The sequence below is a fragment of the Streptomyces sp. NPDC003284 genome (assembly GCF_053589675.1).
Genome location: NZ_JBSFSI010000032.1, coordinates 1 through 55,218 on the forward strand (window position 1 = coordinate 1; position 55,218 = coordinate 55,218).

Below are 55,218 nucleotides of genomic sequence, written 5' to 3' on the forward strand. Positions count from 1 at the left end.
ATCTGGCGGTCACCGACCGCCGGGCCCACTCCCGCGTCCGGGCCGGCCCCCGCCCCTCCCCCGCGCGGCCCGCACCCATCCCCCGCGCGGCCCGCGCTCGCGCCCCGCTCGGCCCCTCCTCGCGCGCTTCACGCAGCGCACACAAACAGCTCACAGGGAGGGTTGCATTCCGCAGGTCAGGGGTATGACGGGGCTACGACCGTCAGCACCGGCCGCTCGTGTGGGAGGGACTGTGATGTTCTTGGAGGCCCTGGGATCCGCCGTGCTCGGCCTGCTGCTCGGCTGGGCGGTCTTCCACCGCCTGGCGCGCCGCCTGCCGTCGCGACCGCTGGTCCTGTCGACGGGGGTGGCGGGCGCCCTCCTCGGTGACTTCGTCACCCACAGCGCGCTCGGCTCGGCCCCCGTGCTCTCCAGCCTGCTCGGCGCGGCCGTCGTCTCGGCCGCCTCCGTCTCCCTGCTGCTGCGCCCGGCCGGCCGCCTGCGCCGACGATCCCTGACGGCGTAGCCGACCGTCCGGCCGCCGGGGGCCGTCCGCCGGACCGACCGGCCGTACGGCCCGCGCGCGTCCGGCCCGACCCGGCTGCCCCGGCCCGGCCCGCCCGACGACAGGGCGGCCGGGACTCCCCCATCCGCGCTACGCGGCCAGTCCCAGCGCGGCCATCCGCTTGGTGTGCGCCTCGGTGATGCGGGTGAACATCCGGCCGACCTCGGCGAGGTCGAAGCCGTCCGCGACCCCGCCCACGAGCATCGTGGACAGCGCGTCGCGGTCGGCGACGACCCGCTGCGACTGCGACAGGGCCTCGCCCATCAACCGCCGCGCCCACAGCGCGAGCCGCCCGCCCACGCGCGGGTCCGCGTCGATGGCCGCCCGCACCTTCTCCACCGCGAAACCGGCGTGCCCGGTGTCGTCGAGGACGGCCAGCACCAGTTCACGGGTGTCGGAGTCCAGCCGGGCCGCGACCTCCCGGTAGAAGTCACTGGCGATCGAGTCGCCGACGTACGCCTTGACGAGCCCTTCCAGCCAGTCCGAGGGCGCCGTCTGCCGGTGGAAGCCGTCGAGCGCGGCGACGAACGGGTCCATCGCCTCGGTCGGCTCGGCACCGATCTCCGTGAGCCGGTCGCGCAGCCGCTCGAAGTGGTGGAACTCGGCCGAGGCCATCTTCGCCAGCTCGGCCTTGTCCGCGAGGGTGGGCGCCAGCTTGGCGTCCTCCGCGAGCCGTTCGAACGCCGCGAGCTCCCCGTAGGCGAGCGCGCCGAGCAGGTCCACGACGGCGGCGCGGTACTGCGGGTCGGCGGCGGCCGTCGCCCAGTCCTGGGCGGCGATCCCGGTGCGTTCGACGGGGGCGTCGGGGGCCTGGTCGGGCGTGTCAGAGCTGGTCATGAAGCGCACAATAGCCCGCTCCCCGGGCCCTGGAGAGATCTTGCCGACCAGTGTGACGACGGCTACGTGACCAAATCGGCCATCGCGTGTGCACGATTCCGGGGTATGGTGGTAATGCGCCTGCTGGGTGGGCCGGGGTTCCCGGCCGTGCTTCGACAGGCCGCACGCATGAGGATGCCCGGTCGGTGGCCCGATCGGCTCCGACCCGACAGCCCTCCCTGACCGTACGGCACTGTGCGTACGACGATCGGAGGGACCCCCTCAGCGGTACGAGCGCTGGGCCCGCCCCGTGGGCAGGTCCGAGAGCGTCGGCAGAGGTCCCGCGCCACCCGGCCGGCCTGAGCGGCAAGACCGCACGGCCGCCGTCGTCCCCGGTGCGGTCCGACACGACCCCCGCACTCGCCTCGCGCCGCACACACAGAAGAGGCAGCACCCTGACTACGACGTTCCGATCCCTCGGGATCCTCCCCGAGACCGCCGAGGCCCTGGAGGCCGTCGGCATCACCACTCCCTTCCCCATCCAGGAGATGACGCTCCCCGTGGCCCTGTCGGGCACGGACGTCATCGGCCAGGCCAAGACCGGCACCGGCAAGACGCTCGGCTTCGGCCTCCCGCTCCTGGAGCGCGTCACCGTCCCCGCCGACGTGGAGGCCGGACGCGCCACCCCCGAGGCTCTCACCGACGCCCCGCAGGCGCTCGTCGTCGTCCCCACGCGCGAGCTGTGCGTCCAGGTGACCAACGACCTGCTGACCGCCGGCAAGGTGCGCAATGTGCGGGTGACCGCGATCTACGGCGGCCGGGCCTACGAGCCCCAGGTCGAGGCCCTGAAGAAGGGCGTCGACGTGATCGTCGGCACCCCGGGCCGCCTGCTGGACCTCGCGGGCCAGAAGAAGCTGAACCTCAAGCACGTCAAGGCCCTCGTCCTCGACGAGGCCGACGAGATGCTCGACCTGGGCTTCCTGCCCGACGTCGAGAAGATCATCGGCATGCTTCCGGCCCGGCGCCAGACCATGCTGTTCTCGGCCACCATGCCGGGCGCGGTCATCGGTCTCGCCCGCCGCTACATGTCGCAGCCCACCCACATCCGCGCCACCACGCCGGACGACGAGGGCGCGACGGTGGCCAACACCACCCAGTTCATCTACCGCGCGCACAACATGGACAAGCCCGAGATGGTCGCGCGCATCCTCCAGGCCGACGGCCGCGGGCTGGTGATGATCTTCTGCCGGACCAAGCGCACGGCGGCCGACCTCGCCGACCAGCTCAAGCAGCGCGGCTTCGCCTCCGGCGCGGTCCACGGCGACCTCGGCCAGGGCGCCCGCGAGCAGGCGCTGCGCGCCTTCCGCAACGGCAAGGTCGACGTGCTCGTCTGCACCGACGTCGCCGCCCGCGGTATCGACGTCGAGGGCGTGACCCACGTCATCAACTACCAGTCGCCCGAAGAGGAGAAGACGTACCTGCACCGCATCGGCCGCACCGGCCGCGCGGGCGCCAAGGGTACGGCGATCACCCTCGTCGACTGGGACGACATCCCGCGCTGGCAGCTGATCAACAAGGCGCTGGAGCTGGGCTTCAACGACCCGCCGGAGACGTACTCCACCTCCCCGCACCTCTTCACCGACCTGGGCATCCCGGCGGGCACGAAGGGCATCCTGCCGCGCTCGGAGCGCACCCGCGCCGGGCTGGACGCGGAAGAGCTGGAGGACCTCGGCGAGACCGGTGGCCGCGGTGCCCGCGGGCGCGGCGGCCGGGGCGGACGCCCCGAGGGCCGCACCGCCGACCGGGATCGCGACCGTGACCGGGATCGCGACCGCGACCGCGACCGATCGGAGCGCACTCCGCGGCGGCGCCGCCGCACACGCGGTGGTGCGCCGGTGGAAGCGGGCGCGCAGGGCACCGGTACGGCGGCCGAGGCCGCCCCGGCCGCTCCGGCGCCCGCCGACGAGGCCGCCGCTGTCCGCACCCCGCGCCGCCGTCGGCGGACGCGCTCCGGTGCGGGCGCCCAGCAGCAGCCGGTCCAGCAGTCCGCCGCTCCCGCCGTCCCCGCGGCGGCCGAGGCGGTCGTGACGGCGGCGGAGAGCCCCGCGCTCGACACCGCCGACACGACGGACAAGCCGCGCCGCCGCCGGACCCGCCGCTCGGCGGAGTCCCCGGCCGTGGCGAGCACGGCCGCTCCGGCCGCCGAGGCCGTGAGCCCCGCTCCCGAGGCGCCGCAGGCCGCCGTGGCGGCGACCGCCGTGGCGGAGGCCGACGCCGAGGCGAGCGCCCCGGCCCCGCGCCGCACCCGCAAGAAGGCGGCCCCGGCCGCCGAGGCCGAGGCCGTGACCGAGGTCGTGGCGGAGGTCGTGGCGGAGGCACCGAAGGCCGAGCCGCGCCGCCGGACCCGCAAGGCCGCGCAGCCCGCACCGGCCGCCGAGGCCGCCGCGACGGCACCCGCCGAGGCCGCGCCGAAGCGCACCCGCAAGAAGGCCGTCGCCGCCGAGGCACCGGAGGCCGTCGCGGAGACCGAGGCCAAGCCGAAGCGCACCCGCGCCCGCAAGGCCGCTGTCGCCGCCGAAGCCACCGACGCGGCACCGGCCGCCGAGGCGGTCGAGGCGACGGTCACCGCGGAGGTCACGGCCGCCAAGCCGCGCCGTACCCGCAAGGCCGCGGCCCCCGCCGTGGAGACCGCAGCCGCGCCCGCCGTGGCGGAGGCCGCTCCCGCCGAGGAGAAGCCGAAGCGCACCCGCAAGAAGGCGGTCGCCGCCGAGGCACCGGAGCCGGTCGCGGACGCCGAGGAGAAGCCGAAGCGCACCCGCAAGAAGGCCGTCGCCGCCGAAGCGCCGGAGCCGGTCGCGGAGACCGAGGCGAAGCCGAAGCGCACTCGCAAGGCCGCCGCCAAGGCACCCGTCGACGCCCCCGAGGGCGAGACCGCCGAGGCCAAGCCCAAGCGGACCCGCAAGAAGGCCGTCGCCGCCGAGGCGCCCGAGGCCGTCACCGAGGCCGAGGCCAAGCCGAAGCGCACCCGCAAGGCCGCCGCCAAGGCACCCGTGGCGGAGGCCCCCGGGGCGGAGATCCCGGCGCAGTCGACCGGTGAGCCGGCCGCCGCGCCGCGCCGCCGTACGCGCAAGGCGGCCGCGGCCGTCGAGTCCGCGGAGCTCTGAGCGGGCACCGGCCCGCACCGGCAGTACGGCCGACGGCCCGGTCCACCTCGCGTGGGCCGGGCCGTCGGCCGTTCCCGCGCCCGGCCGGGGCGCCCGGCCGCCCCCCTCCCCCCATCGCGCCCTCCGCGCCCTCCGCGCCCTCCGCCGCCTCCGCGCCGCAGGCTCCCCGATAGCCTCACCCCATGAGCAGGCCCATCTCCTTCGTCCCGCCCTCCGGTGCCCGGAGCTACCGGCTGCGCACCGCGCGCGGTGAGTTCGCCGTCGTCGACGTGCCCGCGGCGGCCGGTGCCGGGCCGAGGGGGACGGCGCTGCTGCTGCCCGGCTTCACCGGCAGCAAGGAGGACTTCAACGCGCTGCACGCACCGCTCGCGGCGCGCGGGTACCGGACCGTGGCCGTGGACGGGCGCGGGCAGTTCGAGTCGGACGGCCCCGAGCACGACGAGTCCGCGTACGCCCAGGAGCAGCTCGCGCGGGACGTGCTCGCGCAGGCCGCCGCGCTCGCCGTCCCGGTGCATCTGCTCGGGCACTCCCTCGGCGGGCAGATCGCCCGCGCGGCCGTCCTGCTCGACCGCTCCCCCTTCGTCTCGCTCACCCTGATGTCCTCGGGTCCGGCGCAGATCTCCGCCGCCCAGCAGCAGCGCGTGAAGCTGCTGCGGGACGCGCTCGCGGCACTGTCGATGGCCGAGGTGTGGGAGGCCGTCCAGGCCATGGAGGCGGCCGCGGCGACCGGGGGCACGGACGAGGACGGCGGTCTGTCCGTCACCCTGGACTCGGGCGCCGAGGACCGCGACGACCTGCGGCGCCGCTGGCTGGGCACCCGGCCCGCGCAGTTGCTGGCCACCGGGCGCCAGTTGTGCGCGGAACCGGACCGGGTCGCCGAACTGGCCGCCGTCGCGCTGCCGTTCCATGTGCTGTCGGGGGCCCGGGACGACGCCTGGCCGGTGCCGCTGCTGGACGCCATGGCCGTACGGCTCGGAGCCCGGCGCACGGTCGTCGAGGGCGCCGAGCACTCGCCCAACGTGGACCGGCCGCTCGCCACCGCCCGCGCGCTCGCCGACTTCTGGGACGGGGCAGGCAGCTAGCGCTCGGCCCGGAGGTCAGTACTGCGCCTGCAAGTGGTCCCAGAAGCCGTCCCTGAGGGAGCGGCGCAGATCGGCCTGGCCGCGCAGCGAGTACTGGAGCAGGCCCTCGGCCTCGACCAGGAGTTCCTGGTCGACGGAGCCGGGCAGATAGGGGTGGCCCGGCAGGAGTTCCATCACGCTGTCCCGGCCGCGCGCCGCCAGCCACTTGGCGGCGATCTGCGCGCCGACGAAGCGGACGTCCTCGCGGGTCGGCCGGGTGGTGGCCGTCGGGTCGTAGGTGACCGGGGTGCGCCGGGAGACGTAGGGCTTGAAGAAGTCGAGGTCGAGGGTGCGCTGGCTGTCGACCTCCCACAGCAGCGGCTCGGCCTGGTTGCGGCCCTCGGGGGCCTCGATGCCCCACAGGTGGACCCGGGCGCCGTAGCCCTGGGCGGCCTCCACGGCGGAGACCAGGTCCTCGTCGCCGCCGAGCAGGGCGGCGTCGCTGATGGCGCGGTGCCGGGCGAGCGACTCCAGGTCCGAGCGGATCAGGGAGTCGACGCCCTTCTGCTGGTTGTTGGCGTTGAGGTTGCCGAGGCGGACCTTCACGTCGGGCAGTTCGGCGATGGTCTGCTGCTCGGCGGTGTGGATACGGCGCCGGGCGCCGTCGTACCAGTAGACGCGCAGCAGCCTGCTGTCGGCGAAGACCGTGCGGGCCCGGTCGATGAGCGCGTCGATGAGGCCCTCGGCGTCCAGGTCGAAGGCGCGGCGGTCCTCGGTGCCGGCGACGAGGCGGCCCGCGGCGGCGTAGAGATAACCGGCGTCTACGAAGATCGCGTGGGTCGAGGGCGTCTTGGCCACCTCGGCGAGCATGCGCTCCAGCAGCTCGTTCGTGTGGTCGATGCGGGCGGCGAGCGCCGCGCGGTCTTCGTTCATGGCCTCGTTCATCACCTCCATTGTCCCGGTGGTCACGCAGCGAACACAACCGGTCCCGATCGGTCGACGGAGAGACCGTGACGCATCAGTAATTAGACGTTCGAAAAATTTCCTTAGCGTAGGGAATGTTCGTGGCAGGTGAACCGTTGACCAGATACGGAGCACGGGGCACCGACGCCGCGAGCACCATCCGTCTCCAGTAATTCTCCGCAGGAGGATGACCAGACGAAGGGAGAAGCCTGTGCGCTTCGAGATCATGCGACTCGACGAGGTCGACGGGACCACCGTGGACAGCACCGTCGTGGACGCCGCCTCCGTCAATCGGATCGTTCAGCAGGCCGCCGCCGTAGGGCAGCGCCTCTGGATCCGCCCGGCCGACACCCCGGCCTCGTAACAGCAGGGGCTGTTTACACACTTCGGAGCCCCCGCACGGCCCGCGTGAGCGTGGCCGGGCGGGGGCTCCGTGCGTCGTCCGGCAGGTCCCCGGGCTCCGGGGCTCAGGCGCCGCCCCGCACCACCTGGGTGATGCCGTTGATGATCTGCTGCACGGCGATGGCGGAGAGCATCATGCCCGCCAGCCGGGTCACCAGGACCACGCCGCCGTCCTTGATGACGCGGATGATCAGCAGCGAGTAGCGCATGACGAGCCAGAGCACCACGTGGATCGCGACGATCGCCGACCAGACGGAGACCTGGGTGGCCACGCTGTCGGCCTTCTGCACGGCCAGGATGACGGACACGATCGCGCCGGGTCCGGCCAGCAGCGGCATGCCCAGCGGGACCAGGGCGACATTGACGTCCTTGGTCGCCTTGGGCTCGTCGGTCTTGCCGGTGAGCAGGTCCAGGGCGATCAGCAGCAGGAGCAGCCCGCCCGCGATCATCAGCGCGGGGACCGAGACATGCAGGTAGTCGAGGATCTGGTGGCCGAGGACACCGAACACGGCGATCACGCCGCCCGCCACGCAGACGGCCTGGAAGGCCATCCGCTTCTGGATCTTGGCGGGCCGTCCGGCGGTCAGCGCCAGGAAGATCGGGGTGATCCCGGGGGGATCCATGATCACGAAGAGAGTGAGGAAGAGGGAGCCGAAAACGGCAGCGTCGAACATCGTCTGAACTGGCCTTGCGTACGGGTGAAGGGGAGGGGAAGGAAGGCGGGGGTGGGTGCGGGCGCGCGCGGGAAGGGGCAGGGGCCTCAGGCCGTGCCCGCGACCGCGCCGTCTCCGCCGGCGCCCGGCACCGGGAACGCTCCGGTCGCCCGCCGCGTGATCTCCCCGTACACGTCGGGGTGCGTGGTGAACTCGCCCAGTGCGACGGCCTTGCGGTCGCCGTGGTAGTCGCTGGAGCCGGTGACCAGCAGGCCCAGTTCCCCGGCCAGGCCGCGCAGCCGGGCCCGGGTCGGCGCGTCGTGGTCCATGTGGTCGACCTCGATGCCGTCGAGTCCGGCGGCGGCCAGCTCGGCGATCGTGGACTCCGGGACCGTACGCCCGCGCTTGGCGGCGGCCGGGTGGGCGAAGACGCAGACCCCGCCCGCGCCCTTGACCAGGCGGATCGCCTCGAACGGGTCGGTCTCGTGCTTGGCGACCCAGGCCCGGCCGCCGTCGGCCAGCCACTGGTCGGTGAAGGCGTCGCTCACGGTCGGTACGACGCCCAGTTCCACGAGGGCGGAGGCGACGTGCGGGCGGCCGACCGAGCCGTCGCCCGCGATCCGCGCGACCTGTTCCCAGGTGACGGGCACACCGAGCGCGTTGAGCCGGGCGACCATGCCCTGGGCCCGGGGCACCCGGTCGTCGCGGACCAGCTCCCGCTCGGCGAGCAGGGCGGGCTCCTCGGGGTCGAAGAGGTAGGCCAGCATGTGCATGCTGACGCCGTCGACCCGGCACGACAGCTCGGCGCCGGTGACGAGGGTCAGCCCCTCGGGCAGCGCGGCGGTCGCCTCGGCATGGCCGCGGGTGGTGTCGTGGTCGGTCAGCGCGACGACGTCCAGTCCGGCCGCGGCGGCGTTCCGCACCAGTTCGGCCGGGGTGTCCGTGCCGTCGGACGCGTCGGAGTGGGTGTGCAGGTCGATACGCACGACACGGACTCCAGACGGTGACGGGGCGGAAAGGGACACTCAAGGATAACGGGAGACAAGGGGTGCCTTGTCACCCCCGCACACCCGCCTCGCCCCCTACACGCGCCCGCAACACACCCGCGACACACCCGGACGGGCGGGCCTACGGCTGCAACAGCCGCGGGGACAGCGCCCCGCACGGCACCAGCTCGGCCTCGGCGCCCGCGTCCCGCAGGTCGGCGAGGACCAGTTCGTCGTACATCAGCAGGCCGGACTGCTCGGGCCAGACCACCGCCCACAGCCACAGCCCGAGGGCCTCGCCCGCGAAGACGGCGCGGTCGACCGGGGCGCCGCCGACGTGCCACAGGGGGGTCGGGCGGCCCGCGGCCAGCACCTTCGCGTCCGGCGGCTTCTCCACGTTCAGACAGGGGCCGGGGTCGGGGCCCTCGATTCCGGCGTAGCGGGCGCCGAGGCCGACGCCCAGTTCCTCGGCGACGAGGATCAGCTCGCCCATGCCGCCGAGCGGTCCGGGGCCCGAGCAGGCGACGGCGGTCGCCCGGCCGCCGCTGCGGTCGTCGCCCGCGGCGGCCACGCCGGTGAACAGCCACCCCACGGGCAGCGGCCACGGCATCCACACGGGCACCTGGGTGCGGCTGACGACGACGCCGAGTCCTTCGACGCTCGGCGGGGTCACGGGCTGCACCGGATGCACCGTCCCGTGCTCAGCGCACTGCCAGGTGTCGCTGAAGAGGCCGGGAGCCCTGACCCGGCCACCGCACTTCGGGCAACTGGGTTCGCCCCTCATAGAGCCCCACGGTCCTACCCGGACAGCGCCGCGTCAAGGACGATCACCCGTCCGGAGGGGGGCCGTCCGCTCCGGACCAAATAGATGTACCTTGCATTAGTTAGCTGATCTAACTTACTATGTGCATAAGCCAACCATCGTTCGAGCATCAACCGTCCGGATTGGAGCACGCATGGCCGCGGACCCCTTCGACGCGGGCGCCGGCAGCATCCTGCGGCAGCCGAAGGCCGTCTGGGCGACGGCGGGAGCGTCCGTCGTCGCCTTCATGGGCATCGGTCTGGTCGACCCGATCCTGCCCTCCATCGCCAAGGGCCTGGACGCCACCGCCAGCCAGGTCTCCCTGCTCTTCACCTCCTACTTCCTGATCACCGCCGTGGCCATGCTGGTCACCGGCTTCGTCTCCAGCCGCATCGGCGGCAAGAAGACGCTGCTGCTCGGCCTCGCCTTCGTGGTGGTCTTCGCCGGACTCGCCGGCACCTCGGGATCCGTCGCCCAACTGGTCGGCTTCCGGGCCGGCTGGGGCCTCGGCAACGCGCTCTTCGTCTCCACCGCGCTCGCGGTCATCGTCGGCGCGGCGGCGGGCGGCAGCGCGGCGGCCATCCTGCTCTACGAGTCCGCGCTCGGCCTCGGCATGGCCTGTGGCCCGCTGGTGGGCGCCCTGCTCGGCAACGCGAGCTGGCGCTACCCGTTCTTCGGCACCGCGTTCCTGATGGCCGTCGGGTTCCTGTGCATCACCGCGCTCCTGAAGGAACAGCCGCGGCCCGCCCGCAAGACCTCACTGCTCGACCCGCTCAAGGCGCTCGGCCACGGCGGTCTCGCCTCGGCGGCGGTCTCGGCCTTCTTCTACAACTACACGTTCTTCACCGTGCTGGCCTTCACGCCCTTCGTGCTGGACATGACCCCGTACAAGTCCGGCGCGGTGTTCTTCGTCTGGGGCCTGCTGCTCGCCGTGTTCTCCGTGCTGGTGGCGCCCCGCATGCAGGCGCGGTTCGGCTCGCTGAAGGTGCTCGGCGGCTCCCTGGTGCTGCTCGCCGCCGACGTGGTCGTCCTCGGCTACGGCGACCACACCACCGCGATCGTCTGCACCGTGCTGTCCGGCGCGTTCATCGGCGTGAACAACACCGTCTACACCGAGTTGGCGCTCGGGGTGTCGGACGCGCCGCGCCCGGTGGCGAGCGCCGGCTACAACTTCGTGCGCTGGTTCGCCGCCGCCGCGGCCCCCTATCTCGCCCCGAAGATCGAGGAGTGGAGCGACCTGCACATCCCGTTCGTGGTCGCGGGTGCCACCGCGCTGCTGGGCGCCCTGGTGGTCCTGGTGCGGCGCCGGTCCCTCACGCACGACGCCGAGGAGCTGGAACCGCGTCACGCGACCGAGGACAGCGTCACGGTTTTCGCCAACTGACGTACACGCCCCGCGGCTTGGGTGAGATCGCTCACTTCGGAGGTCACTCCAGCGGGACGGACCGGCGGGCCGGGTCCCGCAGGTCCGTCCCGAGCGTCAGCCAGCGCTCCTGGAGCGCCTGCGCGCCGTGCACACGTTTGAACGCGGCCTCGTTCGGCGTCATCGGCAGCACCGGCAGGAACCGCACGGGATCCAGCGGCGCGTCGAGTTCCAGGTCCTCCACCAGACCGCCCGGCTCGGCCACCAGGACCGAGGTGAAGGGCGCGCCCGGCCACAGCGCCTCCCCCACGTCGAGCGAGGCACCCGGCGCCACGACCACACCCTCGACCTGCGGGGACGCGCCGAGGACGGCGAGCGGACGGAGCACCTTGTCGGTGTCGGCGCGGCCGGTGCGCACCGACAGGACCAGTTCGGCGCGCGGCCCGGCGACCGGGTCGGCGACCATCGCCGTGGGGTCCGCCATGGGCCGGGCCGACATGCCGAGCGTGGCGTACCGGACGATGTCCCCCTCCTGGAAGCGCAGCACCTCGATCCGGTCCGTGCCGAGGAAGGTGACCGCCGCGCGCGCGTCCGGCTCGCCCAGCGCGGAGCGCAACCGGGCCTCGACCAGAGGAAGAACATCTGCCATGTCGCGAGCATAGAACTCGTCAGCACCCGGCAAAGCGGCACCTTGACACGTCGGCCGACTGATACTCTGACTCGGTGGTTCGGGGCAGCACGCAGAAGCGTCGCGATCAAGCCCCGACGCCGATGGGACTCCCTTACGAGGGACCGGCCGGAGGAGGTGGGGCTGTCATGGATCGAAGTCGACCGTGCAGTAGCACCCGCTCTTCCCGCCGCTGATGTAGCTGTTCCGGCTCCGGCTGACCGCCACCTCTCGCCTTCGTGCCCCTGTGCGCGTCGTACGGAAGAGCACTTCGTTTCGTTTGCCTGATCGTCCGATCTGACCGATCGAAATCAGTGACGAAGCCCGCTCACCGCGTCGGTGCGGTGCTCCCCGCTTTGTGGACGTGCGAAACATCCGCACGCCGGACGTCCTCATTCCGGGCAGTTCCGACCGCCGTAGGCGCTCTTCGTCGCTCGTCACGAAGGAGTCCCGCCATGTCGATGATCCGTGACCTGCGCGCCGTGGTCCGCCCGTCCCGCCCGGCGCAGCGCAAGGACAACGGCACCTACGACACCACCCGCGACCCGGCGACTCCCTCGGCCGTCGTCGACTGCGCCGTCTACCGCGACGGCGCCCGCGTCGAGACCCGCGTCCCGCTCACCCCGCAGGAGGCGATGCGCCTGGTGCGGCGCGACGGCGGCTTCGTGTGGATCGGGCTGCACGAGCCCACCGAGGCCGAATTCGCGGGCATCGCCTCGGAGTTCGGACTGCACCCGCTGGCCGTGGAGGACGCGGTCCAGGCCCACCAGCGGCCCAAGCTGGAGCGCTACGACGACTCGCTGTTCACCGTCTTCAAGACGATCCACTACGTCGACCACGACCAGCTCACCGCCAACAGCGAGGTCGTCGAGACCGGCGAGGTGATGTGCTTCACCGGACGGGACTTCTTCATCACCGTCCGGCACGGCGGCCAGGGTTCGCTGCGCGCGCTGCGCCACCGGCTCCAGGACGACCCCGAGCTGCTGGTCAAGGGCCCCTCGGCGGTGCTGCACGCCATCGCCGACCATGTGGTCGACGGCTACATCGCGGTCGCCTCCGCCCTCCAGGACGACGTGGACGAGGTCGAGACCGAGGTGTTCTCGCCGGGCCGCGGCCGTACCCCGCGCGGCACCGACGCCGGACGGATCTACCAGCTCAAGCGCGAGGTCATGGAGTTCAAGCGCGCGGTGTCGCCGCTGCTGCGGCCCATGCAGCTGCTGAGCGAGCGGCCGATGCGGCTGATCGACCCGGACATCCAGAAGTACTTCCGCGACGTGGCCGACCACCTGGCCCGCGCCCAGGAGCAGGTCATCGGCTTCGACGAACTGCTCAACTCCATCCTCCAGGCCAACCTCGCCCAGGCGTCCGTCGCGCAGAACGAGGACATGCGGAAGATCACCGCGTGGGCCGCGATCATCGCCGTACCGACGATGGTCTGCGGGGTCTACGGCATGAACTTCAAGTACATGCCCGAGACCCACTGGAAGTACGGCTACCCGGTGGTCATGGCGGTCACGGCCGCGATCTGCCTCGGCATCCACCGCACGCTCAAGCGCAACGGCTGGCTGTGAGCGCCGCCGGTGCCCGGCCGGGTCTCGTTACGCTGCTGTCATGACAAGCGCACTGCTCGACCGGGCCCTCGTCGAGGAGGCCACGAAGAAGTCCGGCCTCGTCTGGGTCGCGGGCCCCGGCGGACCGGCCCGCCCCCTGTGGCACGTCTGGCACGAGGGCGCGGCCTGCCTGGTCGGTGACGGCCCCGGCGAACAGCCGCTGCCCGGCCTGGCCGACGGGGTCACCGCCGAGGTGACGGTGCGCAGCAAGGACAAGGGCGGCCGTCTGGTCACCTGGGCGGCGCGCGTCGTGGAACTCGCGCCCGGCTCGCAGGCGTGGCAGGAGACGATGGCCGAGCTGAAGGGCAAGCGCCTGAACGCGCCGGACGCGGAGACCATGACCGAGCGGTGGGCCCGCGAGTGCCGAGTGCTGCGCCTGGAGCCGACCGGCGCGCTGGCGCCGCTGCCCGACACCTCGCTGGCCGAGGCGCCGCTGCCCACTCCGGCGACGACCCGTCAGCCGGTCCCGGCGGGGCTGCCCCGGCTGCTGCTGAGGAAGAAGCGGCGGCGGTAGCGGCGGCTGGGCGGCCCGTCAGGACGTCGGGAGCTGCTTGCCGTAGTCGACGGTGTCGTCCGCGTCCGGCTCGGCCAGCGGGAAGTCCTTGCCCCACTCGGTGAAGGTCAGGGTGCCCGCGTCGCCCGCGCGGGCCAGCCGCAGCGGATAGGGGGTGCCCTCCAGGGAGACGTCCAGGGTGCCGCCGGTGCCCTGGCCGCCCGTGATGCGGATGGTGCGGACGCCGGACTGCTCGTGGCGGCCGTCCGCCGCCAGCGCGCCGTGCAGTGTCAGCAGACTGTCGAGGAGCACGCCCTTGTCCGTGAACCCGCTGAACCGCTTGTACGCGGGGTCGCGCTGGGGCACCTTCACGTACTTGCCGTCGAGCTTGCCCGCCGCCCCGCCGTTCGTGCCGCCCTTCCCGTCCTTCCCGTCCTTGCCGTCGTCGTCCGCGTTGCTCCAGAACTGGGCGTCCGCCTTCAGATACAACTGCGCGCCGACCCGCAGCAGCCCGAACGTCACCCCCTGCGAGGTGACCGAGCCCGTGCCGCCGTCGGACTTCAGCCGCATGTCGAGCCGGTACGTACGGCCGTTGCTGACCACGTCGCCGGCCAGGTGCACGGCCCCGGCGGACGCGGCGGCGGCCTTGGTCCGCGCCTGGACCTGGTCGGCCGGCAGCTTGCCGACGCCGTTGGTGCCCGCGTCCGGATCGTCCCCGGAACAGCCCGTCAGGCCCGTGCCGGTGACGACGGCCAGCGCGCACAGCGCACTCGTCAGCGTGGCCCGGCGGGTACGGCGGCCCTGGGGAATCGCAGTCACAGGCGGCACTGCCTTTCAGCTCGCGAGCGGCGGGTGCGGTGCGGCCGCGGGCGCCGCGCGGCATGACGGCGTACAGGGGAGGCACGGCACGCGGACGGCACCACGGGCTGGGGAACCCGTAGCGGCGTACGGCAGCGTACCGGGGGCGGCGCGGCCCGGCGGAGCCAGTCCGTCCGCTCCGCTCACCAGGGCGTATCCGAACGGGACGGGCTAGCCTGAAGCCCACTTGAGCGGGCAGGCGAGAAGACACCGGACACACCGGGCACACCCGGCACGGCAGCAACAGCACGCCAGGAAAGACGACAGGCACGACAGGAAGACGACAGGAAGGAGGCACGGTCATGGCAGCGGGCGCCCCCCGGATCTTCGTGTCGCACCTCGCCGGTGTCGCCGCCTTCGACCCGTCGGGCGACCAGGTGGGACGCGTACGCGATCTGGTCGTCATGCTGCGGGTCGGCCGCAAGCCGCCCCGGGTGCTCGGCCTGGTCGTCGAACTCTCCACCCGGCGCCGCATCTTCCTGCCCATGACCCGGATCACCAGCATCGAGTCCGGCCAGGTCATCACCACCGGTGTGCTCAACGTCCGGCGCTTCGAGCAGCGGCCCACCGAACGGCTCGTCTTCGGCGAGCTGCTGGACCGCCGCGTCACGCTCGTGGAGAGCGGCGAGGAGGCCACCGTGCTGGACCTGTCGGTGCACCAGCTGCCCGCCCGGCGGGACTGGGAGATCGACCGGATCTTCGTGCGCAAGGGCCGCAAGGGCGGCGCCTTCCGGCGCAGCAGGGGCGAGACGCTGACCGTGGAGTGGTCGGCGGTCACCGGCTTCTCCCTGGAGGAGCACGGGCAGGGCGCCGAGAACCTGCTCGCCACCTTCGAGCAGCTGCGCCCCGCCGACCTCGCCAACGTGCTCCACCACCTGTCCCCCAAGCGGCGCGCGGAGGTCGCCGCCGCTCTGGACGACGACCGGCTCGCCGACGTCCTGGAGGAGCTGCCGGAGGACGACCAGATCGAGATTTTGGGCAAGCTGAAGGGCGAGCGCGCCGCCGACGTGCTGGAGGCGATGGACCCCGACGACGCGGCCGACCTGCTCGCCGAACTGCCCGAGGCGGAGCAGGAGCGGCTGCTCGGTCTGATGCAGCCGGCCGACGCCGCCGAGATGCGGCGCCTGATGTCGTACGAGGAGCACACCGCGGGCGGCCTGATGACGACCGAGCCGATCGTGCTGCGGCCGGACGCGACCGTCGCCGACGCGCTCGCCCGGGTCCGCAACCCGGACCTGTCCCCCGCGCTCGCCGCCCAGGTGTACGTCTGCCGGCCGCCCGACGAGACGCCGACCGGCAAGTACCTGGGCACGGTCCACTTCCAGCGGCTGCTGCGCGACCCGCCGTACACGCTCGTCAGCTCGATCCTGGACGACGACCTCCAGGCGCTCTCCCCGGACGCCGAGCTGCCGGTGGTGGCCGGGTTCTTCGCGACCTACGACATGGTCGCGGCGCCCGTGGTGGACGAGGCCGGGTCGCTGCTGGGCGCGGTCACCGTGGACGACGTGCTCGACCACATGCTGCCGGACGACTGGCGGGAGACGGAGTTCCACCTGGACGACGGGACCGGGGCGGCGGCCGGGACCGCCGGGGGCACGGACGAGGGCGTGGGGGCGGGCGGGCATGGCGGCTGAGCGAGAGAGCACCCGCGAGCGGCCCCCGGCCGGGGCCACCGCCGCCGGCCGGGCGCGGGCCCGGCTCGACCAGCCGCGCCCGCTGCGGCGGCGGCTGCTGCTGCCCGAGTGGGACCCGGACGCCTTCGGCCGCCTGTCCGAGCGCATCGCGCGCTTCCTGGGCACCGGGCGGTTCATCGTCTGGATGACGGTGGTGATCATCCTCTGGGTGGTCTGGAACGTGTCCGTGCCGCACCGGCTGCGCTTCGACGAGTATCCGTTCATCTTCCTGACGCTGGCGCTGTCCCTCCAGGCGTCCTACGCCGCCCCGCTGATCCTGCTGGCGCAGAACCGGCAGGACGACCGGGACCGGGTCAACCTCGAACAGGACCGCAAGCAGAACGAGCGGTCGATCGCCGACACCGAGTATCTGACCCGGGAGATCGCCGCGCTGCGGATGGGTCTGGGCGAGGTGGCGACCCGCGACTGGATCCGCTCCGAGCTCCAGGACCTCGGCAAGGAACTGGAGGAGAGACTGGTCAGGGAACTGGACCGCGGCGGCGCCGGGGACGGGCCGGAACGGCCCGGGGTATTCCCGGCGGATCACCCGCGCGGACGTGACATGGACGACCGCTGACGGGGGTCCCTGGGCCGCGGCCGGGCGCCGTACCATCGTCCTTATGGCTACGGAAGACGCGGTGCGCGCAGCGCTGGCGACGGTTGACGACCCCGAGATCCACCGACCCATCACCGAACTGGGCATGGTCAAATCGGTGGAGATCGGCGCGGACGGCGTGGTCGCGGTCACCGTGTACCTGACGGTCTCCGGCTGCCCGATGCGCGAGACGATCACCCAGCGCGTGACCGACGCGGTCGCGCGGGTCGAGGGGGTCACCCGGGTCGACGTGTCGCTGGACGTGATGAGCGACGAGCAGCGCAAGGAGCTGGCGAGCGCCCTGCGCGGCGGCCAGACCGAGCGCGAGGTCCCCTTCGCCAGGCCCGGCAATCTGACCCGGGTCTACGCGGTCGCCTCCGGCAAGGGCGGCGTCGGCAAGTCCTCGGTGACGGTGAACCTGGCGGCGGCGATGGCCGCCGACGGCCTGAAGGTGGGCGTGGTCGACGCCGACATCTACGGCCACAGCGTGCCGCGCATGCTGGGTGCGGACGGCCGTCCCACCCAGGTCGAGAACATGATCATGCCGCCGTCGGCGAACGGCGTGAAGGTCATCTCCATCGGCATGTTCACCCCGGGCAACGCGCCGGTCGTCTGGCGCGGCCCGATGCTGCACCGCGCGCTCCAGCAGTTCCTGGCGGACGTGTACTGGGGCGATCTGGACGTGCTGCTGCTCGACCTGCCGCCCGGCACCGGCGACATCGCGATCTCCGTCGCCCAGCTCGTGCCGAACGCCGAGATCCTGGTGGTGACGACGCCTCAGCAGGCCGCCGCCGAGGTGGCCGAGCGGGCGGGCTCGATCGCCGTGCAGACCCACCAGAAGATCGTCGGTGTCGTCGAGAACATGTCGGGGCTGCCCTGCCCGCACTGCGGCGAGATGGTCGACGTGTTCGGCACCGGCGGCGGCCAGCTCGTCGCCGACGGCCTGACCCGCACCACCGGCGCCACGGTGCCGGTGCTCGGCTCCATCCCGATCGACGTCCGGCTGCGCGAGGGCGGCGACGAGGGCAAGCCGGTCGTCCTGACCGACCCGGACTCCCCGGCGGGCTCGGCCCTGCGTGCCATCGCGGGCAAGCTCGGCGGCCGCCAGCGGGGCCTGTCGGGGCTCTCCCTGGGCATCACGCCGAAGAACAAGTTCTGAGGCACCGCCGCACTCCTGTGCGGCGATCTCGTACGACGATCTCGTACGACGATCTCGTACGACGATCTCGTACGACGACGAGGGGCGCCGTCCGCGCGGACGGCGCCCCTCGTCGTCGTACCCGGCGCACCCGGCCCGGCACGGATGCCCGGCGGGCGGGCGGGTCAGGCGTACGCGGTGATGTCCTGGACCACAGAGAAGCCCAGCCCGTAGGCGCTCATCCCCCGGCCGTACGCCCCCACGTGCACGCCCTGCGGGGCCGATCCGGCGAGCACCCAGCCGAACTCGGACTCGCGGTAGTGGAACGAGGTCGGCACGCCGTCCACGGGCAGCGACAGCGTCGACCAGTCCGGCCCGGACAGGTCGTCGGCGAGCTCCCACGCCGTCTCGGTCTGCTGGTCCAGCCAGTCGTCGCGCAGCGCGTGGTCCATCTGCATGGGCCAGGTGACCGACAGCAGACCGACCCCGGCGAGCCAGGCCGCCGAGGAGACGGAGGTGGCCTCCAGCTGGCCGGTGCCGTCGGCGAGCCGCCGCTCGGGGCTGGCGGCGACGGTGACGACGACCGCGAACTTCTCCCGGGGGTCGTCCGGGGAGCCGGACACGAACTCGTTGCGCACCGAGGGTTCGTCACCGTGCCCGATGGAACCGTGTTCCACCGAGCCGTCGGCCGAGGTGCCGACCTGAAGCAGCCAGCGCTGTCCCGTGAAGGCCTCGTCGAGGCCGTACCACGGGAAGGGCGCCAGCAGGTAGCCGTCGACCGTGCGCCGGGCGGAGGGCAGTGGTCTTCCGCCCTCCGCGGCCGGTGCCTGCGCGACCGCCCTACTTGTCGTCTCCATGTGCCCGGACGCCTCCTCGCTCTCGTCGGACCGGCGCGGCCCGCCCCCCTTCGGGCGTACTCGTCCGGTCCGCACAACAACTCGGCAGCATATCCACCCCGCACCGGGGCGCCGGGAACGCGCCCGGGGCGTGGCCCGCGCAGGCGGCGGGATCGGGCCGCCTGGCGCAGACGGGATCACTGAGAAGGAGTGACGGACGCGGCGGGACGGTACGCGGCAGGACGGTGGCGCTCAGGTGGCGTCGGCGTCGAAGGGCGGGCGGTCGTCCCGCTCGGCGCTCTCCGGCTTCTTGGTCATGTCGATCCGGCCGCCGGACGCCCCCGCGGAGGAGGGGGCGGACGAGGACGCCGCCGGTACGGAGACCGCCTCGTCGTCGGAGTCGCGGCCGTTCACCGCGTCCGTGACCTCGGCCATCTCCTTCTTCAGGTCGAAGCCGTTGCGGATCTCCTTGAGCCCCAGGTCGTCGTTGTCCAGCTGCTTGCGGATGAACGTCTTGGGGTTGAGGTCCTCGAACTCGAAGTCCTTGAACTCCGGGCCCAGCTCCTTGCGGATGTCCTGCTTGGCGCTCTCCGAGAACTCCCGGATCTTCCGGATCGTGCGCACCACGTCCTGGATCATCTTCGGGAGCTTGTCCGGACCGAACACGAGCATGGCCAGGACGATGAGCGTCGCCAGCTCGGGCAGTCCTATGTCGTTGAACACCTGAAGCTCCTTGCGATGTCCGTGGTCCTCGGCCCTCGGGTGGTCCGGTCTGAGCGGGTCCATCCGGGGTCCGGGCCGGATCCACGGTACCCGGCCGAGGTGTCCGACCGGTACTGCCCCGAGGTGTCGGGGCCCGTGTACACGGCCAGTTTTCCGGCTTGTCCGCCTTCTGGAACGTCCGCGTCGCCTCGGGGCGCGGCGGGCGGCGCGCTCCGGGGGCGCGGCGCGGGCCGTGCGAGCCGCCGGTGAGGGCCCGTCACCCGCTGTCCGAGGAGCCGAGCACCAGGGAGATCTTGCGCTGCCTGCCGTCCCGCTCGACGGTCAGCTCCAGCCGGTCGCCGGGGCGGTGGGCGCGGGTGCGGACGATCAGTTCCTCACCCGAGTGGACGCGCACGCCGTCCACCGCGGTGACGACGTCACCGGCCCGGATGCCCGCCGCGGCGCCGGGGCCGCCCGGGGTGACCGGGGAACCGCCGCCGCTCGCCCGCGCGCCGACCTTGGCGCCGTCGCCCTCGTAGGCCATGTCCAGCGTGACGCCGATCACCGGGTGGCTGGCCCGGCCTGTGTTGATCAGTTCCTCGGCCACCCGCTTGGCCTGGTTGACCGGTATGGCGAAGCCGAGCCCGATGGAGCCGGCCTGGCCCGTCTGCGCATCGGACCCGGAGTCGGCGGAGCGAATGGCCGAATTGATGCCCACCACCCGGCCCCGGGAGTCCAGCAGCGGGCCGCCGGAGTTGCCGGGGTTGATGGGCGCGTCGGTCTGGAGCGCGTCGACGTACGACACGTCGCTCCCGTCGCCCTTCTCGCCACCGGCCGTGATGGGCCGCTCCTTGGCGCTGATGATGCCGGAGGTGACCGTGTTGGCCAGGTCGAACGGGGCGCCGATCGCGACGACCGGGTCGCCCACCCGTACGTTGTCGGAGTTGCCCAGCGGCATCGGGGTCAGCCCGCGCACGCCGCGCACCCGCACCACGGCGAGATCGTAGCCGGTGTCGCGGCCGACGATCGTGCCGCGCGCGGTCTGGCCGCCGCTGAAGGTCACCGATATCTCACCGCCGGCGGCCGCGGGCCCGACGACGTGGTTGTTGGTGAGGATGTGGCCGCGGCCGTCGAGCACGAAGCCGGTGCCGGTGCCCTGCTCGTCCGAGCCGGACACGTGCAGTGTCACGACGCCGGGCAGGGCGCGGGCGGCGATCCCGGCGACGCTGTCCGGGGCGCGGTCGGCGGGCTCCTTCCCGGCCTGCGGCAGCGTCACGGTCCCGATGCCGCCGTTGCGTTCCAGGTACGCCCCCACGGCGCCGCCGATCCCGCCGGCCACGAGCGCCAGCGCCACGGCCCCGCCGACCAGCGCCCGCCGGACCCGCCTGCGCCGCTGCTCGGCGCCGACGACCCCGGCCCCGCTCTCCTGGAGCGGCCCGGCGAGGGGCCGCGCGGCCCAAGGGTCGTAACGCTGCCAGGGGTCCGGGGGAACGACCGGAGCAGCGGGGGCAGGGAGGTGCGCGGGGGCGTGCGGGGGCGGGAGCGGGGGCGGGGCTGCGTGCGGGAGCGGGGACGGCGGAGGGTCCCCGGCGCCGGGCGTGAGGGCGCCGCCGTGGGCTGCCAGGGGTGCCGAGGCGGGGGCGGGGACGGCCGGTGCGGCGCCGGGCTCGACGGGGTGCTCGCCGGACGCCATGGGCGCGGGCGGTGCGGGTGCCGCTGCCGGGGGGCCGAGCGGATCGGCGGGCGCGGGCGCCGCACCCGAGGCGGCCGGTGCCACGGCGGGGTGCTGGAACGGGGGCGCGGGCGCCCAGGGTCCGGGCTGGCCGTAGGGCGGGGTGCCGTAGGGGTCGGGGGCGTGCAGCGGCCTGCGCCGCTCGGCGTCGAGCGCCGCCGCCACGGGCCCGGCGGAGGCGGAGGCGGAGGCGGCCGCGGAACCGTCGACGGAGCCGGAGCCCGGAGCGGGCAGGGAGCCGTACTCGGGACCGGGACCGGGAGTAGGGGCGGGAGCGGCTTCCGGGGCAGGCCCAGGAACGGGCGCGGAGGCGCGCTCGGGACCACCGGCGGGGGCGTCCCGGGGAGCGGGCACCGGGGCGTACCCAGCAGCGGCTGCGGGCGCAGCCGCGTCCGTGTGGTCCCCGGGCCGGTCCTCATCGGCCCGGTCCGGGCCGGGGACGGCAGCGGGCACGGCTCCCGGGGCAGACCCGAGGCCGGGCACGGAGGCACCCCCAGCGCCGGACTCAGGTGCGGGTGCGGTGCCACCGGCGAGGGCGTCCCGGGGAACGGGCACCGGGGCGTACCCAGCAGCGGCTGCGGGCGCAGCCGCGTCCGTGTGGTCCCCGGGCTGGTCTTCGGGCTGGCCCCCAGGCTGGTCCTCGGGCCGGTCCCCCGGCTGCGGTGTGCTCCGGTTCTGCGGCTCCGGGGACCGGGCGGGGCGGGCGAGGTGGAAGTCGCCCTCGTCGTCCGTGGTGGTGTCCGGGACGGGCGCGGTGCCGACCGTGTCGTCCGTGGGCGCGGGCGGCCGGGGGCGGCTCCACCATCTCGGGCGGGTGGGTCTGGTGGGCTTGCCCTCGTTCATGTGCTCCCCGGCAGGTGCCCGCGGCCCGGCTCGTCGGCGGTGGCCGCGCTTCGTCGACTGCGCGCCCCGACGGATGTCAGGGGCGCGCCCTCCTGGATTCAACCAGGTTCACGGGCCACCGCGCAGTGCCCGGCCGACGCCGGTCAGGGCGCCAGATGGGAGGTGGCGGCCGACGGTGGTTCGGGCGTCGGGCCGGGGGAGGGCGCGGTGAGGAGACCGGCCGTCGTGAGCTGCGGGTCCGCCGACCATGTCAGGGAGATCAGCGGCCGGGTGCCGAGCGGGCGTATCAGCGGGGACATCAGCGCGGCCCCGGCGGCGACCACCGGTGTCGGCGGCAGCGGGCGCGCCGCCGCGTCCGCCGCCGGTGCGGCGGCCGGGGTGGGCACGCCGGGCAGCAGCGGCGCGGACAGCGAGGTCGGCACCGGCGGTGCCGTGCCGGTCGAGCGCTGCACGGGCAGGCCCCCGGCCGTGTTCCGGCGCCGGGACGCCTCGGACGCCGTGGCGATGCCCGTGCCCGCCGAGCGCGCGGGGGTGACATTGCTGCCCGCTCCCGCGCCGCCGCGGGTCTCCGCCGCCGTGTCGCCCGCCGCGCCGGTGGTGACACCGCCGAGGGCGACCGCGGCCAGCGACACCGCCCCGGCGGCGACGAACGCGAACCGGCGTCCGCGCGAGGCCGACCGCTCGTTGTCGGGGCGGTTGACGTGATGGATCCGGAAGCCTTCCGACCGCTCCGGCACGGGCTCGACCGGGTACGGTCCGGCCGGGCCGTACCCGAACGGGAACTGCTCGCCGCGCCGGGCGCCGAACATGCCGGAGTCCCCGGTGCCGCCGGTGCCCCCGGTGTCCGCGGGGAACGCCGGGAAACCGCCCGGGAACCCCGCACCGCCCAGCGGTGAGCCGGAGCCGGGGTCGCCGCCGGGCAGCCCCTGGAGGCGGGCCAGGAAGCTCTCGGAGGGCGGCGGCGGGGCCGACTCCGCGAAGACGTTCTTCAGACGGCGCTGTGCGTCGACCTCCGCCTTGCACTTCGGGCAGGTGGCCACGTGCGCCAGGACGCGCTCACGCGTCTCATGACCGAGCTCTCCGTCCACCAGGGCGGAGAGTCGGTCTCCCAGATGCTGTTCCGCGAGCCCCCTCGCGGCGGGGTTGGATCGGGAACCACTCACGCGGTCGCGCCCCCTCCTCCCAGCGCGGCGACGCGGGGCACGAAGCGGCGCCGCTCGGCCTGCCGGGCCTCGGGCGAACGGTGCGCCAGGGCCTTGCGGAGCTGTGAACGGCCGCGGTGGATACGGGAGCGCACCGTGCCGAGCTTGACGCCGAGGGTCGCGGCGATCTCCTCGTAGGACAGCCCCTCGATGTCGCACAGGACGACCGCGGCGCGGAACTCGGGCGCCAGCGTGTCCAGGGCCTGCTGGACGTCGGCGTCGAAGTGCGCGTCGTTGAAGAGCTGCTGCGGGGTGGGCTCCTTGCTGGCCAGGCGCTCGGCCGCGTCGTCGCCGAGCGCGTCGAAGCGGATGCGCTGCTTGCGGCGGACCATGTCCAGGAAGAGGTTGGTCGTGATGCGGTGCAGCCAGCCCTCGAAGGTGCCCGGCGTGTAGGTCGACAGGGAGCGGAAGACACGGACGAAGACCTCCTGGGTGAGGTCCTCGGCGTCGTGCTGGTTGCCGGTGAGGCGGTAGGCCAGGCGGTAGACACGACCGCTGTGGGTGCTGACGATCTCCTCCCAGGTGGGCGGAGTCCACGCCTGCCCGTCCGCGTCGCTGGAGAAGGTCGCGGTCGCGGCCGGGGCGGTGCCCTCGGCGTGGGTACGGTCAGCTGCGGTGTCGTTCACGGATTTCGGCCTGCCCGCCGATCCGAGAAAGCGCCGGAGCACTCCTCCCCGATCCACAGGCGAAGCCGCACCTCCCCTGTCGGCTCTGGTGGTGTCCAGTGGAGCCCCTACCATAACCACCTCGCCCGTTAGCTCCGGATAAGCGGTTTTACTTGAATTTGACACGCACTGCCACGGCTGATGCGGCTGCGTCAGCACTTGCTCGCCGTCCCGTTCCATCCCATACCCCCCGTCCGGACTCCGGTCACGTCCCCCGGTGCTTCCCCACCCCTTCAAACGACCGGTCCCATCTGCGGGTTCCCGGCCCCAACGGATACAGTCACGCCCAGGCATCCAGGGGACAGGAGAGGGTCATTACCGGCAACCGGCAGACGAGCTGGGCGTTCGCCGACGCCTATGTCGCCGAGGACGACGCTCTGCGCTGGGCCCGGGAGCGGGCAGGCGAGGCAGGAGTGCGCTCGGTGACCCCCGCCGCGGGCGCGGCGCTGCGGTTGCTCGCCGCCACCGTGGACGCGAAGGCGGTCGCGGAGATCGGGACCGGCACCGGCGTCTCCGGCATCCACCTCCTGCACGGCATGCGCCCGGACGGGGTGCTGACCACGGTCGACCCCGAGCCGGAGCTCCAGCAGTTCGCCCGGCAGGCGTTCCGCGCCGCCGGCTTCGCCAGCAACCGCGCCCGCTTCATCCCGGGCCGCGCCCTGGAGGTCCTGCCGCGGCTCGCGGACGCCGGGTACGACCTGGTCTTCTGCGACGGCGACCGGCAGGAGTTCCCCGACTATCTCGCCGAATCGTTGCGGCTGCTGCGGCCGGGCGGACTGGTCGTCTTCGAAGGCGTGTTCGCACACGGCCGGACGGTGGACTCGGGGCCGCAGCCCGCCGAGGTCGTACGGCTGCGCGAACTGCTGCGCACCGTGCGCGAGAGCGCCGACCTGGTGCCGTCACTGCTGCCGGTGGGCGACGGCCTGCTGTGCGCGGTCAAACGCTGAGGCGTCCGCCGGGCCACTGCGCCGGACGGGAGCACCGGGAGAACCGGGAGAACAGCGACCCCGGTACCGCGTGCGGTACCGGGGTCACCGAAAAGGCTGTGATCCGCTCGCGCGTCAGCCGACGACCTTCTTGAGGGCGTCGCCGAGCGCGTCGGCCTCGTCAGGGGTCAGCTCGACGACGAGCCGACCGCCGCCTTCGAGCGGAACTCGCATGACGATGCCCCGCCCCTCCTTGGTCACCTCGAGCGGGCCATCACCCGTCCGCGGCTTCATGGCCGCCATGCTCGTTCCCCTTCCTGAAACCCAGCTCATCGTCAAAGCCGACGGCGCACCGAAGGGCACGCGCGCGGTCCACTCCCGGAACGGTGCAGCACACACGGCACCGGCATCGAACACATTGCTTCCCAGCCATTATCCCGCATCTCAGGACCCGATGACCAACATCAGTCGGCATCGCTTGGGCAACGCGCGCGAGCAAAACCACTCAATTCGGGGATGTGGCTGCGATACTGCGCTCCCTCTCCCGGGTCTCCCGGCGGCCCGGCCGCCGGATTTCTTTGACGCAGGTCACACGTCCACCGCCCGCTCCGGCCGGTGATCTCCGTCATGCTGTCCCTCGGACACAGGACGTACCGAACGGTACGTCGGAGCCGACACCGGAGGGGAAGTCCCATGGCCGACACCGTGCTCTACACAGTGAGCGACGGACTCGCGACGATCACCCTGAACCGCCCCGAGGCGATGAACGCGCTCGACATCGCCACCAAGGTCGCCCTCCGGGAGGCCGCCGAGTCCGCCGCGGCCGACGACGCCGTACGGGCGGTGCTGCTGACCGCGGCCGGGGACCGGGCGTTCTGCGTGGGCCAGGACCTCAAGGAGCACGTCGGGCTGCTGAACGCCGACCGGGAGAGCGGGTCGGGGCAGACGATGAGCACCGTGGGGGAGCACTACAACCCGATCGTGCGGGCGCTGGCCGGTGCCGCCAAGCCCGTCGTCGCCGCGGTGAACGGCGTCGCCGCCGGGGCGGGCTTCGGCTTCGCGCTCGCCGCCGACCACCGGATCGTGGCCGACACGGCGTCCTTCAACACGTCCTTCGCGGGCGTCGCGCTCAGCGCGGACTCCGGCCTCTCCTGGACGCTGCCGCGCGCGGTGGGCGCGAGCCGCGCCACCGACCTGCTGCTCTTCCCGCGCACGCTCACCGCCCAGGAGGCCGCCGAGCTGGGCATCGCCCACCGGGTCGTCCCGGCGGCCGAGCTGCGCGCCGAAGCCGAGAAGACCGCGCGGAAGCTGGCCGCCGGGCCGACGCTGGCGTACGCGGCGATCAAGGAGTCGGTGGCCTTCGGCCTGACGCACTCCCTGGCGCAGACCCTGGAGAAGGAGGACGAGCTCCAGACGCGCGCGGGACAGTCCGAGGACCACGCCATCGCCGTACGGGCGTTCGTCGCCAAGGAGAAGCCGGTGTACCTGGGCCGCTGACCGGGCACGGCACGCCGCCGCCCCGCCGCCTCTCCCCCGGCCGACGGCCGACGGCCGCGAGCCGGGGGCGGCAGGGGTCAGGGGCGGCGGGCCACGCAGTCCGCGAGGTGGTCGTCGACCAGTCCGCAGGCCTGCATCAGGGCGTACGCCGTCGTCGGGCCCACGAAGCGCAGGCCGCGCTTCTTCAGCGCCTTGGACAGGGCCGTGGACTCGGGAGTGACGGCCGGGACGTCGGCGAGGGTCCCCGGGGCCGTACGGGCGGCCTGGGCGGGGGCGTGGGACCAGATGAGGGCGTCCAGCTCGCCCGGGGACCACGCGGCCAGCTCGCGCGCATTGGCGAGGGTCGCGTCGATCTTGGCGCGGTTGCGGATGATCCCGGCGTCGGCGAGCAGGCGCTCGCGGTCGGCGTCGGTGAACTCCGCCACCGCGGAGATCCTGAAGCCGGCGAAGGCCGCGCGGAAGCCGGGACGGCGGCGCAGAATGGTGATCCACGACAGGCCGGACTGGAAGGCCTCCAGGCTGAGGCGTTCGAAGAGGGCGTCGTCGCCGTGGACGGGCCGGCCCCACTCCTCGTCGTGGTACGCCACGTACTCGGGCGCCGACAGCGCCCACGGGCAGCGCCGGGCGCCGTCCGGACCCGCGACGGCGGCACCGGCCGTCGCCGCCTCGGCCACCGGGCTCTCCACCGCTTCCTCGGTCACTGCTCGTCCTCCGGTCGGGGCTTGGTCAGGTGCACCCGCGCCCCGGTGTCGCGGACCCCGGTGTCGCGGGCCCCGGCCAGCGCGGTCTCCAGGGCCGACTCCAGGTCGGCGATCCGGGCGTCGCGCTCGGCGATCTCGGCGCCGAGCCGGTCGAGCGCGTCGTCCACGTCGGCCATCCGGTAGCCGCGCACGGCGAGCGGCAGGCGCAGCTGCTCCACATCGGCCGGGCCCACCGGGCGGTCCTCCGGCAGCGGGTCGCGCAGCCGGTCGGGGACGGCCTCGGGCAGCGGGCCGGTGCCCCCGCCGCCCACCACCGCGAGGGTCACCGCGGCGACCACGACCGCCAGCGCGACGACGAGGAACAAGAACATAACCATCGCTGAGGTCCCCACGGAGTCCGGAGTCTGGGTCTGGGTCTGGAGCTGGATCTGGATCTGGATCTGGATGTGGATGTGGATCTGGTGCCATCTGGAGTCTGGCGTTCGTGCCAGGGTCCGATCGTGCCATGCGACGCCGACAGTTAGGGTCGCAGGCGGCCGAAGACCGCGACGTGGGAGAAGAGGTCACAGGGGATGCTCAGGCTGGGCAGGCGTGAATTCGACACGCACGAGCCGGTGATCATGGCGATCGTCAACCGTACCCCGGACTCCTTCTACGACCAGGGGGCGACGTTCCGCGACGAGCCCGCCCTCGCGCGCGTGGAGCAGGCCGTGGCCGAGGGCGCCGCGATCGTCGACATCGGCGGGGTGAAGGCGGGACCCGGCGAGGAGGTGACGGCCGAGGAGGAGGCGCGGCGCACCGTCGGCTTCGTCGCCGAGGTGCGGCGGCGCTTCCCGGACGTGGTCATCAGCGTGGACACCTGGCGGGCCGAGGTCGGCGAGGCGGTGTGCGAGGCGGGCGCGGACCTGCTGAACGACGCCTGGGGCGGGGCGGACCCGCGGCTCGCGGAGGTCGCCGCGCGCCACCGGGTGGGCCTGGTGTGCACGCACGCGGGCGGCGCCCGGCCGCGGACCCGGCCGCACCGGGTGGAGTACGACGACGTGATGGCCGACATCCTGGAGGTGACCGTGGGGCTGGCCGAGCGCGCGGTGGCGCTCGGGGTGCCGCGGGAGTCGGTGCTGATCGATCCCGGGCACGACTTCGGGAAGAACACGCGGCACAGCCTGGAGGCGACGCGTCGGCTGGGCGAGATGGTCGCCACCGGGTGGCCGGTGCTGGTGTCGCTGTCCAACAAGGACTTCGTCGGGGAGACGCTGGACCGGCCGGTCAAGGAGCGGGTGGTGGGCACGCTGGCCACCACGGCGGTCTCGGCGTGGCTCGGGGCGCAGGTCTACCGGGTGCACGAGGTCGCCGAGACGCGGCAGGTGGTGGACATGGTGGCGGCCGTCGCGGGGCACCGGGAGCCCGCCGTGGCCCGGCGGGGACTGGCGTAGGGCCGGTCCTGCCCGCGCCCGCGCCGCCCCGCCCGCCGCACGGGCCGCCGCCCGCCGCCCGGCCGCTTCGCCGCCTCGCTACTTGCCCGCTTCCTTCGACATCAGGGCCACGGCCTCCTCCACGTCGTCCGTGACGTGGAAGAGGGTCAGGTCCGCCTCGGCGGCCTTGCCCTCGGCGATGAGGGTGTGGGTCAGCCAGTCGACCAGGCCGCCCCAGTAGGCGGTGCCGAACAGGACGATGGGGAAGCGGGTGACCTTCTGGGTCTGGACGAGGGTGAGCGCCTCGAAGAGCTCGTCCAGGGTGCCGAGGCCGCCGGGCAGGACCACGAAGCCCTGCGCGTACTTCACGAACATCATCTTGCGGACGAAGAAGTAGCGGAAGTTGAGGCCGATGTCGACGTAGGGGTTGAGCCCCTGCTCGAAGGGCAGCTCGATGCCCAGGCCGACCGAGGTGCCCCCGGCCTCGCAGGCGCCCTTGTTCGCCGCCTCCATCGCGCCGGGACCGCCGCCGGTGATCACCGCGAAGCCCGCCTCGACCAGACCGCGCCCCAGCCGCACCCCGGCCTCGTACTCCGGCGAGTCCACCCGGGTGCGGGCCGAGCCGAAGACGCTGATCGCGGGCGGGAGTTCGGCCAGGGTGCCGAAGCCCTCGATGAACTCCGACTGGATGCGCAGCACCCGCCACGGGTCGGTGTGCACCCAGTCGGTGGGGGCGCGCTCGTCCAGCAGCCGCTGGTCCGTGGTGCCGGCCTGGACCTGCCCCCGGCGCCGGAGCACCGGTCCCAGGCGCTGCTCCTCCGGTGGCACCTTCTTGCCCTCGGGGTTGCCTGTAGGCATATGCGCTCCCTCCGCGTGCGGTCGTTCCACCCCAGCCTAGATCTCGCCCACCCTAGATCTCGGCGGGTTACGGGCGGGGGACCTCGGCGGGTCCGGACCGTGGCCGCGAGGTCAGCTCGTCAGCCAGGCGCGCAGCCGCTCCTCGCCGGTGAGGATCTTCGCGGTCTCCACCCGCTCGTCCCGCTTGTGCGCCAGGTGCGGGTTGCCGGGGCCGTAGTTGACGGCGGGGACGCCGAGCGCGGAGAAGCGGGAGACGTCCGTCCAGCCGTACTTGGGCAGCGGGATGCCGCCGACCGCTTCGATGAAGGCGGCGGCGGCCGGGTGGTCGAGACCGGGCAGCGCGCCGCCGCTGTGGTCGTCGATCACGAACTCCTCGACGCCGCAGTCCGCGAAGACCTCGCGGACATGGGCGACGGCCTCCTCCTCGCTGCGGTCGGGCGCGTAGCGGAAGTTGACGGTGACGACGCACTCGTCGGGGATCACGTTGCCCGCGACTCCGCCCGAGATGCCGACCGCGTTGAGGCCCTCGCGGTACTCCAGGCCGTCGATGACCGGGTAGCGGGGCCGGTACTCGGCGAGCTTGCGCAGGATGGGCGCGGCGGCGTGGACGGCGTTGGCGCCCATCCAGCCGCGCGCGGAGTGCGCCCGCTCGCCCTTGGTCTTCAGCAGGACGCGCAGGGTGCCCTGGCAGCCGCCCTCGACCTGGCCGTCGGACGGCTCCAGGAGGATCGCGAAGTCGCCCGCCAGCCAGTCCGGATGGGCCTCGGCGACGTGCTTGAGGCCGTTCAGGTCGGCGGCGACCTCCTCGTTGTCGTAGAAGACGAAGGTGAGGTCGCGGTTGGGGGCCGGGACGGTGGCGGCGATGCGCAGTTGCACGGCCACGCCCGCCTTCATGTCGCAGGTGCCGCAGCCCCAGAGCACGCCGTCCTCGTCCAGCCGGGACGGCACGTTGTCCGCGATCGGGACGGTGTCGATGTGTCCGGCCAGGATCACCCGCTGGTCGTGCCCGAGGTGCGTGCGGGCGACGACGTTGTTGCCCATGCGGTCCACCGTCAGGTGCGGCAGGGCGCGCAGCGCGGCCTCGATCGCGTCGGCGAGCGGCTTCTCGGTGCCGCTCTCCGAGGGGAAGTCGACGAGCTGCGCGGTGAGTCGCGCGGCGTCCAGCGTGAGGTCAAGCGGGGTATCGGCCATGCCTGCGACCTTAGCGCCCGGCTCCGGCCACGCGCCGTCGTGTCCGCCGTCACCGGCTGCTGCGGCGGTGTCCGTCTCCAGTACCTTGTACGCGTGCCAGAGCCGTCCCCCACTCCGAAGCGTCGTGGCCGCCTCCTCAGGTCGGGGGCGGCCCTCTGCGTCCTGCTCGCGGTCGCGGGCTATCTCACGGTGCAGTACCTGACCGGCGGTACGGGCCCCGGCTGCGAGGTCGTGGCGGCCGGGCGGGACGGCGGGTCCTACGAGTTCACCCCGGAGCAGGCGGTGAACGCGGCGACCATCGCGGCCGTCGGCACCGGGCGCGGCATGCCCGAGCGGGCCGTGACGATCGCGCTGGCGACCGCCCTCCAGGAGTCGGACCTGCGCAACCTGGACCACGGTGACCGGGATTCGCTCGGCCTGTTCCAGCAACGGCCCTCGCAGGGCTGGGGGACGGCGAAGGAGATCATGGACCCGGCCTACTCGGCGGGGGTGTTCTACCGGCACCTGGACAAGGTGGACGGCTATCAGCGGCTGCCGGTGACCGTGGCGGCGCAGCGCGTGCAGCGCAGCGGCTTCCCGGAGGCGTACGCCCGGCACGAGCCGGACGCGGCGCTGCTCTCGGCCGCCCTGACCGGGCGGGCCGCGGCCACGCTGACCTGCCAGGGCAGGCCGGGCATCAGCCCGACGACGGGTCCGGACGCGGTACGGGCGGCGCTGGTACGGGACTTCGGCCGCGAGGTGGTGCAGGTGGCCGGGGCCGAGGCGGGCGGCGGGCGCGGCGCGTCGCCCGCGCCCACGGCACCGGCCGCCGGGGCGGCCACGGACGGGCGCACGGTGACGCTGCCGGTGCGGACCGGCTCCGGCGACGGGCGCAGCACCGCCGAGCGCGGCTGGCAACTGGCGCACTGGGCGGTGGCCAACGCCTCCGCGCTGCACATCGAGCGGGTGGCGTACGCCGGGCGGGAGTGGACCGCCGGGGTGACCGAGGGCGAGTGGCGCGCGGTGGACGGGAAGAACGGCGACCGGTCCGCGGGCTCGGCGGACTCGGCGGGCTCGGCGCCCACGGTCCGCATCACGACGGGCCGTTAGCGGCTCCCGTCCGGCGCGCCGGGCCGTGCGCGGTGGCGGGGAGCCGCGTGGATCTTCACTCTCCCGGGTGGTGGGCGAGGCGCCGGGGCGACGGTCGGGGCGGGTTTTCGCGGGGTCGGCGGGCGGATCGCCACAGCCCTTGGAGAGACGGTGCCGGAAGGATTCAGCAGCCGTTCCGGGCAGTCGGCCTTTGCCCGTTTTTATCCACACCTGATAATGCGACGCATTACCAACTCTTTGCGTTGTTCCGCCGCAACCTTCGCGCGCTTCGAGCGGTAGTCACTGCGTCCGAGCCCGGCCCGCCGGGGGCCGCACGGCCTCCGGGAACCGCCCGGCCCGGTCCGACACCTCAAGGTTCCCCTCCCGTCGAAGGAGCAACATGTCCCTCCCCCTGACCCGCCGTATCGCCCGCGCCGCGCTGCTCGTCGCCGCCGGGGCGGCTGCCGGGGTCGGTGCGGCCGGCTCCGCCGGTGCCGCGCCCCAGCTGCCGGCCACCCCGAACCTGGGCGGCCTCACCGCCCTGGACGCGGCGAGCGTCGGCAACACCGTGGACGGCGCGGCGCAGCACGTCACCGGGGTCGCGGGCGACACCGGCGGCAAGGTGGTCAAGCAGGCGGTGCCCGCCGCGGGCAGGACCGGCGGCGGCCTGGTGAAGAAGACGACGCCGGTGGCGCAGAAGGCGGCGGGCGACGCGGCCGGGACCACGGGCGGTCTCCTCGGCGACACCGCGAAGACCGCGACCCAGGGCGGGCTGCCCACCCAGGGCCTGCCGGTGCAGGGCCTGCCGCTGGGCGGCTGAGCACCGGCCGCAGCGCCCGCTCCCACGTCATGCACCAGCCGTGCGTGCACACGGCGACGGCGAAGGGGCCCGGGAATCCTCCCGGGCCCCTTCGCCGTCGTACGCCGCCGTACGCCGCCGTCCCTGGCCTTCGTACGCGCCTGCGGGCGGGTCAGAGGCGGGCGACCGCCGCCGCCACCCGCTCGTCGGTCGCCGTGAAGGCCACCCGGACGAAGCGGTCGCCGGCCGGGCCGTAGAAGTCCCCGGGGGCGACCAGGATGCCGAGACCGGCCAGGTGCGCCACCGTGTCCCAGCAGGACTCGTCGCGGGTCGCCCACAGGTACAGGCTGGCCTCGCTGTGCTCGATGCGGAAGCCGTGGCCGAGCAGGGCCGTGCGCAGGGCGGCGCGGCGGGCGGCGTAGCGCTCGCGCTGCCGGTGGACGTGGACGTCGTCGCCCAGCGCCGCCACGACCGCCGCCTGGGTCGGCGCCGAGGTCATCATGCCGCCGTGCTTGCGGATCTCCAGCAGCGGGCCGAGGACCGCCGGGTCGCCCGCGAGGAACGCGGCGCGGTAGCCCGCCAGGTTGGAGCGCTTGGAGAGGGAGTGGACGGCGACGATGCCGTCGTGGGAGCCGCCGTTCACCTCGGGGTGCAGCACCGAGACCGGCTCGGCCTCCCAGCCCAGCTCCAGGTAGCACTCGTCGGAGACGACCAGGATGCCGTGCTCGCGGGCCCAGGCGAGGGTCCGGGTCAGCTCCTCCTTGCCCAGCACCTTGCCGGTGGGGTTGGAGGGCGAGTTCAGCCACAGCAGCTTCAGGCCCGCCGGGTCCAGCTCGGTCGGCTCGTCGTAGGCCACGTACTCGGCGCGGGCCAGCCGGGCGCCGACCTCGTACGTCGGGTAGGCCAGGCGCGGGAAGGCGACCTTGTCGCCGGGGCCGAGGCCCAGCTGGGTGGGGAGCCAGGCGACCAGTTCCTTGGAGCCGACGATCGGCAGCACGTGCCGGTGGGTGATCCCGCGCGCGCCGAGGCGGCGCTCGGTCCAGCCGGTGATCGCGTCGCGCAGCTCGGGCGTGCCCCAGACCGTCGGATAGCCCGGCGAGTCGGCCGCGGCGACCAGCGCCTTCTGGATCAGCTCGGGGACCGGGTCGACCGGGGTGCCGACCGACAGGTCGACGATGCCGTCCGGGTGGGCGGCGGCCGTCTTCTTGTACGGCTCCAGCTTGTCCCAGGGGAAGGCCGGAAGGCGGTCGGAGACTGCGGACACGGGATCAGGCTCACTTTCTGGTGCGGGAAACGCCGCGGTCCCGCACGGCCGCCGACACGCTCGGGGCGGTCAGGCCGTACGGGACCGGGGCGGCAGGGCCACCGGACGGTTACTCGGCCTGCGGCGGCAGCGCGGCGACGAACGGGTGGTCACGCTCGATCAGGCCCAGCTTGCTGGCGCCGCCGGGGGAGCCCAGCTCGTCGAAGAACTCGACGTTGGCCTTGTAGTAGTCCTTCCACTCCTCCGGAACGTCGTCCTCGTAGAAGATCGCCTCGACCGGGCAGACCGGCTCACAGGCACCACAGTCGACGCATTCGTCCGGGTGGATGTACAAGGACCGCTGGCCCTCGTAGATGCAGTCGACCGGGCACTCCTCGATGCACGCCTTGTCCTTCACGTCGACACAAGGCTGCGCGATGACGTAGGTCACGCTGTCGTTCCTCCTCGATAGGGCGCTGGCGGGCCTCCACAGGCTCCGCCGCCTGGCGCGCGGGAGCGCGGCGTCGTCGATGCCCGCCCCTAGTATCTCCGTTCCGGGGCATGATCCATACAGGAGGGGTGAACTGACCTGTGGAAATCTGGGCGACAGGGCCGCCGGTGGTCCGTATCACCGCTGCTGACGTGGGCAAACGGGTCTCCGTGCGGCGCTTGAGCGAACCTCGGGGAACGGGTGAGAAGTTCACCGACACGGTCGGAGTTCTCACATCATGGGACAATGGTGTGCTGCTGATCACACGCAAGAGCGGTGAAACCGTGCGTGTCGCGGAGTCCTCCATGGTGGCCGGGAAGGTGGTTCCCCCGGCCCCGGCCCGCCGCCGGGGACCCGCCGCCTCCTACCCCGAGCTGGCGCGCGCCGCGGCCCGCGCCTGGCAGCCGGTGGAGAGCGAGCCGCTCGGCGACTGGGAGCTGCGGGCGGCCTCCGGCTTCACCCGCCGCGCCAATTCGGTGCTGCCGCTGGGCGATCCCGGCCTTCCGCTCGACGCGGCCCTGGCCGCCGTACGACGCTGGTACCGGGAGCGCGGCCTGCCCGCGTACGTGCAGACCGCCACCGGCGCCGAGGGCACGCAGGAACTGCTGGGCGCGGAGCTGGAGCGGCGCGGCTGGACGCGCGAGGTGAGCGCCGAGCTGTGGACCGGGGCGCTCGCGCCGGTCGCCGACCGGGCGGACCCGGCCGCGGCCGCGGCGGTACGGCTGTCGCGCACGGCCGACGAGGCGTGGCTCGCGCGCTACCAGCGCAAGGGGGTGAGCGAGGTGGCCCTGAAGGTCCTGGGCGGCGGGCCCTCGGTGTGGTTCGCGACGGTCCCGGGCACGCACGCCGGGGACGCGCCCGCCGCGATCGGGCGGTGCGTCGTGGACGGCCGGTGGGCCTCCTTCGCCGCCGTCGAGGTGGATCCGGCGCTGCGCCGCCGGGGCCTGGCCGGTGCCGTCCTGGCCGCACTCGCCCGGCGCGCCCTCGACGAGGGCGCCTCGGCCGCCTGGCTCCAGGTGGAGACCGACAACACGGCCGCGCGGGCGCTGTACGCCGGACTCGGCTTCACCGCCCACCACGCCTACCACCACTACCGCGAGCCGGAACCGGGGACGGACGGGGGCGCCGCCGGGCCGCCGTCCTCGCCGCCGTCCTCGCCGCCGTCGCCGTGAGGGAGCACTGGCCCGCCATGCGCCATCCCGCTCCCCCGCCGCCCGGCCGGTCCGCCGAACTGCGCCGGCGCTTCGCCGAGGAGGCGCGCGCCGAGCGGCCCGACCTGGCGGCACTGTGCCTGCTGACCGGCGCGGTGGGCGACGGCACGCTGGACGAGGACGGCCTGGACGCGGCCCAGCTCGAACTGGACCGGCTGGCCGGACAGCTGCCCTACCGGCCCGGCACCCCGCTCGCCTGGGCGCGGGCCGTGGGCGCCCTGCTGGGCGAGCGGTACGGGTTTTGCGGCACGGCCGCGGACTACCAGCGGCTGGACTCCTCGCTGCTGCACGCGGTGCTGCGGCGGCGGCGCGGGCTGCCCATCCTGCTGTCCGTGGTGTGGCTGGAGGTGGCGCGCCGGGCCGGGGCGCCGGTGTACGGGGTGGCGCTGCCGGGGCACTTCGTGGTCGGTTTCGGCGAGGCGGCCGAACAGGTGCTCGCCGATCCGTTCGACGGGGGCCGGGTGCTCACCGGGGCGGACGCGGAGCTGCTGGTGACCGGGGCGACGGGCGCCCGGCTGGACCCGTCGATGACAGCACCGGCCGAGCCGCTGGACGTCGTGCTGCGGATCCTGAACAACATCCGCGCCTGGGCGGCCCTGCGGCCCGAGCGCTCCGACGTGGCGCTGTGGGCCCTCGACCTGTCGCTGCTGCTGCCCGCGCACCCGGCGCGGCTGCGCCACGAGCGGGCCCGGCTGCTGGTGGAGCGGGGCGAGTTCACCGAGGGCGCGCGGGCGCTGGAGGAGTACGCGGACCTGGTGGCCGCCGTGGACGAGGACGCCGCCGGGCAGGTGCGCGCCCAGGCGCGGGCGGCACGGGCCCGGCTGAACTGAGCCCGCGGCGCTCCCCGCGCGCCCTGTGGCGCTACAGCCAGCCCTTCTCCCGGGCGATGCGGACCGCTTCCGTCCTGTTGCGGACGGCGAGCTTCTGGATGGCTGTGGAGAGGTAGTTGCGGACGGTGCCCTGGGACAGGTGCAGGGCGGCGGCCAGCTCGGCGTTGGTGGAGCCGTCGGCGGCGGCGCGCAGCACCTCGCGCTCGCGGTCGGTGAGCGGGTTGGCGCCCTCGGCGAGGGCGGCGGCGGCCAGCGTGGGGTCGATGACCCGCTCCCCGGCCAGCACCTTGCGCACGGCCGCGGCGAGCTGGGCGGCCGGGGCGTCCTTGACGAGGAAGGCGTCGGCGCCCGCCTCCATGGCGCTGCGCAGATAGCCGGGGCGGCCGAAGGTGGTGAGCACCACCAGCCGGACGTCCGGCAGCTCCCGGTGGAGCCGGGCGGCGGCCTCGATGCCGGTGCAGCCGGGCATCTCGATGTCGAGCAGGGCCACGTCGATCCCGTTCGCGTGCGCGGCGGCCACGACCTCGTCGCCGCGGGCCACCTGCGCGACGACCTCGATGTCGTCCTCCAGGCCGAGCAGGGCGGCCAGCGCCTCGCGGACCATCGACTGGTCCTCGGCGAGGAGGACCTTGATCGTGCGGCTCATGCCCGGGATCCTACGTTCCCCCCGGCGGCGGCCGGCACCCGGGCGACCAGCCGGAATCCACGCTTGAGACGGCCCGCCTCCAGCATGCCGCCCGCCTTCTCCAGCCGTTCGGCAAGGCCGGTCAGGCCGTTCCCGGGACCACCGCCGGAGCCGCCCGTGCCGTCGTCCTCCACGCACAGTTCGAGCAGCGGCCCGTCCAGGGTCTGGCGGCGCACCACCTCGACCGCGCAGCGCCGGGCACCGCTGTGCCGTACGACGTTGGTGACGGCCTCGCGCAGCGCCCAGGCGAGCGCGGACTCGCTCTCCTCGGGGACGCCGTCGAGGGCGGGCTCGGCGGGCAGATCGCAGCTCACCCCGGCCGCGGTCAGGGCGACCCGGGCACCGGCCAGCTCGGCGGCCAGGCGCGGGCGCCGGTAGCCGGTGACGGCCTCGCGCACGTCGACCAGGGCCTGTCGGCTGACCTGCTCGATGTCGGCGACCTGCTGGGCCGCCTTGTCCGGCTGGCCGGGCAGCATCCGCCCGGCCAGCTCGCTCTTCAGCGTGATCAGGGAGAGCGAGTGGCCGAGCAGGTCGTGCAGGTCGCGGGCGAGGCGCAGCCGCTCCTCGTTGGCGGCGAGCTGGGCGACGGTGGCGCGGGCCTGGCGCAGCTCCACCGTGGTGCGCACCAACTGCCGTACGCCCGTCATGGCGAACCCGACGAGCAGCACCAGCAGGACCAGCGTCCACATCGCCCCCGCGCCGACGACCTGGCCGACGAGCACCATCGCCACGGTGGTCGCCGGGATGGCCGCGTAGGCCACACGCAGCGGGAACGTCGTGCCGCAGACCACCGAGACGTACACGAACAGGCCGATCCAGGCCCCGCCGAGGGTCAGCGTCAGGACGACGGCGAGGACCCCGAGGACGGCCACCATGCAGGCGACGACGGGCTCGGAGAAGGGGCGGCCCATGTTCCGGAAGACCAGCGCCAGATAGGTCCCGGTGAAGGCGGCGAGCCCGGCCCAGCCGGCCGCGGTGGCCGCCGGCTGGTGGGCACCGGCGGCCAGGTCGTGCACCGGCGAGCTGAGGAAGACCAGCCAGGGCAGGATCCACACCAGCTTGCGCCAGGCCTCCCCCAGGGTGCGCGGCGGCTCGCCCATGCGCAGCAGCCGGTCCTCGCGGGCCCCCTGGGTGCGGTCGTCCGTCATGGTGCTCACGCCTTCAGCGTGTCCTTCCGGTACAGCCAGGCCGCGCCGCCCGCGAACAGGGCGAAGAAGACGACCAGGACGGCGATGTCCTTGGCGTGCGGGGCCTGGCTCTGTTCGATGGCCTGTCCCAGGGCAGCGTACGCGTGCGTGGGCAGCCACCTGGCGATGTCCTGGAGCCACTGCGGGAAGGTGGTCGCGGGCATCCACAGGCCGCCCAGCAGGGAGAGGCCGAAGTAGACGATCATGGTGATGGGGCGGACCGCGTCGCCGGTGGCGAGGTAGCCGAGGGCGACGCCGAGCGCCGCGAAGACCAGGCTGCCGGCCCAGATCGCGCCGGTCAGGGCGAGCCACTGCCAGGCGTCCAGGCGGACCTGCTTGACGACGGCGGCGACCACGAAGACGACCACGATGGACGGCAGGCTGACCACGGCCGCGCTGGCGGTCTTCGCGAAGACGTAGCCGCGCCCCGGCAGGGTGGTCAGCCGCAGCTGCCGCACCCAGCCGCTCTCGCGCTCCTTGGCGATCCGCTCGCTGTTGCCCATGAGCACGGCGGTCAGCGCGCCGAAGGAGGCCATGGAGACCATCATGTACGTCGGCAGGGTCAGCCCGGTGCCGTCGACCTTCGTCGTGCCGTCGGCCTGGCCCGCGATGATCAGGAACAGGATCGAGGGGTAGAGCACGGAGAAGAAGAGGAACTTGCGGTTGCGCAGGGCGCGGGCGAGCTCCAGCTTGATCAGGCCCCGCGAAGCAAAGGTGTTCAGCACGACTGCTTGGCCTCCTCGGCCTCGGTGATGGCGACGAACGCCTGCTCGAGACCGAGCCCGGCGACTTCGAGATTGCGGGGGTAGACACCGAGCCCGTACAGGGCGTGGACGGTCGCGTCGGCGTCGGTGGACTGGGCGCGCACGGTCTGCCCCGACACGGTCAGCGAGGTGAGGAAGGGCAGGCCGTGCAGCGCCGCCTCGTCGATCACGCCCTCCAGGTCGAAGGCGATCCGGCGGGCACCCGCCTTGGCCTTGATCTCGGCGGCGGTGCCGTCGGCCAGCAGCCGGCCCCGGTGCAGCACGAGCACCCGGTCGGCGATGGCGTCGGCCTCCTCCAGGTAGTGCGTCGCGAACAGGACCGTGCGGCCCTGGTCGGCCTGCTCGCGCATGGTGGCCCAGAACGCCTGCCGGGCGGAGACGTCCATGCCGGTCGTCGGCTCGTCCAGGACGATCAGGTCGCTGTCACCGGCCGTGGCGAGGGCGAAGCGCACCCGCTGCTCCTGGCCGCCGGAGAGCTTGTTGACCTTGCGGTCGGCGATCTGCGTGACCCCGGCGCGGGCCAGCACGTCGGCCGGCCTGTACGGCCGGGGGTGCAGGCCGCAGGCGAGCTTGACCAGCTCGGCGACGGTGACCTCGTCCATCAGCCCGCCGCTCTGGAGCATGGCGCCGACGCGCCCGGCGACGATCGCCTCGCGCGGGCCGGTCCCGAAGACGGACAGGGAGCCGCTGTCGGGCTGCTTGAGCCCGAGCAGCAGATCGAGGGTGGTCGACTTGCCCGCCCCGTTCGGGCCGAGCAGGGCCACGGTCTCCCCCGGGTACAGGGCGAGGCTCAGCCCGTCCACGGCCCGTACGGTCCCGTAGCTCTTGGTCACCTGGTCGAACGCCACCACCGCGGTCGCGTGCGCGGTGGTGGTCTCCGCTGTCGTCGTCATGCCTCCATGGTGGCCGGAGGCGGGGGCCGCGCGGCAGTGTCGGCGGTCCTGGGCGCGGGATGACAGATGTCATGTGCCGGGGGTGACATGGCGAGGGCCCCCGGAGCGCGCGCGGGCGGCGCGGTCCGGGGGCCCCTGCCGTACGGCTAGTTCGGGTTGGTGTCGATGACCCCGACCCGGTCCGTCCTGCTCACCAGCGCCGGACGCAGCGCGGAGATCACGTCCGTGACGGTGACGGGGGTCTTCTGCCCGTTGCCGCGGGTGATCAGCACTCCGTCGAAGATGCCGCCGTAGAGGTCCTTCAGCTTCGCCTGGTCGTAGTACTCGACCAGCTTGCCGTCGACCGCCTTGACCCCGAGGAACTTCCAGAGGGACTTCTCCGGGCTCATCAGGAGCGCGTGTCCCGGCCCCGCGCTCACGGTCACCTTGGCCGACATCGCCGGCTCGGCGAACGCCTTCATCATCCGGTCGACCTCGGCGTTGGAGACGGTCGGCTGCCGGACGGTGGTCGGGACCTGGACGGGCGCGGTGCTGCCCGTCTCCACCTGGGCGCGGTACGCCTGCGCGACCGCCTGCACGGAGCGGGCCGCGTCGATGCCCTTGCCCGCCTTGCCGTACACGGCGACGGCCTTGCCCGATTCGAAGCGGATGGAGCCGTCGGTGGCGGAGCCCGCGCCGCCCGCCGCGTTCTGCAGGGCGGCCTGGAGCTTCTCCTCGTCGACGGGCATCTGCGGCTCGACCACCCGGTGGTTGCCGAACAGGGAGCCGATCACGGAGACCGGGTTGTAGTCGCTCTGCGCCGCGGCGCTCGCCGTCGCCTGGGTGTCGAGCTGGAGACCGGCCTGGTCGGGCCGGAGACTGACCGTCCTGCCGTCGACGCTCAGCTTCAGCGGCTGCTTCTCCCGCTTGCCGAAGGCGTCGTCGAGCTTCTTGACGGCGTCGTCGCGGCTGCCGCCGCCGACGTCGACGCCGAGCACGGTGGTGCCCTTGGGCACCTCGGAGTGGTTCATCAGCAGCCCGGCGCCGTAGGCGACACCGGCGGCCACGACCACCAGACCGCCGAGCAGCGTGATCTTGCTGCGGCCCTTCTTCTTGGGCTTGGCGGCCTTGGCGGACTTCCCGGCGGGCGGGGCGCTCGGCCGGTCCGGCTCGGGCGCCGGGGCGGCCGGGTCCGTACGGGGGCCGCCCGTGCCGTCGGGGGAGATCACGGGCATACCGCTGGTGACGGTGTGTCCGGAGACGTTGTCCGGCCGCGGGCCGTGGCCCGGGGCGCCCGGCTCGGGGGTGAAGTTCTGCGGGGTGAGGATCGCGGTGTCGTCGCTCAGCCCGCCGCCGGGGCCGCCGGGGAGGGAGGTGCCCGCGCCCGGGTGCGCGGAGAGCGCGCCGGGAGCACCGGGCATGCCGGGAGCGCCGGGTACGCCGGGAGCACCGGACGTACCGGGTGCGCCGCCGGTGCCCGCGCGGGGCGCGCCCGGTACGCCGCCGTGCGGCAGCAGGGACGCGTCGCCGGTCATCGGGCCGCTGGTCGGTCCGGCGGGACCCGGCGAGCCACCCGGGCCGCCGAGGCCGCCGGGGACACCCGCGCCGTCGAAGCCGCCGGGGCCGCCGGGACCACTGGGACCGCCGGGTGCGCCCTGGCCGCCCTGGACGCCGTGGCCGCCCTGGGCCGGGTGGTCGGCGGGTGCGCCCTGGCCGTTGCCGGTGAAGTAGGGCAGGTCGTCCCGGCGCGGCTCGCCGCCGCCGGAACCGGAACCCGAGCCGGGGCCGCCGGGCCGCGAACCGCCGGACAGCGGTCCCGCGGCCAGCGCCTCGGTGACGTCGAAGGACCCCGTGCCGCCGCCGTGGCCCGGGGCGACCGGGCCGCCGGTGGCACCGGGCAGCCCGGAGCCGCCAGCGGAACGGGAGGAGCCGGTGGGGGCCCGCATGGAGCCGACCACACCGCCGGGGCGTCCGCCGCCGCCCGAGGACGTGCCGCCGGGGACGTCCGAGACGGGCGCGGCGCCACCGGGTCCGCCCGGGGCCGTACCGCTCGCGGAGCCGCCGCCCGCGTCCGAACCGCCCGGCAGGCCCGCGCCGTTGGTACCGCCGCCGCCCTGACCGCCCTTGGCCGCAGAGGACTTGCGGGGCGCGAACCAGTCGCTGGTCGGCTTGTCCTCGCCGGACGCGGCGGACGCGCCGGACGCGGCGTTCTCGGCACCGGAGTTCGCGGCGCCGCCGCCCCGGGGCTGCAGGTCGCCGGTGTCTCCGGAGGGACCGGCGGAACCGGCAGGACCGGCGGGACCGGCCGCCGGGCCGCTGCCGCCGCCCGGCCGGGACCCTTCGGCGGCCGCCCGGCCGTCCGCGCCCTCGGTCCGTGTCCCGGCCGTGTCGGCTTCGCCGTCGGCGACGGGCTTGCGCACGACCACCGGCGGAATCGGCCGGGACCCGGGGATGTTGATCCGGATCCGGGTCGTCAGCGTGGTCTCGGTCTTGCGTTCCTCCGGCTGCGCGGCCGAACGGCCCGCGTCCGCACCGTCGTCGGAGACCGCCGGCACACCGTACGGCGGGGTCCCCGAGGGGTAGGCGGTGCCCCCGCGCCCGTTGGGCCCGGAGGACGGAGTGTCAGTTTCACGACTCAAGGCAGGTTCTCCCGGTTGGCTCCGCCGCCCGACACGACCTCACTTCGCGTGGGGGTCCCCCCTGCGCGAGCGGAGTCGAGCGTTTGGGGGAGGCTCGGCGGCGCGCACCACCATACTGGCCACGTCCGCCCCTCATCCCGGGACCGCTGGGGAAACCCCCACCGGACCCACACCGGGACGTCGGGAAGAAGTGGTACGTCACTCGCCAAGTCGGACGTCACGGCCGTCCGGTTGCCCGACCGGCGCCCCAGGTGGCACAGATCACAGCCACGGCCATGCCGCCGAGCAGGAAGAGATAGGAGCCGCCGCCCGCCGCGAAGAAGAAGTCGCCCTCCGGGCGGCTGGTGGTGAGCAGCACGACGGCGACCAGCCAGCCGACCACGCCCGCGACGGCACCGCCCCGGCCGCGCAGCGCCCGCGCCCCGCCCAGGAAGAGCCCGGCCGCACCGGCGAGGGCGAGCAGCAGCCCGCCCGGGAACCAGGCCGACTGCACCAGCGACCCGGCGATGCCGACCACCGCACCGAGCACGAACAGCACGAGGTAGGCGGCGGCCCGCCCGGCGGACGGCGGCCGGAGGGGCTGCGCCAGCATCGACCCGCCGCCGGCGCCGCTCCCGCCGCTCGCACCGCTGCCGCCGCTGCTCCCGCTGCGCGCGGCCCCGCGTCCGGACGTACTCATCGCGCCCCCGCCCCTTCTTCGTCTTCTTCGCCTTCTTCGCCGATGCCGATTCCGGCGAACAGGTCGGTCGAGGCGCCCTCGGGGTCCGCACCGGCTCCTTCCCCGCGCACCAGCTCGTAGTACTCGGTGGTGAACAGGGGCTGGGCGAGCTGGTTGGAGAGCGCGAAGTACGGCTCGGCCACCTCGATCTGGGTGGCGTGGGCGCGCATCGCGGCGGCCTTGGCGGCAGCGTGGGCGGGGCCGCCCTCGATCCGTACGGTGATCCGCTCGTCGTCGACGACACCGGGGACGTCGTCGACGGCCGCCGCCTTCTCGAACGGCAGGCCGGGCAGTTCCCCGTCCAGCCGCGCGAAGGCGGCCTCGGCGACGGAGCGCGGCACCCGGTTCCAGTACGTCCTGGCGATCTCCCAGGGCGCGCCCAGGTCGGGGCGCACGGCGGGGTCGGCGGCCAGCTCGCGGGCGCGCATGGCGACGCGGTGGGCCTGGATGTGGTCGGGGTGGCCGTAGCCGCCGTTGTCGTCGTAGGTGACGAGGACCTGCGGGCGCACCTCGCGGATCACGGCGACGAGGTGGGCCGCCGCCGCGTCGGGTCCGGCCTGCCAGAAGCAGTCCGGGTCGTCGTTGTCGGCGAGGCCCGTCATCCCGGAGTCCTGGTAGCGCCCGGCGCCGCCCAGCAGCCGGAAGTCCGCGACCCCCAGCTCGCCCATCGCGGCGGCCAGCTCCTGCCTGCGGTACGCCCCGAGCGCGGCCCCGGTCAGATGCCCCAGCTCCGGCGGGATGACCTCACCCCGCTCCCCCAGCGTGCAGGTCACGAGCGTCACCAGCGCGCCCTCGGCCGCGTAGCGGGCCATGGTCGCGCCGTTGTTGATCGACTCGTCGTCGGGATGCGCGTGCACCAGCAGCAGACGCCGGTCGGGCAGTTCCGTCATACCCCCACCCTACGAGGCCGGGCCCTGCGCCCCGCCGTCCTGTCGGGTGGATGTCGGTGAGGACGGCTCCCGTGCCGGTACGCGGATCGAAGACGGCGCAGACAGGGATGCCGAGGAGGGGACAGTCGCGCATCGTGCCGATCCCGTCGTTCTCCGGACGTCGTCGCGAACGACGGTGTTCATGCTAGGCGGCCTCCTCCTGATCGGTGCGGCAGTCGCGGCAGCGGCCCGGGGCCGGGGCGCGGAAGGCCCGTTCGCAGCCGTCGCAGGTCTGGAGCGGGAGGCGTACGGGCGGTGGGGCGGCCGGGGGGCGGAACGGCGGCGGGGGCGGCAGCTGGGCGGACAGCCGGTGCGCCAGGAGGGCGGCGGGCCGTCGCAGTCCCTCGGCCGGCAGACCGGCGGTCAGGGCGTGGCGTACGGCGGCCGCCGTGACGTCACGCTCCAGCCAGGCGGCGACGCCCGGGGCCAGATGGGCGGTGTCGCAGGCGGAGAGGAGCAGTCGGGGGTCGTGGCGGCGCAGGCCCGCGAGGAGGTCGGCGGCGGCCCGGAGCAGGGCGGGGGCGGGGTACGCGGGCCGGGGGACGGCGGGGAGGGGCTGGTGGGGAGCGCGCTGCTGCGGCTCGGGCATCGGCTCGGGCATCGGCTCGGGCATCGGCTCGGGCTCGCGTGGGACGGCCACGGCAGCGGCTGTGCCTGTGCCCGTGCCTGTGGCGGTCGTCGCCGCAGCGGGCTGGTTGCAGGAGACCGTGCGGGTGACGATACGGCCGCCGGGGACGCGTTCGCGGACGCGGCGCAGGTATCCGTGCGCCTCCAGCTCGCGCAGCGCGGCGGCGATCCGGGTCGTCCCCTCGGGGAAGCGCGCGGCGAGGCTCTTGATGTCGGCGCGGGCGCCCCGGGGCAGCGACTGGAGGTGCACGCCGAGCCCGATCGCGAGCAGGGACAGCTCGCTGTGCTGGGCGAGGTGGTTGCCGATCACCGTGAAGCGGGTGGTGTGGCGGGTGTTGTCGTGCACCAGGCCGCCGCCGGTGCGGGGACGACGCCGGTTCGGGTGCTTGTCGCCCGCAGTGCGGGACGGGGCGTGTGGGCGCACGCTAGGGTTCTGGATACCCACGGGAAGCTCGATTCTTCCTCGGTGGTCAGGCCCTCGCACTGGGATTGCCGTCCCGGCGGGGGCCGTCTCATGTCTGCGGTTGTGTCGCGCTGAGCGTAGAGCCGCGTGGGGCTCCGAAATCCAGCCGATCCGGGGATGTTCACCCGCCCGAGTGAGCGCACCCGGGGTCGTGCGCGGACACGGCGGGCAGCCTGCGGCGAGGCGGGGTTCGGCGGAATTCCTTTCCCCCGCACGTCCTTTGTCTGTCAGCCACCGGCCGCACCGGAGCACGGTGTCCCGGGTTCCGGTGATCCGAACCCCGGCGCCCCGAGCCGCAGCTCGGCCCAGACGGTCTTCAGCGGGAACCGCCCGGCGGTGACACCCCACCGGTCGGCGAACGCCTCGACCAGCAGCAGCCCCCGCCCCGACTCCGCGACGGTGTCCGGCTCCTGCGGCGCGGGCCACCGGTCGCCCCGCGTGTCGCTGACCTCGATGCGCAGCGTCCCGCCGAGCACCTGGAGCCTGAGACGGAAACTGCGGCCCGGCAGCCGCCCGTGCGTGGCCGCGTTCGCCGCCAGCTCCGCCACGACATGCCGCGCTGCCTCGCACCGGACGCCCCACTCACGGAGCTGATCGGCCGCGAGCAGCCGGGCGAGCCGGGCGCCGCGTGGGGTCGAGGAGAGCAGCACGTCGAACGTCCGTCCAGCGGAGTCGAGTTGAGGGCGGGGAGCGATGATTTCCTGATTCACGTCACTCAGCGTGGCCGCTCCCACCTACCGTGTGGAGTGTTTGACCCGTTGCGTAGAGCGACTGTCCAGGGCTTGTCCGGTGCTGTCCACGCTGTAGACGGCGTTCCTCTGGACAGGAGCGCGGCACCAGGAGAGGCGCGGATGACAGTGGACGGCGTGGTGGAGGAGACGGACGAGCCGGGCTGGGAGGTGGACCCGGACGACGACTGGGCCCTCGCGGTCGTGGCCACGGTGGGACGGCAGTTGAAGCTGCGCCGGGAGTCGGCGGGCCTGCGGGCAGGCGAGTTCGCGGTGGCGGTCGGCTACGGCGAGGACCTGGTCTACAAGATCGAGTCCGGCAAGCGGATCCCCCGCCCCGAGTATTTGGACACGGCGGACGAGGTCCTGAACGCCGGCGGCCTCATCTCGGCGATGAAGGAGGACGTCAACAAGGTCCGGTACCCGAAGAAGGTGCGGGCGCTGGCGCAGATGGAGGCTCGGGCGGTGGAACTCCAGCTCTACGATCCTCTGAACATCCATGGGTTGTTGCAGACACCGGAGTACGCCCGAGGGCTCCTCCTCATGCGACGGCCCGCCTACTCCAGTGACGAGTTGGAGCGGTACATCACCGCACGTCTGGCCCGTAAATCCGTCTTCGAGCGGGATCCGGCTCCCGAACTCAGCTTCATTCTCGAAGAGTGGACCCTTCGACGCCCTCTCGGTGGCAAGGAGTACCTGCGCCGCCAGTTGCAGCATCTGCTCACCATGAGTCAGCTGCGCAACGTCGAACTGCAAGTGATGCCGATGAACCGCGAAGAACACGCCGGTCTGGCCGGTGGCATCGAAGTGCTGAAGTTCGCCGACGGCACCGCGGTGGGCCGCTCACCGGCGGTCGCCAACGGACGCCCGGTCTCCGACCTGAAGCAGCTCCGTATCCTGGAACTCCGGTATGGCATCATCCGGGCGCAGGCCCTCACACCCCGTGAGTCGATGGCCTTCATCGAACAACTGCTGGGGGAGACATGATCCTCAACACCACGTCCGTGGACGCCTCCGGCCTGGCGTGGTTCAAGAGCAGCTACAGCAGCAGCAGTGAGGGCGACTCCTGCGTGGAGATCGCCACCGCCGCCGCCCACATCCACGTACGCGATTCGAAGCACACCCCCGGCGACGGCCCCCGGCTGGCCTTCGCGGCGACCGCCTGGGCGGACTTCGTCCCGTACGCGGCCAGGTAGCCCCCGCCGGGGTCAGGTCGGGAACTCCCCCAGCCAGTCGTGCTGGAGCAGGTGCTTGGGCAGGTACTCGGACTCGACACCGATGGGCATCTTGCCGTCGTAGGCCAGGCAGGCGATGGCCAGCGGCCCGAGCGCGATGCTGCCGTCGATGTCGGCGGCCCGGTCCTCGTTCAGCGTCCAGTACATCTGGTGCAGCTTGAGCGCGTCGACGAGAGCGGGCGTGAACCCCTCCTCGTCCCTGCGGACGAAGTGGTAGAAGAGGTTGATCGGCGGATACAGGATGCCCTGGAGCAGGTCACGCGGAGCGATCGTGGCCACCGCCGGATCCGACGCCTCGAAAGTGGCGGTCAGCTTCTCCACGAGGCCGGGCCGCCGCAGCCAGTACGTCTGCAACGTGTCCACCCAGTGGTAGACGTACTCGTCGTACTGCCCTTCGGGCGCCCGCAACCGCTCCAGCGGGATCTCGCACAACTCCGTCATCCGCTGCCGCTCCCGGCAGATGACGGCCAGCCAGAACGCGGACAGCCAGGCACCCGCACTCGCGGTGGACAACGGCCCCACAGCCGGAAGACTCCGTACCTTCCTGTCGATCCGGCACTCGACGGTCCCCTCACTGACACCGGTCACCGCGAACAGCGCGGAACCCAACTGCATCGCGGTGACCGCCGCTTCCCACGTCTCCACCGCCGCAGCCGACGGGTCGGCGGCACAGTGCGCGTTGAACGCCATCAGTGCCGTAGTAAAGGTGAAATCAACCATTTCAGTCGACTCTTCGAGGGAATCGACCCGCCTGGCCACCCGTGCGCTCAGCCGTTCCGCGAGCTGTCCAGCATCAGGTCCGGGCGCCCCATGCCGAGCAATGGTCAAAGTCACGCGAGCGTCCCCCTGCTGATGTCGAACCGACGATACCGGTAGCCACTATACGCCCCCGCGTTCCCCTCTCCCTTGACAACAACGTATTCCAGCTTTCCGCCTTTTACGGCACTTTCCAGGGCGTCGACCAGATCGTATTCGCCACGACGTTCCATCGCGGCGAGTATGTCGTCGAAATACTCTTTGCTCCCCTGGGAGACCTGTCTACCGTCTTCCAACGTGCGCCGCCCGAGTTCCGTGCTCGTACTGCTCTTCGCCTCCACCACGACCACGCGCCCGTCCTCGTGCGTCCACACCTGGTCGAACTGATCGTTCCCGTTCTTGGGCCCCAGCAGTGTCTGCTTCTCGAAGTCCGGGTAGTTCTCGGCGATGTAATGGTACTCAGCGGCTTGCTCGCCGAACGCCTCGGTGGCGTCCCCCATTGCCGTATGGGATTCCTTGTACGCCCCTCGGGCTTCTCCCCACTGGGCAGCGGTGTCGATGGTGCCGTGCACTTCATGGGCCCTGCCGGTTTCCGCTTTCCAGTCCGAAACCAGGTTGTCCCACTGGATGGCGAAATGCCGTCTCAGTGCCGCTGTCCGCAGAATCCCGAGTCTCGACCGGTCGGTGACCTTGTCCGCGCCGACGCGAATATAGTCCTCGTCGAGGAAATGCGGCGCGGGTGGCTCGGGGACGTCCTTCGCCCGGATCAGCGGCGCGTGGTCTCCCAACCGGGTGAGCTGGGGCGGCGTGTACCCGCTCTCGTCGTAGAGGGACAGACTCTTGCGCGTGCCGTCCTTGCGGTAGTAGTGCTCGAAATAGCCGGGCTCGTGGTTCGCCCGGTAGACCTGGATGTCCTGGATCTGCTCGCGGCTGAGCGAGCCACGGGGGCCGTAGGGGTTGGCTCCCTCCCGCATGAAGTCCGGGCGCCGACTCCCGAGCGGCGGACCGGCGTCACCGGTGCGGCCGCCCTGACCGTGCGCGTCCCCCAGGCCACCGGTGTCCAGTGGCCCGCCGTGCACGCCCCCGTGCGCACCCGCGTGCGCGCCGACCGGCCGCCGCTCCGGTGTGCCGGTCGTGCCGTCGTGGGCGGTGGCCGCCCGCTCCTCCGCCGTGCCCTCCCGGGCCATGTCCTCCAGCGACTGCCGGACCGTGCCGTCGGCGTCGCGGACGGCCATCGTCCGGGTGTCGAGGTAGACGACCCGGCCGCCGTGTTCCATGCGGACGGAGTTCTCGGGGGTCAGGCCGGCGGGCAGTTCCTCCCGGGCCAGCGGCTGGTCGACGATCCGGTACGTCCGCCCGGCCAGTTCGACGTAGGTGCCCTTCGTGACCGCCCTCAGACTCGCCAGCGCGTCACCGACCCTGGTCAGGCCGACGCCCGCTGTCCTCGCGACGTATGTCATCGGGTCGACGAGGCGCCCCGCCCGGCCCGCGAGGGAGATGGCCTTGGCGACGCTCCCGGTCTTCGCGGCCGTCCCGGCGCCGCCGGTGAGGACCGTGGTCAGGACGTTGAAGGTGACCGCGCCCGCCGCACGGGCCGGGTTCTTCCCCCACTCGTCCCACGCGAGCAGGGCCTTGCCCGTCTCCTTGACCGCGCGGCGCGAGTCACGCAGCCAGGCCGGGAGCCGGTCGTCGGAGGCCGTCCAGTAGGCGGCCGGGGCGACCACGGTGAGGGCGACGCCCGTCAGCAGTTGCCCCAGGCCCTTCCACGCCTGTCCGGCCGCGTCCCAGCCGTCCACGCCGACGAGGGTGCCCAGGCCCCGGACGGTGCCCCAGACACCGTCGACGAAGAAGCCCTTGGCGAAGTTCCAGACGTGCTGGTCGATCCGGTACCAGGGGGTCTCCTCGTCGACCGGGTCGCCCCACGGCAGTCCCTGCGCCTGGTCGAGGTCCTCGGCCCGGTAGCCGTACATGCCCTTCTGGTGGGACCCGTCGTCGACCGTCAGCGGAGCGCCGCCTACGAGTCGGACGATCTTGTCGTGGCAGGTGCGTTCGGCCGCCTGGAAGGCGGTCCAGGCGGCGTCGACCTGGCGGCGGCGTTCGTTGTTCTCGTCGACCTTGCCGCCGTCCTCCTGCCAGTCGTCGTCGTGGGCGACCGAGGCGCGGAAGGTGCGGGCCTCGCCGCGCAGCCGGTCCAGCGTGGCCACCAGCGGCCGTATCTCGTCCGCGTAGGCGGCCAGCGCGCTCGCGACCGTCTCCAGTTCGCCGCGGAGTGCGTCGCCCGCCGCGGCCACCGGCTTCGTCGTGGCGAACAGCTTCTCCGCCTCGGGCGCCTTGTAGTACGCCGAGAGCGAGTTGAAGGCGGAGTCGATCCGCGAGCCCACGTCCCACAGGGACGCCGCGTCGGCACCGATGGCCGACACGTCCTTGTCCAACTGCTCGGGGTCGCCGGTGAACTCGGGTATCTCCTCGGGGTCAAGGGCGGCCTGCCCGCTCATGCCCCGCCGCCGTTCTTCCCGCCGGTCCCCGGCATGTCGATCCTCGGTGGCTTCAGCGCGTTGCGCTGGGCCTCGGCGGCCATCTCCAGGTCCCCGTGGACATACGCGCGGGTCGCCTCGGCGGCTCCCTGGACCGACTCGGCGGTGCGGCGGGCCATGAACGCCAGTTTCTGCTGCCGTTCGGAGAGGTACTGCGCGAGCGCCGCCGCCACCGGGCCGGTCGGCACCCGTGACCGGCCCGGCGCCACCGGTCCGACCAGCGGACCGCTGAACTGCCCGCCCGGGACGACGGTGCCCGCCGAACTCGCCGCGCTCATCAGATCGTTCAGGAGCGTGGTGGCCGCCCGGTCCAGGTCGCCGCCCGCCTCACCGGTCGTCGTGAGGGCCGCCTGCACGCCCACCGGACTGATGTCCCACCCCGTCATCCCCGAGCCCCCGCTCCCCGCGCTGATACGTTTCGCCAGGCGCCTTTGTATCAACCGAGATGGGTACAATTCCATCCGAAACAGGCCGAGTCACGGCACAGCGGTACAACGGCACGGCGGCACGCCGGGCGGACGGATCGCCGGCCGAAGTCCTCCGGCGCGCACAGGAATGCGTGCACGCCGGTACGCGGGGAACACGGGGCCAGGGGAGAGTGGCCCGGCCTCAGAACTTGAGGCTGCCGATCATCCCCGCGATGTTCGTGGTCAGTTCGCTGATCGTGGGAGCGACTGTCGAAGAGGCCAGGTAGAAGCCCAGGAGGACGCACACGACCGCATGGCCTCCCTTCAACCCTGACTTCTTGATCAGCAAGAAGACGACGATCGCCAGCAGCACCACCGCCGAAATCGAGAGTGCCACGGCGGCTCACCTCCAAAGATCCCAGGACGCGGGGGGTGTCGGGGGGTCGGACTATGGGGGCAGATAAATCCACACAACAGGCAGCAGGTTCATACCCACTATGCGCTAACGATCATAACTATCCGCACGCGCGCATCGGTCGGCGCACGGCCGCACAAGGGGGCGCATGGCCAATATGGTCTTGCCATGACGACCGAGCCTGACTCCTTCCCCCGACAGCACGCGCGCACCCAGCGGTTCACGCTCGGCGCGCCGCGTGCCTTCACCGTCGCTCCCGACGCCTCACGTGTGGTTTTCCTGCGCTCCGACTCCGGTACGGACCGCGCCAGTTCGCTGCGGGTCCTGGACCTGGACGGGTCCGGGGAGCGGGTGGCCGCCGACCCCCGCGCCCTCCTCGGCGGCGCCCTGGAGCACCTCTCGCCCGAGGAGCGCGCCCGCCGTGAGCGCACCCGCGAGGGCGGCGCCGGCATCGTCGGATATGCCACCGACAAGGCCGTGGAGCTGGCCTCCTTCGCCCTGTCGGGACGGCTGTTCACCGCCGGGCTGCGCACGGGCACGGTGCGTGAACTGACCGTTCCGGGACCGGTGATCGACCCCCGTCCCGCCCCGGACGGACGGCACGTCGCCTACGTCGCCGGGGGCGCGCTGCGCGTGGTGGGCGCCGGGGGCGAGGACGACCGGGCGCTCGCCGAGCCCGAGTCGGAGACGGTGTCCTACGGCCTGGCGGAGTTCGCCGCGGCCGAGGAGATGGGCCGCCACCGGGGCTTCTGGTGGTCCCCGGAGTCGGACCGGCTGCTGGTGGCCCGCGCCGACGACGCGCCGGTGCAGCAGTGGTGGATCTCCGACCCGGCCCACCCCGGGCGGGAGCCCGCGCGGGTCCGCTACCCGGCGGCGGGCACCCCCAACGCTGACGTACGGTTGTTCGTGATCACCCTGGACGGGTCCCGCACGGAGATCTCCTGGGACCGCTCCCGCTACCCGTACCTGGCACGTGTGCACTGGTCAGCGGCGGGAGCGCCGCTGCTGCTCGTGCAGGCGCGGGACCAGCGCGGCCAGCTCTGCCTGGCCGTCGACCCGGAGTCCGGCTCGACCCGGATGGTGCACGCGGACGAGGACCCAAGTTGGCTTGATCTTTTCCCCGGTGTGCCGTGCTGGAGCCCCTCCGGGCAGCTCGTGCGGATCGCGGACGAGGGGGGCGCGCGGGTGCTCGCGGTCGGCGAACGCCCGCTCACCGGGGCTCAGTTGCACGTACGTGCGGTTCTCGACGTCACCGCGGACGACGTGCTCGTCTCCGCCTCGGCGGGCGAGGAGGCCGCCGAGCCGGAGATCGGCGAGACCCATGTCTACCGGGTCAACGAGCTGGGCCTGGAGCGCGTCAGCCGGGAGCCCGGCGTGCACACGGCCGTGCGCTCGGGGGACGTGACCGTGCTGGTGTCGGCGGAGCTGCACCGGCCGGGCTCGCGGGTCCGGGTGCTGCGGGGCGGCGAACAGGTCGCCGAGATCGCCTCGTACGCCGAGACGCCCGGTATCTCCCCGCGCGTGACCCTCACCGAGGGGGGCGCACGCCGAATTCCGTGCGCCGTGCTTATGCCTACGGACTACCCCCGTGACACTGCCGCGGCCGCCCCCCTGCCCGTCCTCCTCGACCCCTACGGCGGCCCGCACGGGCAGCGGGTGATGGCGGCGCACAACGCCTACCTCACCTCCCAGTGGTTCGCCGACCAGGGCTTCGCGGTCGTCGTCGCCGACGGCCGCGGCACCCCCGGCCGCTCCCCCGGCTGGGAGAAGGCGATCCACCACGACTTCACCGTCACCCTGGACGACCAGATCGAGGCCCTCCAGGACCTCGCGAAGACCCATCCGCTCGACCTGGACCGGGTGGCCGTCCGCGGCTGGTCCTACGGCGGCTACCTCTCCGCGCTGGCCGTGCTGCGCCGCCCGGACGTCTTCCACGCGGGCATCGCGGGCGCCCCGGTCACCGACTGGCGCCTCTACGACACCCACTACACCGAGCGGTACCTCGGCGACCCGGCCGCGGACCCGGCGTCGTACGCGCACTCGTCCCTCGTCACCGACGACGGCCTGACCGAGCCCGCCGAGCAGCACCGGCCGCTGATGATCGTGCACGGTCTCGCCGACGACAACGTGGTGGTCGCCCACGCCCTGCGGCTCTCCTCCGCCCTGCTCGCCGCCGGCCGCCCGCACGAGGTGCTGCCGCTGTCCGGGGTCACCCACATGACTCCGCAGGAGCAGGTCGCGGAGAACCTGCTGCTGCTCCAGGTCGACTTCCTCAAGCGGTCGCTCGGCCTGGACTGAACCGGCAAGGCGGCGGGCCGGGCGCGCCTCCCCCGCAGGGGACGGCGCGCCCGGCCCGCCCACGGCACCCGCACGGCCGTACCCCGGCAGCCTCCCGCACCCGTGTGTCGCCCCCGGGTCGGCGGTGTTGCCGCCGCGTCAACGCCACCGCCGCTCACCCCGCCACCCCCTGCCGCTCCGCCGCGAAGTGGCAGGCCGACTCGTGGGCGGCCGGGCCGGGGGTGTGGCGGAACTCGGCGGGGACCGCGAGCAGCGGCACCTCCAGGGCGCAGCGCTCCTGCGCCTTGAAGCAGCGGGTGCGGAAGCGGCAGCCGGAGGGGACGGCCGCCGGGGACGGCACGTCGCCGGTGAGGATGATCCGCTCGCGGCGCTCGCGGGCCTCCGGGTCGGGCACCGGGACCGCCGACAGCAGCGCCTGGGTGTACGGGTGGGTCGCGTGGTCGTAGATCTGCTCGTCCGTGCCGGTCTCCACGATCCGGCCCAGGTACATGACCCCGACCCGGTCGGAGATGTGCCGGACGATGGACAGGTCGTGCGCGATGAAGACGTAGGAGAGGTCGAACTCCGACTGGAGGCGTTCCAGCAGGTTGATCACCTGGGCCTGCACGGAGACGTCCAGCGCGGAGACCGGTTCGTCGGCGACGATGACCTCCGGGCGCAGGGCCAGGCCGCGGGCGATGCCGATGCGCTGGCGCTGACCGCCGGAGAACTGGTGCGGATAGCGGTTGATGTACTCCGGGTTGAGCCCGACGACGTCCAGCAGCTCCTGCACCTTGCGGCGCCGGTCCCCCTTCGGGGCCACCTCGGGGTGGATGTCGTACGGCTCGCCGATGATGTCACCGACCGTCATCCGCGGGTTCAGCGAGGTGTACGGATCCTGGAACACCATCTGGATGTTCCGGCGCACCGCCTTCAGCGCACGCCCGGACAGCCTGGTGATGTCCTCGCCCCGGTAGCGGATCGCCCCGGCCGTGGGCCGCTCCAGCTGGCACAGCAGCTTGGCCACCGTCGACTTGCCGCAGCCGGACTCGCCCACGATGCCCAGCGTCTCGCCCCGGCCGAGGGCGAAGTCGACGCCGTCGACGGCCTTGACCGCGCCGATCTGCTTCTTGAACAGGATGCCCTGGGTGAGCGGATAGTGCTTGACCAGCCCGGCGACCTCCAGCAGCGGTTCAGGCATCCAGGCACTCCCTCCAGAAGTGGCAGGCGGACCCGCGCCGGGCACCGGCCTCGTCGAGCGGCGGTACGTCGGTGCGGCACACGTCCCGGGCCATCGGGCAGCGCGGGTGGAAGGCGCAACCGGCGGGGATCCGCGTGAGGTTGGGCGGCAGCCCCTTGATCGCGTACAGCTCGCGGCCCTTCTGGTCCAGGCGCGGGATCGACTCCAGCAGACCCCGCGTGTACGGGTGCGCGGGCCGCTTGTACAGCTCGTGCACGGGCGCCCGCTCCACGATCCGCCCGGCGTACATCACCGCGATCTCGTCCGCGACGTCGGCCACCACCCCGAGGTCGTGGGTGATCAGGATGAGGCCCATGCCGAACTCGCGCCGCAGCTCCGCGAGCAGATCCATGACCTGGGCCTGGACGGTCACGTCGAGCGCGGTGGTCGGCTCGTCCGCGATGATCAGGTCCGGCTCCAGGGCCAGCGCCATCGCGATCATGATGCGCTGGCGCATACCGCCGGAGAACTGGTGCGGATAGTCGCGTACGCGCTGCGCGGGGGCCGGGATGCGCACCCGGTCCATCAGCTCCACCGCCCTGGCCCGCGCCTCCCTGCGGGACAGGCCCCGGTGCACGGTGAACATCTCGGCGAGCTGGTCGCCCACGGTGAGCACCGGGTTCAGCGAGGACAGCGCGTCCTGGAAGATCATCGCGATCTTGGCGCCGCGGACCGTACGCCGCTCCTCCTCCGGGAGCTTCAGCAGGTCGCGGCCCTGGAAGAGGATCTCGCCGCCGGTGATCCGGCC

General features: G+C 73.4%; 53 protein-coding genes and 2 pseudogenes (1 of these 55 only partly in view). 20 read left to right on the forward strand and 35 right to left on the reverse strand.

Features of this window, described 5'->3' with window-relative positions; all coding sequences use genetic code 11:
• Positions 1–235: 235 nt before the first annotated feature.
• The gene (locus tag ACWDYF_RS35815; RefSeq protein WP_018571276.1) at positions 236–505 is read left to right on the forward strand and encodes a hypothetical protein; all 270 of its coding nucleotides are present in this window, start codon (positions 236–238) and stop codon (positions 503–505) included.
• A gap of 129 nt (positions 506–634) precedes the next feature.
• Here ACWDYF_RS35815 and ACWDYF_RS35820 read toward each other — a convergent pair whose 3' ends face one another.
• Positions 635–1,390 carry a ferritin-like fold-containing protein gene (locus ACWDYF_RS35820; RefSeq protein ID WP_389474616.1) on the reverse strand — a complete coding sequence of 252 codons (756 nt, stop codon included), beginning with the start codon at positions 1,388–1,390 and terminating at the stop codon, positions 635–637.
• Positions 1,391–1,908: 518 nt separating this feature from the next.
• Here ACWDYF_RS35820 and ACWDYF_RS35825 point away from each other — a divergent pair.
• Entirely contained in the window at positions 1,909–4,524 is a 2,616-nt protein-coding gene (locus tag ACWDYF_RS35825; RefSeq protein WP_389474614.1) for a DEAD/DEAH box helicase, read from the forward strand.
• Positions 4,525–4,706: 182 nt separating this feature from the next.
• Complete coding sequence (locus ACWDYF_RS35830) at positions 4,707–5,606, forward strand: alpha/beta fold hydrolase (RefSeq protein WP_389474612.1); 900 nt, start codon at positions 4,707–4,709, stop codon at positions 5,604–5,606.
• A 15-nt stretch (positions 5,607–5,621) separates the two neighbouring features.
• On the opposite strand, the gene ACWDYF_RS35835 is transcribed toward ACWDYF_RS35830, so the two are convergent.
• Positions 5,622–6,530 (reverse strand): NYN domain-containing protein, encoded by a 909-nt coding sequence (locus tag ACWDYF_RS35835; RefSeq protein ID WP_018571270.1) that lies wholly within the window; start codon positions 6,528–6,530, stop codon positions 5,622–5,624.
• Between the two features lie 205 nt (positions 6,531–6,735).
• Between ACWDYF_RS35835 and ACWDYF_RS35840 the strand changes: the two genes are divergently transcribed.
• Positions 6,736–6,912 (forward strand): hypothetical protein, encoded by a 177-nt coding sequence (locus ACWDYF_RS35840; protein ID WP_381742838.1) that lies wholly within the window; start codon positions 6,736–6,738, stop codon positions 6,910–6,912.
• A 103-nt stretch (positions 6,913–7,015) separates the two neighbouring features.
• Here the strand turns inward: ACWDYF_RS35840 and ACWDYF_RS35845 are convergent, their stop codons facing one another.
• The 3 genes from ACWDYF_RS35845 to ACWDYF_RS35855 form a co-directional block, all read right to left on the reverse strand.
• Positions 7,016–7,624 (reverse strand): MarC family protein, encoded by a 609-nt coding sequence (locus ACWDYF_RS35845; protein WP_018571268.1) that lies wholly within the window; start codon positions 7,622–7,624, stop codon positions 7,016–7,018.
• An 86-nt stretch (positions 7,625–7,710) separates the two neighbouring features.
• Positions 7,711–8,589 carry a PHP domain-containing protein gene (locus tag ACWDYF_RS35850; protein ID WP_389474608.1) on the reverse strand — a complete coding sequence of 293 codons (879 nt, stop codon included), beginning with the start codon at positions 8,587–8,589 and terminating at the stop codon, positions 7,711–7,713.
• Between the two features lie 142 nt (positions 8,590–8,731).
• Positions 8,732–9,373 (reverse strand): DUF6758 family protein, encoded by a 642-nt coding sequence (locus tag ACWDYF_RS35855; RefSeq protein ID WP_064535120.1) that lies wholly within the window; start codon positions 9,371–9,373, stop codon positions 8,732–8,734.
• Between the two features lie 172 nt (positions 9,374–9,545).
• Here ACWDYF_RS35855 and ACWDYF_RS35860 point away from each other — a divergent pair, with 172 nt between their 5' ends.
• Positions 9,546–10,775: an MFS transporter gene (locus ACWDYF_RS35860; RefSeq protein ID WP_389474606.1), complete on the forward strand. Its 1,230-nt coding sequence runs from the start codon at positions 9,546–9,548 to the stop codon at positions 10,773–10,775.
• Positions 10,776–10,818: 43 nt separating this feature from the next.
• On the opposite strand, the gene ACWDYF_RS35865 is transcribed toward ACWDYF_RS35860, so the two are convergent.
• A complete protein-coding gene (locus ACWDYF_RS35865; RefSeq protein ID WP_381742420.1) occupies positions 10,819–11,403 on the reverse strand; it encodes a suppressor of fused domain protein in 585 nt (194 codons plus the stop codon).
• A gap of 473 nt (positions 11,404–11,876) precedes the next feature.
• Here ACWDYF_RS35865 and ACWDYF_RS35870 point away from each other — a divergent pair, with 473 nt between their 5' ends.
• Positions 11,877–12,992, forward strand: a complete 1,116-nt coding sequence (locus ACWDYF_RS35870) for a magnesium and cobalt transport protein CorA (RefSeq protein WP_381742418.1) — start codon at positions 11,877–11,879, stop codon at positions 12,990–12,992.
• Between the two features lie 40 nt (positions 12,993–13,032).
• Positions 13,033–13,545, forward strand: a complete 513-nt coding sequence (locus ACWDYF_RS35875) for a hypothetical protein (protein WP_389474603.1) — start codon at positions 13,033–13,035, stop codon at positions 13,543–13,545.
• Positions 13,546–13,563: 18 nt separating this feature from the next.
• Here ACWDYF_RS35875 and ACWDYF_RS35880 read toward each other — a convergent pair whose 3' ends face one another.
• On the reverse strand, positions 13,564–14,343 hold the full coding sequence (locus ACWDYF_RS35880) for a hypothetical protein (protein WP_381742414.1): 780 nt from the start codon (positions 14,341–14,343) through the stop codon (positions 13,564–13,566).
• 341 nt (positions 14,344–14,684) lie between these two features.
• On the opposite strand from ACWDYF_RS35880, the gene ACWDYF_RS35885 reads away from it, so the two are divergent.
• The 3 genes from ACWDYF_RS35885 to ACWDYF_RS35895 are packed head-to-tail and all read left to right on the forward strand — an operon-like array spanning position 14,685 to position 17,809.
• The gene (locus ACWDYF_RS35885) at positions 14,685–16,016 is read left to right on the forward strand and encodes a magnesium transporter MgtE N-terminal domain-containing protein (RefSeq protein ID WP_018571260.1); all 1,332 of its coding nucleotides are present in this window, start codon (positions 14,685–14,687) and stop codon (positions 16,014–16,016) included.
• A complete protein-coding gene (locus ACWDYF_RS35890; protein WP_389474600.1) occupies positions 16,006–16,632 on the forward strand; it encodes a DUF1003 domain-containing protein in 627 nt (208 codons plus the stop codon). Before ACWDYF_RS35885 ends, ACWDYF_RS35890 begins: the two co-directional genes overlap by 11 nt.
• A gap of 43 nt (positions 16,633–16,675) precedes the next feature.
• Complete coding sequence (locus ACWDYF_RS35895) at positions 16,676–17,809, forward strand: Mrp/NBP35 family ATP-binding protein (RefSeq protein WP_381742412.1); 1,134 nt, start codon at positions 16,676–16,678, stop codon at positions 17,807–17,809.
• A gap of 164 nt (positions 17,810–17,973) precedes the next feature.
• On the opposite strand, the gene ACWDYF_RS35900 is transcribed toward ACWDYF_RS35895, so the two are convergent.
• From ACWDYF_RS35900 to sigE, 5 genes are all read right to left on the reverse strand, one after another.
• Entirely contained in the window at positions 17,974–18,645 is a 672-nt protein-coding gene (locus ACWDYF_RS35900; protein ID WP_234020705.1) for a hypothetical protein, read from the reverse strand.
• Positions 18,646–18,876: 231 nt separating this feature from the next.
• Positions 18,877–19,347 (reverse strand): sec-independent translocase, encoded by a 471-nt coding sequence (locus tag ACWDYF_RS35905; protein ID WP_018571256.1) that lies wholly within the window; start codon positions 19,345–19,347, stop codon positions 18,877–18,879.
• Positions 19,348–19,603: 256 nt separating this feature from the next.
• Positions 19,604–21,292 (reverse strand): S1C family serine protease, encoded by a 1,689-nt coding sequence (locus ACWDYF_RS35910; protein WP_451584329.1) that lies wholly within the window; start codon positions 21,290–21,292, stop codon positions 19,604–19,606.
• 752 nt (positions 21,293–22,044) lie between these two features.
• A complete protein-coding gene (locus ACWDYF_RS35915) occupies positions 22,045–23,064 on the reverse strand; it encodes an anti-sigma factor family protein (RefSeq protein WP_389470173.1) in 1,020 nt (339 codons plus the stop codon).
• On the reverse strand, positions 23,061–23,771 hold the full coding sequence (gene sigE / locus ACWDYF_RS35920; RefSeq protein WP_078509683.1) for an RNA polymerase sigma factor SigE: 711 nt from the start codon (positions 23,769–23,771) through the stop codon (positions 23,061–23,063). The genes ACWDYF_RS35915 and sigE overlap by 4 nt, the downstream gene beginning before the upstream one ends.
• A 248-nt stretch (positions 23,772–24,019) precedes the next feature.
• Between sigE and ACWDYF_RS35925 the strand changes: the two genes are divergently transcribed.
• Complete coding sequence (locus ACWDYF_RS35925; RefSeq protein ID WP_381742812.1) at positions 24,020–24,715, forward strand: O-methyltransferase; 696 nt, start codon at positions 24,020–24,022, stop codon at positions 24,713–24,715.
• A 114-nt stretch (positions 24,716–24,829) separates the two neighbouring features.
• Here ACWDYF_RS35925 and ACWDYF_RS35930 read toward each other — a convergent pair whose 3' ends face one another.
• Positions 24,830–24,997 (reverse strand): DUF3117 domain-containing protein, encoded by a 168-nt coding sequence (locus ACWDYF_RS35930; protein ID WP_003966491.1) that lies wholly within the window; start codon positions 24,995–24,997, stop codon positions 24,830–24,832.
• A gap of 390 nt (positions 24,998–25,387) precedes the next feature.
• On the opposite strand from ACWDYF_RS35930, the gene chcB reads away from it, so the two are divergent.
• A complete protein-coding gene (chcB, locus tag ACWDYF_RS35935; RefSeq protein WP_381742406.1) occupies positions 25,388–26,191 on the forward strand; it encodes a 2-cyclohexenylcarbonyl CoA isomerase in 804 nt (267 codons plus the stop codon).
• Between the two features lie 77 nt (positions 26,192–26,268).
• On the opposite strand, the gene ACWDYF_RS35940 is transcribed toward chcB, so the two are convergent.
• Positions 26,269–26,892, reverse strand: coding sequence for a DNA-3-methyladenine glycosylase I (locus ACWDYF_RS35940; protein WP_389470169.1), 624 nt, complete (start codon positions 26,890–26,892; stop codon positions 26,269–26,271).
• Positions 26,889–27,269 (reverse strand): DivIVA domain-containing protein, encoded by a 381-nt coding sequence (locus ACWDYF_RS35945; RefSeq protein ID WP_389470167.1) that lies wholly within the window; start codon positions 27,267–27,269, stop codon positions 26,889–26,891. The genes ACWDYF_RS35940 and ACWDYF_RS35945 overlap by 4 nt, the downstream gene beginning before the upstream one ends.
• A gap of 195 nt (positions 27,270–27,464) precedes the next feature.
• On the opposite strand from ACWDYF_RS35945, the gene folP reads away from it, so the two are divergent.
• Positions 27,465–28,325, forward strand: a complete 861-nt coding sequence (folP, locus tag ACWDYF_RS35950) for a dihydropteroate synthase (RefSeq protein ID WP_381742402.1) — start codon at positions 27,465–27,467, stop codon at positions 28,323–28,325.
• 78 nt (positions 28,326–28,403) lie between these two features.
• Here folP and ACWDYF_RS35955 read toward each other — a convergent pair whose 3' ends face one another.
• Together ACWDYF_RS35955 and dapE are read right to left on the reverse strand one after the other, a co-directional pair.
• Complete coding sequence (locus ACWDYF_RS35955; RefSeq protein ID WP_018571247.1) at positions 28,404–29,162, reverse strand: LOG family protein; 759 nt, start codon at positions 29,160–29,162, stop codon at positions 28,404–28,406.
• A 111-nt stretch (positions 29,163–29,273) separates the two neighbouring features.
• Entirely contained in the window at positions 29,274–30,353 is a 1,080-nt protein-coding gene (gene dapE / locus ACWDYF_RS35960) for a succinyl-diaminopimelate desuccinylase (protein ID WP_018571246.1), read from the reverse strand.
• Between the two features lie 93 nt (positions 30,354–30,446).
• On the opposite strand from dapE, the gene ACWDYF_RS35965 reads away from it, so the two are divergent.
• Positions 30,447–31,442 carry a heavy metal transporter gene (locus ACWDYF_RS35965; protein ID WP_389470162.1) on the forward strand — a complete coding sequence of 332 codons (996 nt, stop codon included), beginning with the start codon at positions 30,447–30,449 and terminating at the stop codon, positions 31,440–31,442.
• 379 nt (positions 31,443–31,821) lie between these two features.
• Positions 31,822–32,241: a hypothetical protein gene (locus ACWDYF_RS35970; protein WP_018571244.1), complete on the forward strand. Its 420-nt coding sequence runs from the start codon at positions 31,822–31,824 to the stop codon at positions 32,239–32,241.
• 151 nt (positions 32,242–32,392) lie between these two features.
• Here the strand turns inward: ACWDYF_RS35970 and ACWDYF_RS35975 are convergent, their stop codons facing one another.
• Both ACWDYF_RS35975 and fdxA read right to left on the reverse strand, forming a co-directional pair.
• On the reverse strand, positions 32,393–33,484 hold the full coding sequence (locus ACWDYF_RS35975; RefSeq protein ID WP_381742396.1) for a bifunctional succinyldiaminopimelate transaminase/glutamate-prephenate aminotransferase: 1,092 nt from the start codon (positions 33,482–33,484) through the stop codon (positions 32,393–32,395).
• Between the two features lie 109 nt (positions 33,485–33,593).
• Positions 33,594–33,914, reverse strand: a complete 321-nt coding sequence (gene fdxA / locus ACWDYF_RS35980; RefSeq protein ID WP_018571242.1) for a ferredoxin — start codon at positions 33,912–33,914, stop codon at positions 33,594–33,596.
• Between the two features lie 140 nt (positions 33,915–34,054).
• On the opposite strand from fdxA, the gene ACWDYF_RS35985 reads away from it, so the two are divergent.
• Together ACWDYF_RS35985 and ACWDYF_RS35990 are read left to right on the forward strand one after the other, a co-directional pair.
• Positions 34,055–35,125 (forward strand): GNAT family N-acetyltransferase, encoded by a 1,071-nt coding sequence (locus ACWDYF_RS35985; RefSeq protein WP_389470158.1) that lies wholly within the window; start codon positions 34,055–34,057, stop codon positions 35,123–35,125.
• A 17-nt stretch (positions 35,126–35,142) separates the two neighbouring features.
• Positions 35,143–35,994: a transglutaminase-like domain-containing protein gene (locus ACWDYF_RS35990; protein ID WP_389470156.1), complete on the forward strand. Its 852-nt coding sequence runs from the start codon at positions 35,143–35,145 to the stop codon at positions 35,992–35,994.
• 31 nt (positions 35,995–36,025) lie between these two features.
• Here ACWDYF_RS35990 and ACWDYF_RS35995 read toward each other — a convergent pair whose 3' ends face one another.
• The 10 genes and pseudogenes from ACWDYF_RS35995 to ACWDYF_RS36040 all read right to left on the reverse strand — a co-directional run bounded on the left by ACWDYF_RS35995 (position 36,026) and on the right by ACWDYF_RS36040 (position 45,588).
• Positions 36,026–36,640 carry a response regulator transcription factor gene (locus ACWDYF_RS35995; RefSeq protein WP_355482917.1) on the reverse strand — a complete coding sequence of 205 codons (615 nt, stop codon included), beginning with the start codon at positions 36,638–36,640 and terminating at the stop codon, positions 36,026–36,028.
• Positions 36,637–37,827 (reverse strand): sensor histidine kinase, encoded by a 1,191-nt coding sequence (locus ACWDYF_RS36000; protein WP_389470245.1) that lies wholly within the window; start codon positions 37,825–37,827, stop codon positions 36,637–36,639. The genes ACWDYF_RS35995 and ACWDYF_RS36000 overlap by 4 nt, the downstream gene beginning before the upstream one ends.
• Before the next feature lie 5 nt (positions 37,828–37,832).
• Positions 37,833–38,591, reverse strand: coding sequence for an ABC transporter permease (locus tag ACWDYF_RS36005; RefSeq protein ID WP_018571237.1), 759 nt, complete (start codon positions 38,589–38,591; stop codon positions 37,833–37,835).
• Entirely contained in the window at positions 38,585–39,523 is a 939-nt protein-coding gene (locus tag ACWDYF_RS36010; protein WP_018571236.1) for an ABC transporter ATP-binding protein, read from the reverse strand. Before ACWDYF_RS36010 ends, ACWDYF_RS36005 begins: the two co-directional genes overlap by 7 nt.
• 146 nt (positions 39,524–39,669) lie before the next feature.
• Positions 39,670–42,141 (reverse strand): hypothetical protein, encoded by a 2,472-nt coding sequence (locus ACWDYF_RS36015; protein WP_389470152.1) that lies wholly within the window; start codon positions 42,139–42,141, stop codon positions 39,670–39,672.
• A gap of 198 nt (positions 42,142–42,339) precedes the next feature.
• A pseudogene (locus ACWDYF_RS36020) lies at positions 42,340–42,733 on the reverse strand (DUF6113 family protein).
• An 83-nt stretch (positions 42,734–42,816) separates the two neighbouring features.
• Positions 42,817–43,749, reverse strand: coding sequence for an N-acetyl-1-D-myo-inositol-2-amino-2-deoxy-alpha-D-glucopyranoside deacetylase (gene mshB, locus ACWDYF_RS36025; RefSeq protein ID WP_389470149.1), 933 nt, complete (start codon positions 43,747–43,749; stop codon positions 42,817–42,819).
• Positions 43,750–43,789: 40 nt separating this feature from the next.
• Positions 43,790–43,918, reverse strand: a pseudogene (locus tag ACWDYF_RS36030) (Uma2 family endonuclease); the annotation flags it as partial.
• Positions 43,919–43,933: 15 nt separating this feature from the next.
• Positions 43,934–44,839, reverse strand: coding sequence for a helix-turn-helix domain-containing protein (locus ACWDYF_RS36035; RefSeq protein ID WP_389470147.1), 906 nt, complete (start codon positions 44,837–44,839; stop codon positions 43,934–43,936).
• A gap of 266 nt (positions 44,840–45,105) precedes the next feature.
• The gene (locus ACWDYF_RS36040) at positions 45,106–45,588 is read right to left on the reverse strand and encodes an ATP-binding protein (RefSeq protein WP_389470145.1); all 483 of its coding nucleotides are present in this window, start codon (positions 45,586–45,588) and stop codon (positions 45,106–45,108) included.
• A gap of 141 nt (positions 45,589–45,729) precedes the next feature.
• Between ACWDYF_RS36040 and ACWDYF_RS36045 the strand changes: the two genes are divergently transcribed.
• Entirely contained in the window at positions 45,730–46,593 is an 864-nt protein-coding gene (locus ACWDYF_RS36045) for a helix-turn-helix domain-containing protein (protein WP_355482902.1), read from the forward strand.
• Entirely contained in the window at positions 46,590–46,802 is a 213-nt protein-coding gene (locus ACWDYF_RS36050; protein WP_381740393.1) for a DUF397 domain-containing protein, read from the forward strand. The genes ACWDYF_RS36045 and ACWDYF_RS36050 overlap by 4 nt, the downstream gene beginning before the upstream one ends.
• A gap of 12 nt (positions 46,803–46,814) precedes the next feature.
• Here the strand turns inward: ACWDYF_RS36050 and ACWDYF_RS36055 are convergent, their stop codons facing one another.
• The 4 genes from ACWDYF_RS36055 to ACWDYF_RS36070 form a co-directional block, all read right to left on the reverse strand.
• The gene (locus ACWDYF_RS36055; protein WP_389470140.1) at positions 46,815–47,675 is read right to left on the reverse strand and encodes an immunity 49 family protein; all 861 of its coding nucleotides are present in this window, start codon (positions 47,673–47,675) and stop codon (positions 46,815–46,817) included.
• On the reverse strand, positions 47,672–50,092 hold the full coding sequence (locus ACWDYF_RS36060; protein WP_389470135.1) for a hypothetical protein: 2,421 nt from the start codon (positions 50,090–50,092) through the stop codon (positions 47,672–47,674). Before ACWDYF_RS36060 ends, ACWDYF_RS36055 begins: the two co-directional genes overlap by 4 nt.
• Positions 50,089–50,517 carry a DUF6507 family protein gene (locus ACWDYF_RS36065; protein ID WP_355482890.1) on the reverse strand — a complete coding sequence of 143 codons (429 nt, stop codon included), beginning with the start codon at positions 50,515–50,517 and terminating at the stop codon, positions 50,089–50,091. Before ACWDYF_RS36065 ends, ACWDYF_RS36060 begins: the two co-directional genes overlap by 4 nt.
• A gap of 223 nt (positions 50,518–50,740) precedes the next feature.
• Positions 50,741–50,935, reverse strand: a complete 195-nt coding sequence (locus ACWDYF_RS36070; protein ID WP_018571223.1) for a hypothetical protein — start codon at positions 50,933–50,935, stop codon at positions 50,741–50,743.
• Between the two features lie 186 nt (positions 50,936–51,121).
• On the opposite strand from ACWDYF_RS36070, the gene ACWDYF_RS36075 reads away from it, so the two are divergent.
• Positions 51,122–53,251: a S9 family peptidase gene (locus tag ACWDYF_RS36075; protein ID WP_389470128.1), complete on the forward strand. Its 2,130-nt coding sequence runs from the start codon at positions 51,122–51,124 to the stop codon at positions 53,249–53,251.
• A 154-nt stretch (positions 53,252–53,405) separates the two neighbouring features.
• Here ACWDYF_RS36075 and ACWDYF_RS36080 read toward each other — a convergent pair whose 3' ends face one another.
• Together ACWDYF_RS36080 and ACWDYF_RS36085 are read right to left on the reverse strand one after the other, a co-directional pair.
• Complete coding sequence (locus tag ACWDYF_RS36080; RefSeq protein ID WP_381740403.1) at positions 53,406–54,431, reverse strand: ABC transporter ATP-binding protein; 1,026 nt, start codon at positions 54,429–54,431, stop codon at positions 53,406–53,408.
• Positions 54,424–55,218, reverse strand: the 3' portion of a protein-coding gene (locus ACWDYF_RS36085) for an ABC transporter ATP-binding protein (protein WP_389470124.1). It continues 180 nt past the right edge of the window; 795 of the gene's 975 nt are visible here — the last part of the coding sequence; its start codon lies off the right edge, out of view; the stop codon is at positions 54,424–54,426. The genes ACWDYF_RS36080 and ACWDYF_RS36085 overlap by 8 nt, the downstream gene beginning before the upstream one ends.

Bases quoted from the DNA above. Each gene is read 5' to 3' on its own strand.
- ACWDYF_RS35815 (WP_018571276.1), top strand. From the start codon at position 236: ATGTTCTTGGAGGCCCTGGGATCCGCCGTGCTCGGCCTGCTGCTCGGC.
- ACWDYF_RS35825 (WP_389474614.1), top strand. From the start codon at position 1,909: ATGACGCTCCCCGTGGCCCTGTCGGGCACGGACGTCATCGGCCAGGCC.
- ACWDYF_RS35830 (WP_389474612.1), top strand. From the start codon at position 4,707: ATGAGCAGGCCCATCTCCTTCGTCCCGCCCTCCGGTGCCCGGAGCTAC.
- ACWDYF_RS35835 (WP_018571270.1), bottom strand. From the start codon at position 6,530: ATGAACGAGGCCATGAACGAAGACCGCGCGGCGCTCGCCGCCCGCATC.
- ACWDYF_RS35840 (WP_381742838.1), top strand. From the start codon at position 6,736: ATGACCAGACGAAGGGAGAAGCCTGTGCGCTTCGAGATCATGCGACTC.
- ACWDYF_RS35845 (WP_018571268.1), bottom strand. From the start codon at position 7,624: ATGTTCGACGCTGCCGTTTTCGGCTCCCTCTTCCTCACTCTCTTCGTG.
- ACWDYF_RS35855 (WP_064535120.1), bottom strand. From the start codon at position 9,373: ATGAGGGGCGAACCCAGTTGCCCGAAGTGCGGTGGCCGGGTCAGGGCT.
- ACWDYF_RS35860 (WP_389474606.1), top strand. From the start codon at position 9,546: ATGGCCGCGGACCCCTTCGACGCGGGCGCCGGCAGCATCCTGCGGCAG.
- ACWDYF_RS35865 (WP_381742420.1), bottom strand. From the start codon at position 11,403: ATGGCAGATGTTCTTCCTCTGGTCGAGGCCCGGTTGCGCTCCGCGCTG.
- ACWDYF_RS35870 (WP_381742418.1), top strand. From the start codon at position 11,877: ATGTCGATGATCCGTGACCTGCGCGCCGTGGTCCGCCCGTCCCGCCCG.
- ACWDYF_RS35875 (WP_389474603.1), top strand. From the start codon at position 13,033: ATGACAAGCGCACTGCTCGACCGGGCCCTCGTCGAGGAGGCCACGAAG.
- ACWDYF_RS35885 (WP_018571260.1), top strand. From the start codon at position 14,685: ATGGCAGCGGGCGCCCCCCGGATCTTCGTGTCGCACCTCGCCGGTGTC.
- ACWDYF_RS35890 (WP_389474600.1), top strand. From the start codon at position 16,006: ATGGCGGCTGAGCGAGAGAGCACCCGCGAGCGGCCCCCGGCCGGGGCC.
- ACWDYF_RS35895 (WP_381742412.1), top strand. From the start codon at position 16,676: ATGGCTACGGAAGACGCGGTGCGCGCAGCGCTGGCGACGGTTGACGAC.
- ACWDYF_RS35900 (WP_234020705.1), bottom strand. From the start codon at position 18,645: ATGGAGACGACAAGTAGGGCGGTCGCGCAGGCACCGGCCGCGGAGGGC.
- ACWDYF_RS35930 (WP_003966491.1), bottom strand. From the start codon at position 24,997: ATGGCGGCCATGAAGCCGCGGACGGGTGATGGCCCGCTCGAGGTGACC.
- chcB (WP_381742406.1), top strand. From the start codon at position 25,388: ATGGCCGACACCGTGCTCTACACAGTGAGCGACGGACTCGCGACGATC.
- ACWDYF_RS35945 (WP_389470167.1), bottom strand. From the start codon at position 27,269: ATGGTTATGTTCTTGTTCCTCGTCGTCGCGCTGGCGGTCGTGGTCGCC.
- folP (WP_381742402.1), top strand. From the start codon at position 27,465: ATGCTCAGGCTGGGCAGGCGTGAATTCGACACGCACGAGCCGGTGATC.
- ACWDYF_RS35955 (WP_018571247.1), bottom strand. From the start codon at position 29,162: ATGCCTACAGGCAACCCCGAGGGCAAGAAGGTGCCACCGGAGGAGCAG.
- dapE (WP_018571246.1), bottom strand. From the start codon at position 30,353: ATGGCCGATACCCCGCTTGACCTCACGCTGGACGCCGCGCGACTCACC.
- ACWDYF_RS35970 (WP_018571244.1), top strand. From the start codon at position 31,822: ATGTCCCTCCCCCTGACCCGCCGTATCGCCCGCGCCGCGCTGCTCGTC.
- ACWDYF_RS35990 (WP_389470156.1), top strand. From the start codon at position 35,143: ATGCGCCATCCCGCTCCCCCGCCGCCCGGCCGGTCCGCCGAACTGCGC.
- ACWDYF_RS35995 (WP_355482917.1), bottom strand. From the start codon at position 36,640: ATGAGCCGCACGATCAAGGTCCTCCTCGCCGAGGACCAGTCGATGGTC.
- ACWDYF_RS36000 (WP_389470245.1), bottom strand. From the start codon at position 37,827: ATGACGGACGACCGCACCCAGGGGGCCCGCGAGGACCGGCTGCTGCGC.
- ACWDYF_RS36010 (WP_018571236.1), bottom strand. From the start codon at position 39,523: ATGACGACGACAGCGGAGACCACCACCGCGCACGCGACCGCGGTGGTG.
- mshB (WP_389470149.1), bottom strand. From the start codon at position 43,749: ATGACGGAACTGCCCGACCGGCGTCTGCTGCTGGTGCACGCGCATCCC.
- ACWDYF_RS36045 (WP_355482902.1), top strand. From the start codon at position 45,730: ATGACAGTGGACGGCGTGGTGGAGGAGACGGACGAGCCGGGCTGGGAG.
- ACWDYF_RS36050 (WP_381740393.1), top strand. From the start codon at position 46,590: ATGATCCTCAACACCACGTCCGTGGACGCCTCCGGCCTGGCGTGGTTC.
- ACWDYF_RS36060 (WP_389470135.1), bottom strand. From the start codon at position 50,092: ATGAGCGGGCAGGCCGCCCTTGACCCCGAGGAGATACCCGAGTTCACC.
- ACWDYF_RS36065 (WP_355482890.1), bottom strand. From the start codon at position 50,517: ATGACGGGGTGGGACATCAGTCCGGTGGGCGTGCAGGCGGCCCTCACG.
- ACWDYF_RS36075 (WP_389470128.1), top strand. From the start codon at position 51,122: ATGACGACCGAGCCTGACTCCTTCCCCCGACAGCACGCGCGCACCCAG.
- ACWDYF_RS36080 (WP_381740403.1), bottom strand. From the start codon at position 54,431: ATGCCTGAACCGCTGCTGGAGGTCGCCGGGCTGGTCAAGCACTATCCG.